Source organism: Ruegeria sp. AN11, assembly GCF_056536005.1.
The window spans coordinates 442,817-500,487 of sequence record NZ_JBQFJD010000002.1; the positions used below are offsets into that span (position 1 = coordinate 442,817).

48 protein-coding genes (2 of these 48 running past the window's edge) are annotated in these 57,671 nt (G+C 57.4%); 19 read left to right on the top strand and 29 right to left on the bottom strand.

Annotation, left to right across the window (positions count from 1 at the left end; genetic code table 11):
- The 5 genes from ACR3EQ_RS21910 to ACR3EQ_RS21930 all read left to right on the top strand — a co-directional run.
- On the top strand, positions 1 to 543 hold the final stretch of the coding sequence (locus tag ACR3EQ_RS21910) for a TRAP transporter substrate-binding protein (RefSeq protein WP_170611426.1). The gene continues 696 nt to the left of window position 1, outside the view; the window shows 543 of its 1,239 coding nt (coding positions 697–1,239); its start codon lies beyond the left edge, outside the window; the stop codon is at positions 541 to 543.
- A gap of 65 nt (positions 544 to 608) precedes the next feature.
- The gene (locus tag ACR3EQ_RS21915; protein ID WP_170611428.1) at positions 609 to 1,274 is read left to right on the top strand and encodes a TRAP transporter small permease subunit; all 666 of its coding nucleotides are present in this window, start codon (positions 609 to 611) and stop codon (positions 1,272 to 1,274) included.
- Positions 1,274 to 2,632, top strand: coding sequence for a TRAP transporter large permease (locus tag ACR3EQ_RS21920; protein ID WP_170611430.1), 1,359 nt, complete (start codon positions 1,274 to 1,276; stop codon positions 2,630 to 2,632). Before ACR3EQ_RS21915 ends, ACR3EQ_RS21920 begins: the two co-directional genes overlap by 1 nt.
- 11 nt (positions 2,633 to 2,643) lie before the next feature.
- Entirely contained in the window at positions 2,644 to 3,423 is a 780-nt protein-coding gene (locus ACR3EQ_RS21925) for an IclR family transcriptional regulator (RefSeq protein ID WP_170611432.1), read from the top strand.
- A gap of 55 nt (positions 3,424 to 3,478) precedes the next feature.
- On the top strand, positions 3,479 to 6,799 hold the full coding sequence (locus ACR3EQ_RS21930) for a tetratricopeptide repeat protein (RefSeq protein ID WP_480492115.1): 3,321 nt from the start codon (positions 3,479 to 3,481) through the stop codon (positions 6,797 to 6,799).
- A gap of 566 nt (positions 6,800 to 7,365) precedes the next feature.
- On the opposite strand, the gene ACR3EQ_RS21935 is transcribed toward ACR3EQ_RS21930, so the two are convergent.
- The 7 genes from ACR3EQ_RS21935 to ACR3EQ_RS21965 all read right to left on the bottom strand — a co-directional run bounded on the left by ACR3EQ_RS21935 (position 7,366) and on the right by ACR3EQ_RS21965 (position 14,037).
- On the bottom strand, positions 7,366 to 8,658 hold the full coding sequence (locus ACR3EQ_RS21935; RefSeq protein ID WP_170611436.1) for a TRAP transporter large permease: 1,293 nt from the start codon (positions 8,656 to 8,658) through the stop codon (positions 7,366 to 7,368).
- Positions 8,655 to 9,269, bottom strand: a complete 615-nt coding sequence (locus ACR3EQ_RS21940) for a TRAP transporter small permease (RefSeq protein ID WP_480492116.1) — start codon at positions 9,267 to 9,269, stop codon at positions 8,655 to 8,657. Before ACR3EQ_RS21940 ends, ACR3EQ_RS21935 begins: the two co-directional genes overlap by 4 nt.
- Positions 9,270 to 9,350: 81 nt before the next feature.
- Positions 9,351 to 10,355, bottom strand: coding sequence for a TRAP transporter substrate-binding protein DctP (dctP, locus tag ACR3EQ_RS21945; protein ID WP_170611440.1), 1,005 nt, complete (start codon positions 10,353 to 10,355; stop codon positions 9,351 to 9,353).
- Positions 10,352 to 10,654 (bottom strand): hypothetical protein, encoded by a 303-nt coding sequence (locus tag ACR3EQ_RS21950; RefSeq protein ID WP_480492118.1) that lies wholly within the window; start codon positions 10,652 to 10,654, stop codon positions 10,352 to 10,354. The genes dctP and ACR3EQ_RS21950 overlap by 4 nt, the downstream gene beginning before the upstream one ends.
- Before the next feature lie 78 nt (positions 10,655 to 10,732).
- Positions 10,733 to 11,755 (bottom strand): histone deacetylase family protein, encoded by a 1,023-nt coding sequence (locus tag ACR3EQ_RS21955; protein ID WP_480492120.1) that lies wholly within the window; start codon positions 11,753 to 11,755, stop codon positions 10,733 to 10,735.
- Between the two features lie 9 nt (positions 11,756 to 11,764).
- Complete coding sequence (kce, locus tag ACR3EQ_RS21960; protein ID WP_170611447.1) at positions 11,765 to 12,694, bottom strand: 3,5-dioxohexanoate:acetyl-CoA acetone transferase; 930 nt, start codon at positions 12,692 to 12,694, stop codon at positions 11,765 to 11,767.
- Positions 12,695 to 12,696: 2 nt separating this feature from the next.
- The gene (locus tag ACR3EQ_RS21965) at positions 12,697 to 14,037 is read right to left on the bottom strand and encodes an aminotransferase family protein (RefSeq protein ID WP_170611837.1); all 1,341 of its coding nucleotides are present in this window, start codon (positions 14,035 to 14,037) and stop codon (positions 12,697 to 12,699) included.
- Between the two features lie 81 nt (positions 14,038 to 14,118).
- Here ACR3EQ_RS21965 and ACR3EQ_RS21970 point away from each other — a divergent pair, with 81 nt between their 5' ends.
- The 5 genes from ACR3EQ_RS21970 (at position 14,119) to ACR3EQ_RS21990 (ending at position 21,680) form a co-directional block, all read left to right on the top strand.
- The gene (locus ACR3EQ_RS21970; protein WP_480441610.1) at positions 14,119 to 15,105 is read left to right on the top strand and encodes a LysR family transcriptional regulator; all 987 of its coding nucleotides are present in this window, start codon (positions 14,119 to 14,121) and stop codon (positions 15,103 to 15,105) included.
- 183 nt (positions 15,106 to 15,288) lie between these two features.
- Complete coding sequence (locus tag ACR3EQ_RS21975) at positions 15,289 to 16,173, top strand: MurR/RpiR family transcriptional regulator (RefSeq protein WP_170611449.1); 885 nt, start codon at positions 15,289 to 15,291, stop codon at positions 16,171 to 16,173.
- A gap of 2 nt (positions 16,174 to 16,175) precedes the next feature.
- Positions 16,176 to 17,018 carry a carbon-nitrogen hydrolase family protein gene (locus ACR3EQ_RS21980; protein WP_170611451.1) on the top strand — a complete coding sequence of 281 codons (843 nt, stop codon included), beginning with the start codon at positions 16,176 to 16,178 and terminating at the stop codon, positions 17,016 to 17,018.
- 175 nt (positions 17,019 to 17,193) lie between these two features.
- Positions 17,194 to 19,578, top strand: a complete 2,385-nt coding sequence (locus tag ACR3EQ_RS21985; RefSeq protein ID WP_170611453.1) for a GcvT family protein — start codon at positions 17,194 to 17,196, stop codon at positions 19,576 to 19,578.
- A gap of 125 nt (positions 19,579 to 19,703) precedes the next feature.
- Entirely contained in the window at positions 19,704 to 21,680 is a 1,977-nt protein-coding gene (locus ACR3EQ_RS21990) for a CocE/NonD family hydrolase (protein WP_480492123.1), read from the top strand.
- Positions 21,681 to 21,857: 177 nt separating this feature from the next.
- Here the strand turns inward: ACR3EQ_RS21990 and ACR3EQ_RS21995 are convergent, their stop codons facing one another.
- The 7 genes from ACR3EQ_RS21995 to ACR3EQ_RS22025 form a co-directional block, all read right to left on the bottom strand.
- Complete coding sequence (locus ACR3EQ_RS21995; protein ID WP_170611457.1) at positions 21,858 to 23,099, bottom strand: TylF/MycF/NovP-related O-methyltransferase; 1,242 nt, start codon at positions 23,097 to 23,099, stop codon at positions 21,858 to 21,860.
- 238 nt (positions 23,100 to 23,337) lie between these two features.
- The gene (locus tag ACR3EQ_RS22000) at positions 23,338 to 24,441 is read right to left on the bottom strand and encodes an alginate O-acetyltransferase AlgX-related protein (RefSeq protein ID WP_170611459.1); all 1,104 of its coding nucleotides are present in this window, start codon (positions 24,439 to 24,441) and stop codon (positions 23,338 to 23,340) included.
- Between the two features lies 1 nt (position 24,442).
- A complete protein-coding gene (locus ACR3EQ_RS22005) occupies positions 24,443 to 25,834 on the bottom strand; it encodes an MBOAT family protein (protein ID WP_170611461.1) in 1,392 nt (463 codons plus the stop codon).
- Positions 25,835 to 25,846: 12 nt separating this feature from the next.
- Positions 25,847 to 27,706 (bottom strand): rhamnan synthesis F family protein, encoded by a 1,860-nt coding sequence (locus tag ACR3EQ_RS22010; RefSeq protein ID WP_170611463.1) that lies wholly within the window; start codon positions 27,704 to 27,706, stop codon positions 25,847 to 25,849.
- Positions 27,706 to 28,782 (bottom strand): NAD-dependent epimerase/dehydratase family protein, encoded by a 1,077-nt coding sequence (locus ACR3EQ_RS22015; protein ID WP_170611465.1) that lies wholly within the window; start codon positions 28,780 to 28,782, stop codon positions 27,706 to 27,708. The genes ACR3EQ_RS22010 and ACR3EQ_RS22015 overlap by 1 nt, the downstream gene beginning before the upstream one ends.
- Positions 28,783 to 29,067: 285 nt before the next feature.
- Positions 29,068 to 30,609, bottom strand: coding sequence for an acetolactate synthase large subunit (locus ACR3EQ_RS22020; protein ID WP_480492125.1), 1,542 nt, complete (start codon positions 30,607 to 30,609; stop codon positions 29,068 to 29,070).
- Positions 30,610 to 30,817: 208 nt separating this feature from the next.
- Positions 30,818 to 31,786: a LysR family transcriptional regulator gene (locus ACR3EQ_RS22025; RefSeq protein ID WP_480492127.1), complete on the bottom strand. Its 969-nt coding sequence runs from the start codon at positions 31,784 to 31,786 to the stop codon at positions 30,818 to 30,820.
- 129 nt (positions 31,787 to 31,915) lie between these two features.
- On the opposite strand from ACR3EQ_RS22025, the gene ACR3EQ_RS22030 reads away from it, so the two are divergent.
- From ACR3EQ_RS22030 to ACR3EQ_RS22055, 6 genes are all read left to right on the top strand, one after another.
- Complete coding sequence (locus ACR3EQ_RS22030) at positions 31,916 to 32,923, top strand: TAXI family TRAP transporter solute-binding subunit (RefSeq protein WP_170611471.1); 1,008 nt, start codon at positions 31,916 to 31,918, stop codon at positions 32,921 to 32,923.
- A gap of 80 nt (positions 32,924 to 33,003) precedes the next feature.
- Entirely contained in the window at positions 33,004 to 35,217 is a 2,214-nt protein-coding gene (locus ACR3EQ_RS22035) for a TRAP transporter fused permease subunit (protein ID WP_170611473.1), read from the top strand.
- 4 nt (positions 35,218 to 35,221) lie between these two features.
- Positions 35,222 to 36,460: an NAD(P)/FAD-dependent oxidoreductase gene (locus ACR3EQ_RS22040; RefSeq protein ID WP_170611475.1), complete on the top strand. Its 1,239-nt coding sequence runs from the start codon at positions 35,222 to 35,224 to the stop codon at positions 36,458 to 36,460.
- Between the two features lie 28 nt (positions 36,461 to 36,488).
- The gene (locus tag ACR3EQ_RS22045; RefSeq protein ID WP_170619656.1) at positions 36,489 to 37,229 is read left to right on the top strand and encodes an aspartate/glutamate racemase family protein; all 741 of its coding nucleotides are present in this window, start codon (positions 36,489 to 36,491) and stop codon (positions 37,227 to 37,229) included.
- A gap of 331 nt (positions 37,230 to 37,560) precedes the next feature.
- Positions 37,561 to 38,652 (top strand): peptidoglycan-binding domain-containing protein, encoded by a 1,092-nt coding sequence (locus ACR3EQ_RS22050; RefSeq protein ID WP_170611479.1) that lies wholly within the window; start codon positions 37,561 to 37,563, stop codon positions 38,650 to 38,652.
- Between the two features lie 47 nt (positions 38,653 to 38,699).
- Positions 38,700 to 38,885 carry a hypothetical protein gene (locus ACR3EQ_RS22055; RefSeq protein ID WP_170611480.1) on the top strand — a complete coding sequence of 62 codons (186 nt, stop codon included), beginning with the start codon at positions 38,700 to 38,702 and terminating at the stop codon, positions 38,883 to 38,885.
- Between the two features lie 20 nt (positions 38,886 to 38,905).
- Here ACR3EQ_RS22055 and ACR3EQ_RS22060 read toward each other — a convergent pair whose 3' ends face one another.
- Both ACR3EQ_RS22060 and ACR3EQ_RS22065 read right to left on the bottom strand, forming a co-directional pair.
- Entirely contained in the window at positions 38,906 to 39,055 is a 150-nt protein-coding gene (locus tag ACR3EQ_RS22060) for a hypothetical protein (protein ID WP_170611482.1), read from the bottom strand.
- A gap of 183 nt (positions 39,056 to 39,238) precedes the next feature.
- Positions 39,239 to 39,715, bottom strand: a complete 477-nt coding sequence (locus ACR3EQ_RS22065; RefSeq protein ID WP_170611484.1) for an Lrp/AsnC family transcriptional regulator — start codon at positions 39,713 to 39,715, stop codon at positions 39,239 to 39,241.
- Between the two features lie 88 nt (positions 39,716 to 39,803).
- Here ACR3EQ_RS22065 and ACR3EQ_RS22070 point away from each other — a divergent pair, with 88 nt between their 5' ends.
- From ACR3EQ_RS22070 to ACR3EQ_RS22080, 3 genes are all read left to right on the top strand, one after another.
- Positions 39,804 to 40,814 carry a pyridoxal-phosphate dependent enzyme gene (locus ACR3EQ_RS22070; RefSeq protein ID WP_170611486.1) on the top strand — a complete coding sequence of 337 codons (1,011 nt, stop codon included), beginning with the start codon at positions 39,804 to 39,806 and terminating at the stop codon, positions 40,812 to 40,814.
- Positions 40,807 to 41,931, top strand: coding sequence for an amidohydrolase (locus tag ACR3EQ_RS22075; RefSeq protein WP_170619655.1), 1,125 nt, complete (start codon positions 40,807 to 40,809; stop codon positions 41,929 to 41,931). Before ACR3EQ_RS22070 ends, ACR3EQ_RS22075 begins: the two co-directional genes overlap by 8 nt.
- Before the next feature lie 357 nt (positions 41,932 to 42,288).
- Positions 42,289 to 45,609, top strand: a complete 3,321-nt coding sequence (locus ACR3EQ_RS22080) for an ATP-binding protein (protein ID WP_480492129.1) — start codon at positions 42,289 to 42,291, stop codon at positions 45,607 to 45,609.
- Positions 45,610 to 45,659: 50 nt separating this feature from the next.
- Here the strand turns inward: ACR3EQ_RS22080 and ACR3EQ_RS22085 are convergent, their stop codons facing one another.
- The 13 genes from ACR3EQ_RS22085 to ACR3EQ_RS22145 form a co-directional block, all read right to left on the bottom strand.
- The gene (locus ACR3EQ_RS22085; RefSeq protein ID WP_170682677.1) at positions 45,660 to 46,355 is read right to left on the bottom strand and encodes an RraA family protein; all 696 of its coding nucleotides are present in this window, start codon (positions 46,353 to 46,355) and stop codon (positions 45,660 to 45,662) included.
- Positions 46,352 to 47,047, bottom strand: coding sequence for an alpha/beta fold hydrolase (locus ACR3EQ_RS22090; RefSeq protein ID WP_480492131.1), 696 nt, complete (start codon positions 47,045 to 47,047; stop codon positions 46,352 to 46,354). The genes ACR3EQ_RS22085 and ACR3EQ_RS22090 overlap by 4 nt, the downstream gene beginning before the upstream one ends.
- Positions 47,044 to 48,168 carry a cobalamin-independent methionine synthase II family protein gene (locus tag ACR3EQ_RS22095; protein WP_480492133.1) on the bottom strand — a complete coding sequence of 375 codons (1,125 nt, stop codon included), beginning with the start codon at positions 48,166 to 48,168 and terminating at the stop codon, positions 47,044 to 47,046. The genes ACR3EQ_RS22090 and ACR3EQ_RS22095 overlap by 4 nt, the downstream gene beginning before the upstream one ends.
- Before the next feature lie 102 nt (positions 48,169 to 48,270).
- Positions 48,271 to 49,233 (bottom strand): cupin domain-containing protein, encoded by a 963-nt coding sequence (locus ACR3EQ_RS22100; protein ID WP_170682675.1) that lies wholly within the window; start codon positions 49,231 to 49,233, stop codon positions 48,271 to 48,273.
- 151 nt (positions 49,234 to 49,384) lie between these two features.
- On the bottom strand, positions 49,385 to 50,359 hold the full coding sequence (locus ACR3EQ_RS22105) for an ester cyclase (protein ID WP_170816010.1): 975 nt from the start codon (positions 50,357 to 50,359) through the stop codon (positions 49,385 to 49,387).
- On the bottom strand, positions 50,356 to 51,375 hold the full coding sequence (locus ACR3EQ_RS22110; RefSeq protein ID WP_170611501.1) for a LacI family DNA-binding transcriptional regulator: 1,020 nt from the start codon (positions 51,373 to 51,375) through the stop codon (positions 50,356 to 50,358). Before ACR3EQ_RS22110 ends, ACR3EQ_RS22105 begins: the two co-directional genes overlap by 4 nt.
- On the bottom strand, positions 51,375 to 52,142 hold the full coding sequence (locus ACR3EQ_RS22115) for an SDR family oxidoreductase (RefSeq protein WP_170611503.1): 768 nt from the start codon (positions 52,140 to 52,142) through the stop codon (positions 51,375 to 51,377). Before ACR3EQ_RS22115 ends, ACR3EQ_RS22110 begins: the two co-directional genes overlap by 1 nt.
- Position 52,143: 1 nt before the next feature.
- Entirely contained in the window at positions 52,144 to 53,193 is a 1,050-nt protein-coding gene (locus ACR3EQ_RS22120) for an ester cyclase (RefSeq protein ID WP_170816009.1), read from the bottom strand.
- Positions 53,194 to 53,291: 98 nt separating this feature from the next.
- Entirely contained in the window at positions 53,292 to 54,629 is a 1,338-nt protein-coding gene (gene hisD, locus ACR3EQ_RS22125; RefSeq protein WP_480492136.1) for a histidinol dehydrogenase, read from the bottom strand.
- Positions 54,630 to 54,640: 11 nt separating this feature from the next.
- Positions 54,641 to 55,171, bottom strand: a complete 531-nt coding sequence (locus ACR3EQ_RS22130; protein WP_170611508.1) for an ester cyclase — start codon at positions 55,169 to 55,171, stop codon at positions 54,641 to 54,643.
- A gap of 135 nt (positions 55,172 to 55,306) precedes the next feature.
- Positions 55,307 to 56,188, bottom strand: coding sequence for a carbohydrate ABC transporter permease (locus tag ACR3EQ_RS22135; RefSeq protein ID WP_170463829.1), 882 nt, complete (start codon positions 56,186 to 56,188; stop codon positions 55,307 to 55,309).
- A gap of 9 nt (positions 56,189 to 56,197) precedes the next feature.
- Entirely contained in the window at positions 56,198 to 57,229 is a 1,032-nt protein-coding gene (locus ACR3EQ_RS22140; RefSeq protein WP_170611510.1) for a carbohydrate ABC transporter permease, read from the bottom strand.
- Positions 57,230 to 57,300: 71 nt separating this feature from the next.
- On the bottom strand, positions 57,301 to 57,671 hold the end of the coding sequence (locus tag ACR3EQ_RS22145) for an extracellular solute-binding protein (RefSeq protein ID WP_170463833.1). 874 nt of this gene lie beyond the right edge of the window; the window shows 371 of its 1,245 coding nt (coding positions 875–1,245); its start codon lies off the right edge, out of view — the gene reads right to left on this strand; its stop codon occupies positions 57,301 to 57,303.

Consider the following 57,671-nt stretch of genomic DNA (forward strand, 5'->3'; position numbering starts at 1 on the left):
CCAGTGGCGTGGGAAGAGACGCTGGACGCGCTCAAGACCGGGCTGATCGACGGCGCTGAAACCTGGGCTTCGGCGGTGGCTTACGCCAACATGTCGCCGGTGGTGTCACAGTCCGTGAACCTCAAGTTCTTCTGCGGCACCGAACATACCTCGATGTCCGCAAAGGTCTTTGACAGTCTGGGCGGTGAACTGCAGGACGCGGTCATGGAATCGTCCTACTTCACCCAGGCACTGATTCAGGGCGCAAACGAAGCCGCGCTGCTGAACACCGTCGGGTTCTCGGACCCGCAATTGCCGGGGACGATCTTTGCCGAAAACGGGGTCCGCCCCGCATTCCTGCCGGACGATCAGATCAAACTGGCCGAAGAGATGTGCGCTCCGAACTTCAACCCCGATCCATGGGCACAATGGCGCGAGCGGTTGGACAAATGGGCTGGCGGCATCGACACATATCAGGAAATCTACGACATCGCGCGTGAGATTCCGGCGGACATGTTGCCGGAAAATGTCGAGCCACGCCGTTGGTGGAAAGGCGAAGCCTGATAAGACTACCGAACCGGCCCCACGCGGGCCGGTTCCACTAAACACCGACTGGGAGGACGGGGTTCATGTCATTTTGGACCGATGTTGGCGCAATATTCAGCGCCATTCTAAGCCAGGATTCGTTCGAGATTCAGTCTGCGCTGCAGTCTGACGCAACATGGGTGGTAGGGACTGTGGTCGCTGCCCTGGGCGGTCTTATCGTTATGGCGATCTATCGAAAGGTTCCCTTCATTGAACGCCAACTGGAACGGTCGGTCATGGTCTATTCCTATCTGGCCATTGCGCTGATCATTTTCTGGGGCGTGATCGACCGCTTTGTGTTCAACGATCAGGAGCCGTGGTCCACAACCATTCCGCCGCTGCTTTTCATGGTGATGGCGTGGTTCGGCGCGTCCTACAACGTTCGCCTGCGCACGCATCTGAGTTTCAGCGAATTCCGCACCTCGATGCCGCGCGGCGGGCAACTGGCCTGCCTGATCCTGGATGCGATCCTGTGGTTCATCTTTGCGGTGATCGTCATCGTAACAACATCTCGGCTGGTGGCACTGTCGGCTTCGAACTTCCAGATCGTGCTTGGCACCGACAACGTGATGCAGTGGTGGTTCCTGCTTGCAGCGCCACTGTCGTTCTTTCTGATGGTCGGCCGCGTGTTTCAGAATTTGGCGGACGATTTACACAACTGGAAAAACGGCGAGCCCTTGATCAAGCAAGCCGTGATTGGGGCGGACTGATGGCAGACGGAACCTGGGTTACATTGATTTCACTGGGCGTGACGTTCTTGTTCATGCTGGGCGTGCCGGTCCTGCTGGTAATCGGCTATTGGGTCATAGGCTGTTCATTTGTTCTGGGTCTGACACTCGACAACATGGGGGCCGAGCTTCTGAATGTGTTCAACAAGGGCTTTGCCTTGCTGGCGATGCCGCTGTTCATTCTCACCGGCGATCTGATCAACAAATCGGGCATCGCACGACGGCTGAGCGATTTCGCATATGCCTGTCTGGGCTGGATACGCGGGGGGCTGGCGATGGCCTCGCTTGGCGCATGCGGGCTGTTCGCCGCGATTTCGGGCTCGAACTCGGCGACGACGGCAACAATCGGATCGATGCTGCACCCCGAGATGGTCAAGGGCGGGTATGACGAACGATTCAGCGCCGCCACGGCGGCGGCAGGCGGCACGGTCGGGATCATCATTCCGCCGTCGATCATTTTCATTGTCTATGGCTTCCTTATGAACCTGCCCATTTCCGAACTGTTTGTGGCCGGCATCCTGCCCGGTGCACTGATGGTTATCGGAATGCAGGTCGCATGCTGGATCATCTGCCGTATCAACGGCTGGGGCCATCTGATCCCGCTGCAACTGAACCGCGTTCTGAAAACCGCCTTTGGTGCCTGGCTGGGTTTCTTTGCAATCGGGCTGGTGCTGTGGGGCATCTACACCGGCAAATTCTCTCCGACCGAAGCGGCGGGTGTGACCGTCGGCTTCTGCGTCATCGCCGGTCTGGTGAGTTATCCGATCAACCGCATCATGGGTGCGCGCGACGACATTTCCCCGACGGACAAGAGTTATGCGGAAATGATGGTCGTCGAAGGGTTCACGATCCCGGAAATCCCATCGATCGTAATCCGTTCCGCGCAAATTACAGGGATACTTGCACCGCTGATCGCCATTTCGGTCGTCATGCAACAAATCCTGTCGCTGCTCGGCGCTCAGCAAACCATCGGGGACTTCGTGACTTCGATGGGCGGGTACCATGCGGTGCTGTTTACCTCGATGGTCATCGTCTTTTTCTCGGGCATGGTGCTGGAGAGCCTTCCGGTGACAATCATCCTCGCGCCGATTCTGGCCCCCATTGCGGCGTCGGTCGGCGTAGATCCGATCCATTTCTCGGTGATCTTCCTTGTGGGCGCATCAATCGGGTTCATTACGCCGCCATATGGCCTGAACCTTTATGTCGCGTCAGGCGTAACGGGCGTGCCCTATTTCCGGCTGCTGCGTTACACCGTGCCCTATCTGGTCGCACTGCTGTCCGTCTGGATATTGGTGTCTCTGGTACCTGATCTGGCCTTGATCCTGCTGCCAAACAAATAGAATGTAAGGGGATGGTCGACACGGACACTTCGGAACGAGAAACTCAGATACCGACAAATCTGCGATTGCTTCTCATCCTGGAAGAAGTCGCAAAGCGCGGCGTTGCTGTTAAACCGGCCGACCTGATCGACACCCTGGGGCTGGCGAAACCAACGGTTCACAGGCTGCTGCAAACAGCCGAAGCGGAGGGGTTCCTGCAGCGCGATCTGGACGGACGCTCGTTCGGGCCCGGTCCACGTCTGCGCAGGCTGTCCGTCAACACTATGTCTGCTGAACACCTGCGCACTGCACGTCTAGCAATCCTGCGTGGGGTTGCGGACGAAATCGGAGAGACCTGCAACCTTGCGATCCCGGATCGCGAGGGGATGATCTATCTGGATCGGGTCGAAACCAAATGGCCGCTGCGCATTCAGTTGCCGATCGGCACCCAGGTTCCGTTCCATTGTACCGCCAGCGGAAAGATGTATCTGTCCACCCTGCGCAAGGCCACGCTGGACGGCTTTCTTTCAGCGAGGAAGCTTCTTCCGCAAACCGAGCGGACATTGACGGACCCCGAGACCCTGCGCACCGAGATCGGGCACATTGCGGAAAACGGGTATTCCACCGACAACGAGGAATTCATGCCGGGAATGGCCGCCGTCGCCGTGCCTGTTAACGACGATCAGGACAGGCTGGCCGCGACACTGTCCGTTCACGCACCCACCCAACGCCACGATCTTGAAAGCTTGAAGAAATTCCTGAACACCTTGCAGGATGGGGCGGACAAGCTCAGAAGGCTGCTCTTGTCCTGACCAGTCCGCCGCGGGGCAATGGACTAATCATTTCAAAACGCTACACTCTCTGTCCATGTTGCGTTTTGGTTTCGTTGTTTCAATTGTCATTGCATTTTCTGTTGTGTGGTCCGGGCCACTGATTTCACAGTCATATGCAACCGACCGACCGCAAGATGCACTGGCCGTACAACTGGCAAATCAGGGACGTTATGCCGAGGCCGAAGCGCTTTTGCGCAGAACTCTGACGCAGGACCGTGCGAACCTTGGGCCAACCCATCCGAATACGGTCGACACAACCGAAAACCTGGCCGTTGTGCTGGATATTCTAGGGCGACCCGATGAAGCGGAACCGTTGCATCGCTTGGTTCTTCAGACGCGCCGCAAGCATCTTGGCCCAAACTCACCCGCCACACTTCGGGCGATGAGCAATCTGGGAACCACTCTTCGGGATCTCAACAGGTTTCTAGAAGCGGTCGAAATACTCGACGCGTCAATCGCAGGGTCAAACATTACCCACGGCGAGACGGCGCCCGAGACGTTGGCCCGCATCAACATGCTGGGCCATACCCTGTTGCGCGCCAATCAGCCAGAGCGGGCTGAGCAGGTTCTGAGGCGCGCGGTGGAACTGGGCGGCCAAACGCTTGGTGAAGACAATGCCGAGGTCCTGTCCTGGTCCGTCAATCTGGCTCTGGCACTGGACACAATGGCGCGTTTTGAAGATGCAAACGCCTTGAACGCGAGAATTATCGCTGGCCTCAGTCGCCGGCAGGGTCCGACTTCACCCAGAGTTCTGACGGCCAAGAACAATTTTGGTTTCAGCCTCATGAGTCAGGGCCGGATGCTTAAGGCTGTTCCGTTGTTTACCGAGGTCCTGAATGCGCATGAGCAAACCCTGGGGCCTCAACATCCTCAGACGATGACGGCGCGGATCATGTTGGGAAACGCTTTGTCCAAACTGGGCCGAGGGGACGAAGCGCTTGCGTTGCGCAGGCGGGATCTGGACCTCATGATCAGCTCGGCAGGCCCGGAGCACGTCTATACGGTTCGGGCGATGCGAAACTATGCCAGCGCGCTGGAGGCGGTTGGGCGGTTAGCGGATGCCCAAACCATCCGCCAACGCGTTTTAGCGATTTCCCGGAAAACCAATGGCGAGCGTAGCGAAGACACGTTGATTGCCATGAACGATGTTGCCCTCGACCTGATGGAAAGCGGTCAGGTTGCGCAGGCAAGGGAGTTGATGGAGCGCGCCCTTGATGGATTTGTGGGATTGTACGGGGCTGCTCATCCCCGAACGGTAGAATCCGCCATAAACCTTGCGGCCATTCAAGCACAGGCCGGAGATAGCGAAGCCGTCATCGCTTTGCTGCGTGACATCCGCAAACATCTTGGTACGCACCCGCATTTCGGACCGGTTGAGGAATTGCGGTTGGCGTTCAATCTGTCTTCAACCCTTCACGATGCCGGACTGCCACTTGAAGCAGCACAGGAGCTTGAGGGGATGATTCCCAAAGCGGACGCCGTATACGGCCCGACGTCCGTCAGGCCACAATTGTTCCGGTTGCGGCTGGCCGAATCCTCTCTGTCTTCGGGTTCGTTCCGGAAGGCACTGCACTTGTCCCGTCACGCTCATTCCGTCTTGTCAGATCGATTGCGCCGCACCGGCAACCTCACGGCCGACGAACAGCGGGTTGCGCTGGAACAGGCCTCCCGCGCGGCGTGGGCTTTCATTCAGGCGTCCTGGGCGGTTTCCCAACGGGCTGACAAAGCCGAGGCTGACCAGTTGGCGCGGGATGCTTTCGAGGCAGCACAAACGATCGGGCTTGGGCCTTCGGCCTTTGCCATATCGCGGGCTGCCGGGCGCATTGCGGCAGACAATGCCCGCGTCGAGCCCTTTTTGAACGACTGGATTGGCGCCAAACGCGATTTGGCGGCATTTGAGACCAAGTCCGTTGCCGCCGCATCCGGCGCAGAGACATCGACAGTGGCCGCGCCCGATACGCTTGATCGGCTGATGGACAGATTGGATACAACAACGCAGGCCTTGCAGAATGCCTTTCCCGCGTTTTTTGACCTGATTAATCCGCGCGTGGTCCGGGTGACTGATTTCCTGCCGGGTGGCGATGCCGAACTCGATGACGACGAGGCGCTGATCCTGATCGTTCCGGAAGGTGGAAATGATCGTTCAACGCATTTCGGACCCGGCTTTGTCTGGGCCGTAACACGTGAAGGCGTCACATGGTCCCGATTGGAATTCGATGCAACAGAGCTGGAAGCCCGAGTCTCGGCCCTTCGCCGTTCCATCAACCCAGACGAGGAGTTCCTTGTCGCGGCACGCGCACCCATTAACCCCTCCGGTCCCGAGCAACAGGACAGCACACGCAGGTTTGACATTGAACTGGCCCACGATCTGTTTCTTGACCTGTTCGGCGCACCGGAGATTTCAGAGGCAATCGCGCCGAAGAAGCGGTGGCTGATTGCCCCGCAAAGTTCGCTGCTGAGCCTGCCATTCGGCGCGCTGGCGACCGCCCCTCAAATGGAATTCGGGTCCGTGGCGAAAACCCTTCGAAATACGCGCTGGCTTGGCGTCGAACGCGCCCTGAGTGTCATCCCTTCCCTGCAACTGGCGTTGCGAGACAACACAAGCACCACGGCTCGGGCAGACACGCGCGTCAGTTACGTCGGGTTCGGCGATCCCGATTTTTATGGGACACCCGAACCCCTGCGGCTGGAGACCCGCAATCTTCACAGATCGGCCCAGGACCTGCGCGAAGGGTTGAAAAACCTGCCAAGACTGCCCGGAACGCGGACCGAGATCCTGTCGCTGGCATCGCAGTTTGGGGCAGGCGAGCATTCCGTTTTTCTTGGTTCTCGGGCCAACGAAAGTGAACTCAGAAAACTGGACGCTTCCGGGCAATTGCGCCAGACGCGCGTTCTGCATTTCGCAACGCACGGGCTGATATCCGGTGATTTCGACAATCTGGACGAGCCTGCCCTGGCGCTTTCGCCCCCGCCTTCGCCGGACAGTCCCAAGTTTGACGGACTTTTGACCGCATCCGAGGCGGCCACGTTGTCCTTAGATACAGAATGGGTTCTTTTGTCCGCATGCAACACCGCGGCGGGGGCAAAACCGGGGGCGGAAGGGCTGTCCGGGCTGGCCCGCGCATTCTTTTTTGCCGGTGCCAGGAACCTCCTGGTGACTCACTGGCCGGTTCGGGATGATCTGACATCCCGCCTGATCACCGAGGTTGTAACGCCCTCGACCGAGCGGGTCCGCAGCGAAGCGCTGCGTCAGGAAATTGAGGCGCTGATACAGGACACCAGCGAAGATCACCGCGAACGCCCGTTGGCGCATCCCGGGAACTGGGCTGGCTTTCAACTGGTTGGTGCCGGTTGAACAAATCCGCTTTCACAGCCATTCGAAAAAACCGAACTCAGGTCTTGGCCGTTTTCCTGCCGCTGCAAACCTGTGGCAGTGAGTCAGGCGTAAGACAGAGTGTGCAGCAACCCCTGTTGCCCGTCAGATCCTGCAACCAAGTCATGCCCGCGACGCATGCCGGACATGCATTGCACCTACTTATTTTTCATAGGTTTTAGGGATAGATGCAGAAACAAGAACTTCTGTCCCTGAAACACTTGGAATGACACGATGACCAAAGAACTACGTGAAACCGTACACTACGTCAGCTTTGTTGTTGCCGGGCTGGCATTCATTGCCGCACTCTCGATCCTATTTTACAGCTAATCGGGCAAAGCGGCCTAAAGACAGGCATCACTTTCGAATTGTCTGAAAGCCGGAGGAACACTCCGGCTTTTTTATTGGGCTTGCGCCATTGAACCGGGTGTTCTCAGCGGTGCCCATGTGAGGTCAGGCAGGCACACCCTCAACGGAAACGGCCGCTCTGAAAAAAGGCATCCGAACCCGCACGGGTCGGATGCCTTTTTTGGATTTTGAGTGTCGGATTACCGGCCCAGCAACAGGTCCGGCAACCACAATGCCAGTTCAGGAACAAACGTGGTCAGCATCAGTGTCGGCAGCCATGCAAACACGATGAAGATCAAAGTCGGCCACAGCATCTTGGCAACCGGCGTGTCGCAAACCTGCGCCCCCAAGTACAGCAGCGGCGCCGTGGGCGGCGTGATGTTGGCCATCCCAAGGTTGACGCCGATGATCGCGGCAAAGTGGATCGGATCCACACCCACGCTCTGCGCAATCGGCAGCAGGATCGGCGTGGACAGCAGCAGCCCCGAGATATCGTCCATCAGCATGCCGATCAGGATCATGACGACATTGATCATCAGCAAAATCACGACCGGGTTGTCCGAAACCGAATAGACCATATCCTTGGCCATCTGCGGCGCGCCCTGCGAGATCAGGTTGTCTGATACGATCAGCACCATGAAAATCATCACCATGACCACCCCGATCGTAACACCCGAAGTCTGGATGGTCTGGGCCAGGGTTTTCCAGGTCAGGCCGCGATAGAAGTAGATTGCCACGGGAATCGCGTAAACAACGGCGATACCAGCGGCTTCGGTCGGGGTCATGATACCGCCGTAGATACCGCCCAGTATGATGATTGGCATCATCAGCGCCGGACCCGCCAACCGACCCTGGCCCAACAATGCGGGCATGAAAGGATCCGGACGCTCTTTCAGCTGGATATCGTCATACTTCCGCAGCATGAACTGATTGGTGATGATCAGCAGCGTGATCAGGATGATCGCGGGAATGACCGTCGACAGGAAGCACTTCAGCACGTGTTGCTGTGCGACCCAGCCGTAGAGGATGTGCGATGAACTGGGCGGGATCAAAAGGCCCAGGGGGCTTGCCGACACAATCAGGGCCGCGGATTGCCCTTTCGGATAATTCGCCTTTTTCAGGTGCGGCATCATAATGCCGCCGATGCAGGTCAGGGTCGCATTCGCACTGCCCGAGATCGAGCCGAACACGCCGCAGGCCAGCACGGAGGCCGCGTTCAGTCCACCTTTGATGTGGCCAATGAACATTTCGGCCAGCGCCACCAGAGGCGCCGCAATTCTGCCTTTCTCCATAATGCCACCGGCAATCATGAAAAGCGGAATGGCGAGCAGCACCAGAGAGCGGATCCCCGTCGCTCCGGTCGGCAAATAGCCCGTGATGGATTGGTCTCCCACCATCGCGATAAAGATCAGGACGGCTCCGAACGCCACATAGACGCTGACCCCCAGCAGGAGCATCAGGCAGACAATAACAAGACTTCCGGCGATAATCATTTCGCGGCTCCCTTAAGAATTTCAGAGCGCAACGGAAGCCCGAGCCCCTTGCGGATATGAACGTAGAGATATGCAGCGGTGAACATCGCCATGAAGCCGAAAGAGCACATGATCGCAATGCGCCAGGAGACGAACGGAATACGCAGGACCGGAGTGGATCGCAGCCGGGGGAAAGAAAAGTCGTCCAGCAGCGAGACGTAGCAGGCGTAGACCATAAAGAGGATCACAAGAAGCTCGACCAACAGCACCACGAAGCCGCGCCACCAGATCATCCGGGGATTGTGGATCACGATACCCAGAATATCGGCGTTGATATGCAGATTGCGCGCAGAGGCCAGAACCGCACCGGCAAAGAAGCCGATGATCGAGAAGGCCAACAGCCATTCTTCATAAGCAAACAGGTCGCCGCCGAAACCGTATCGGATTACAACAACAGCGCCAAAGGTGAAGGCCATCAGGAAGCCGCAGGCCATGACGATTTGTCTGCAAACAAACGCGATCACTTTCATGGGATACCCGATGACGGGCGGCAATTCGTCGGTAACTTTCTGCGGTTTATCGGCGTCTTCGTCGCCAACCCATTTCGTCATGTCATCGTCTTCTATCGACATGTCTGTCCCCGCTTTTTGTTTTTTTGTCAGGTATTAGAAAAAGGGCCGGCAAGTTTGCCGGCCCACCTGGGTTTCAGACTATCAGTTTTTGCTTGCAAGCAAACGGTCAATCACATCCTGACCGACGCTTTGCGCCATCATGGGCCAGATATTTTCCTGAATGTGGGCAGCCATTGCGGCCTGCTCTTCTTCGTTCAGGGACAGGATAGTATAGCCTTTTTCGATCAACTTCTCCCCAAAGGCCGCATCGTTGTCGCGGTTATACTGGAAAAAGTCGTCGGACGCCTTGGTCATTGCGGCCTGCAATGCCGCACGCTGCTCGTCGTTCAGCTTGTCCAGCGTGCGCTGCGAGGCATAGAACGTGGTCAGTTCCGAGATCGAGTTGTACTCTACGAAATGCGTGCCGACATCCGACTGCGCGAAGATCGAGTAGGTTGCCGTCTTGGTGCAGCAGATCGCGCCGTCCACGATACCGGACTGGATCGCGGGGAAAATGTCGCCCCATGCCATGGTCGTGGCCTTGTAGCCAAGTGCTTCTACCATGGCTTTCACAGCCGGAGACGACCAGACGCGAATGTTCATGCCTTTGTCGTCAAAGGTGTTCCAGTTGGTCGGCTCCTGCGTGGCCACGATGCCGACAAACCCTTCGGGGTTCTGGGCCATCACGCTCACACCATACTCGTCGGTGATTTCCTGCAGGATTTTGTTATATTCGGAATCCATGTTGCGCATGATGTTGTTCATGTCGTCCCAGCCACCCACGAGGAAGGGCATCGACAGGAACTCCAGGCGCGGATCGGTGTCGGCATAGATAAAGGCCGCCGCCAGATCGATGTTGCCGCGGGCTACGTCTTCAAACAGCGCCTCGCCCGAGCCCAGCTGGTTTGCGGGGAACACTTCGATCTTCAGACCGACATTCGCCGCCGCGACGTCTGCCGCAACCTGTTCCATCATCTTAGTACCCTGATGGTCGATTGGGAAAACACCGGCAAACCGCAAAGTCATATCTTCGGCGAATGCAGCGGTGGCCATCAGCGCGCTGGTGGCGCCAATGACCAGCCCTTTGGCCAGTTTGTCGAATTTCATGAGAATTTTCCTCCCTTTGGGGTTTTTGCCCTTGAACACCGGGCTTTTAGAATCTTTTTGGCCAGCAGCATCGCCACGTGGCCAGTTCTTAATATTTTGTTATCACTAAAGCTGGAATTTATCATCTGCAATTTGTTTTTGCGAATCTTTTTCGATTGAAACATCTGAAAGGCGAATTTGGCCGACGAAAAACAGTTTGATTTCAACCCTGTAAATGTGAGCACGCCAACAATTGTTGCAGGTCCACGCGTCAGCGGTGGATTTGAACTGAATCCCGAACAGCTAAGGATCGCACTCATTCGGACCACTCCATTGGCACCGGACGTTGCAACAATTGCAGATCGTCATCTTGCTAAATCCCCTGGGGCGTTTCAACATCAACCTGAGTACCCGGACAGGAATGCGTTCAGATTTTCACCCAGTTCATCGCAGAGATAGCCCCCCTCCTGCACGATGACGGTCGGAACGGCCAACTCATTCAGCTTCTCCGCAATTCTGGTGAAGCCCGGCGTTGATACCGCCAATCCGCCAAACGGATCACCTTCGAAAGCGTCGAGGCCCAGCGCGATCACGACAGCGCCCGGCGCAAAGGCCTGGACATGTTCAAGCCCGCTTTCCAGCCCTTTCATGAACCCGTCATCCCTGGTTCCGCGTGGTAGGGGAACATTGAGGTTATAACCAAATCCGGCGCCCTCTCCGCGTTCATGCGCGTGGCCCCAGAAGAACGGATAGAACCGCGCGGGATCCGCGTGGATGGAAAGCGTGAAGACGTCACTGCGTTCATAGAAAATGCCCTGCGTACCGTTTCCATGGTGCAGATCCACATCGATGATCGCCACGCGGTCATGCTGCTTTCGAAGGTACTGCGCTGCGATTGCGCTGTTGTTGAGATAACAGAACCCACCCGCCAGATCGCTGAAACAGTGATGCCCGGGTGGGCGGCACATCGCATAAGCGACATCGTCGCCTTCGCTCACGGCCTGCGCTGCAGAAACAGCGCAGTTCGCAGACCAGCGCGACGCTTCCCAAGTGTGCTCTCCGATAGGACATGACATATCCGCGATGTGGTATCCCGCTTGCGCCACGGCGGATAACGGATAGCTCGCCGTGCGGCGGTCGGGATGAATGTTCGGGAAAATCTCTGGCGCCGCATCCGGAATACGTTGCCAGCGCGGGTAAACCGTCGACAGAAACTTCAGATAGGCCGGAGCGTGGACCGCCGCAATCGGACCCAGGCCATGATCCTCGGGGGCCAGAATGTCATGCCCGCCTGTCGCGACCCCATCCAAAAACCGTTCCAGCCGTTTAGGTTTTTCCGGATTGGGCTGCATGAGGCCATTCACCAGAAATCCCGAAGGAAAGTGTTGGCGCTGTTTTTCCTGATCAACAAAGACTTTCATGCCATCCCCCTAAAACGCGACCTGATCCGCGCCTTTTAGCCCCAGTGTTTCGCGTACATCCGTGGGTGATGCGACATCGAACCCCAATTCTTCGACAATGCGTCGAATTTTCTGCACCTGCTGCGCATTGCTTGTGGCCAGTTCCCCTTTCGCGATCATCAGGTTGTCTTCCAGCCCGACGCGCACGTTCCCTCCCAGCACCACGCTCATTGTCCCCAAAGGCATCTGCTGGCGCCCGGCAGCGAGAACGGAAAACTGGTACTGATCACCCAGCAAACGGTCCGCGGTTGATTTCATGTGCATCAAGTTCTCGGGGCTGGCATCCATGCCGCCAAAGACACCCATGACAAACTGAAGGAAGACGGGTGCCTTGATCCGTTTTTTCCGAAGATAGTAGGCGACGGTCTGGATGTGACCAACGTCGTAGCACTCCAGCTCGAACCGTGTTCCGCACCCATCCCCCATCAGCGTGAAAAGACGCTCGATATCATGAAACGTGTTCTTGAAAACATTGTCGCGAGAGTTTTCCAGAAATGGCTCTTCCCAGTCGTGTTGCCAGTCCGAGAAACGTTCGCGCATCGGGAAAAGACCGAAATTCATTGACCCCATGTTGAGCGAACACATCTCAGGCGACAGTTGCGACGGAGCGGACAGGCGCTCTTCGATCGTCATCTGCGAACTACCACCTGTCGTGATGTTGATGACCGCATCTGTAGCCTGTTTGATGCGCGGCAAAAACTGCCGGAATACGTCGATATCCGCGCTTGGCTTCCCGGTTTCCGGGTCGCGCGCGTGAAGATGCAACACCGAGGCCCCTGCTTCGGCTGCCCCGATAGCCGCAGTCGCGATCTCATCCGGTGTCACCGGCAGATACGGGCTCATGCTAGGGGTGTGGATCGAACCTGTGACCGCACAGGTTATGATGATTTTTCTTGTCATATTCAGCTCTCCAGCCCGGCTTCCCGCGCAAATACGGAAAGGCTGTCATCCAGAATGTTCAGAATGTCGCCAACCTGATCTTCGGTTACGATCATCGGCGGGCAAATCAGGAAATGATCCCCTTCCAGCCCGCCCCTGGTCCGGCGGGAATAGGTGATCAGACCCCGGTCGTAGCAGATATCCACAAACCGGGAATACGCATCCAGTTGCTTGGGAAGCGGCGTCATGCTTGCGCGATCCGAAACCATTTCAAACGCCATCAGCAAACCTTTGCCCCGCACGTCGCCGATGAAGGAATAGCGCCCCATCAACTCGTGCAGGCCGGTCGTCAGAACACCACCCATCCGGGTCGCGTTCTCAAGCAGATTCAGCCGTTCGATTTCGCCCAGCACGGCCAGACCCGCCGCGCAGGCCAGCGGGTTGCCTGCATAGGTGTGACCATGTGCAAAACCGCCAGCGGCCAGGACGGCGTCCACCATCCGTTCGTCGGCAATCATCGCGCCGAGCGGCGCATAACCAGCGGCAAAGCCCTTGGAAACGGCGGCCAGGTCCGGACGAACATCCCAATGTTCGGACGCCATGAATTTGCCCGTCCGGCCAACGCCGGACATGACTTCGTCCATGATCAGAAGGATACCGAATTCGTCGCAGATTTCCCGGATGCGGCGATAATAGCTGTCCGGTGCAACCAACGCTCCGGTCGACGCGCCACCCACCGGTTCCATGATAAAGGCCAGCACGGTCTCAGGACCCTGAGCGATGATCTCATCCCTCAGCATCTCGGCGTATTTCAAACCGCGCGCGTCATCGGACAGGTTGTCATTGTCCAGATAGCAACGCGGTGCCGGGATCTTTGGCATGTCCTGAAACATTGGCCGAAACACATCTACCAAGGGCCCGTACCCGGTCAGTGCAAGCGCACCCAAGGTGCTTCCGTGGTAGGAAGGGAACCGCGAAATCACTTTCCAGCGGTCCTGCTGCCCGGTGGCGACCGCCCATTGGCGCGCAAACTTCACGCAGGATTCAACCGCTTCTGAGCCACCCGACACAAAGAAGACCCGGTTCAGACCGCCCGGCATGCGCGCGGCGATGGCCGACGCGAGGTCTTCGGCCGGGGCGTTTTCGAAATGGAGCCTGTAAGCGAACGTGGCACTGTCCATTTGCGCCTTCATCGCAGCCAGAACGTTCGGGTTCGAATGTCCGATGTTGCTGACCATCGCACCGGATGAGCCATCAATGTACCGTCGGCCTTCCGTATCCCAAAAATAGATCCCTTCGGCACGGTCGACCTGAGGCCGCCGGAGACGGGATTGATAGAACAAATTCGATTTCTGCACTGACAGGCCTCCGAGAATCCCTGAACGTATCAGGACGACAAGAAGATGTTGCGCGCAGATCTGTCATAGACCAAATAGATAATATGAATGGATATCATAGATCTGGTTAATGACATGAAGGAATCCAAGGCGGAAAGACTGGCGCGGGAACTGGACTGGAACCTGCTGCGCACCTTCATGTTTATCGTCCAGGAAGGCAGCCTGACCAGCGCAGCCAACCGACTGAGATTGCGCCAGCCGACGATAAGCCAGGCCTTGCAGCGGCTTGAAGCCCGCACCGGCACCAAGCTGATCGAGCGCAGTCCGTCAAGCTTTCGGGTCACGCCGGCCGGCGAAACCCTGTATCAGGAATGTGTTGAAGTGTTCGGAACCATCACGCGCGCCGTGCAGACAGCCCAAACCACACGGGATCATCTGACCGGTCAGGTCTCCATCGCCACAACCAGCCGAATTGAAAGCCCTTTCTACGACAGGGTTCTGTCTGATTTTCACGAACAGAATCCCAACGTGACATTTGAAATCAACGTCATGTCCAGCGCAAACGTCCAGCGCAGTGTTCTGGAGAAGAACGCGGCCGTGGGCTTTTGCCTGGCCCACGAAATTCACCCCAGACTGAATCACGAGATCATGTATAGATCTTTCTTCAGCTTCTTTTGCGGCCCGACGCATCCTCTTTTTGGGCAAGCGGATTTGAAGCTGAGCGACCTGAGAGAGTATCCGTCCGTTTCCTTTAAAACCGACCAGTTGTGGGATGCCCTAAGGCCGGTGGCCCTTTTGCGGGCGCAGCAGGCGCTGGACAAGAAGGTTATCGGATTCACGTCTAACCTGGACGAGGCCTTGCGGATGATCATTGCCGGGCTGGGGTTTGGCCCCCTGCCCGTCCACTTCGCCAGCCAATACGTGGCGCAAGGCAAACTCTGGCGCCTGCCGCCTTACACCAACGAACCGGTGATCGATTTTTTCATGGTTCACCACAGTAACGCGCGTTTGAACCCCGCAGAACTCGCCTTTCTTGAAATGTTGAAGGCCAGAATATCCAGTACTCCGCTAAGCAAACGCACATACTCGGACTGACATGCCGACACCGCGACACAGGGCATCGTCCGGTCCGGATGTTTTCAAATGATACAGTTGTCAGGAAATATTGCACGAACGTGAAAATCATCCTAGCATCGCGCTCAGGCTGTTGGGTTCGGGCCATGTCAATACACCCGGAAACATCAACGTGAGCAACCTCCTGTTCTGAGCACTTGTAGTATGAGCGATTATCAGCAAATCGGCGAACGCCTGAGGGACCTTTACCCCGACCTTCCCCGCGTTCTGAAAATCGTCGCGACCTACATGCTTGAGCATCCGGGCGACATCGCGACACTGTCCATGCGCCGTGTGGCAACAAATGCGGGCGTTTCCCTGCCGAATTTTTCCCGCATGGCAAAAATTCTGGGGTACGAGACCTATAGCGAGCTGCGTGACGTCTATCGCAAACAGGTGCAGCAGCACGACATCAAGGATTATCACCTGCGCGCCGTAACCATGAGCGACTCGGAAGACAGCCGCAGCAACATCAGGTTCTGGGAGCAGTTGCGCGACGCAGCGCTGACCAACGTATCTTCTCTGTTCGAAGCCAACGACCCGGAACACATCGCCGAGATCGCCCGCATGTTAAGCAAAAGCAGACATGTCTATCTGGTGGGAATGCAGGCTTCGCAAACCCACGCGTCTTACCTGCACTATCTGGCGGGAATGACCAGCGGCAAATTCCGCCTGCTTCAGGCCGCTGGCGGTGTTCTGGCCGACTCAATCACCGATATCTCGGAAAAGGACACCGTGATAACAATCAGCCTGCAACCTTGCGCCAACGCGGCCATTCAGGTGTCCGAATTTGCGCAGGAACGAAAGGCGAAGGTAATCGCGATCACCGACAGTCCCGCGTCGCCTATTGCGATCATGGCAGATCACACACTGCTGGCTCAGGATCAGGCCCCGTTTTTCTTTGGCTCCTTTGCCGGCGTAACGGTGCTGATCGAGGCACTGATCGGGTTCTTCACGATCGAGGAACGGGCCAGCGCAACAGACAGAATCAAACAGATTGAAGCGGATCGCATCAGGCTGGGCGAGTATTGGAAGGACAAGGAAGTCTGACAATGTCGAAGGAAGAAACACTGGCAATTCTGGCGTGTCAGATCCGCATTCCGCAAACGAACTCTGCGCAGGAACGCGACGATCATCTGGCGCAGTCCACGCAAAGAGTATCCGAGGAACTGGCCGCCAGGCCTGCGGACCTGGTGGTCTTGCCCGAATTGTCGAGCATAGATTATTCCCGCGCGGCGTTTTCGCGTCTGGACGATATTGCCGAACCCCTGGACGGTGCTTCATTCCGCGCGTGGCGTGATGTGGCGCTAAAGTTCGGCGTTTTCGTTTCCTACAGCTTCGCGCGCAGAGGGACAGACGGCAACTATATCTCGATTGCGGTTGTGGGACCGGACGGCAATCTTGTCGGGCATTATGACAAACTACATCTGGCCCAATACGGCGCCTCGATGGAGAAAGAGTATTTTGAGCGCGGCGCGCATCTGCTGACTTACGAAGTCCGTGGGTTCAGGATCGCCCCTATCATTTGCTACGACATCCGCATTCCCGAGCTATGCCGCACCCTGGTTGTCGACAGGGGTGTTGATCTGATAACCCATTGCGGCGCCTATTTCCGGGATGAATCCTTCCCCACCTGGCACGCCTTCGCGACCACCCGAGCGATGGAGAACCAAATTTTCCTGATGTCACTCAACCGCGCCGGTGAGCAGTATGGAAATTCGCTGTTCTGCTGGCCCTGGATGGACGAAAACAAGGGCCCCGTCGCGTTTCCACAGCATGAAGAAGCCTTGAAACACATCGTTTTGGAACGATCCGTTCTGAATCAGGCCCGCACCGATTATTCTTTCCTGAGGGACCGGCTGGAAGACTATGATCGTCTTCCGACCCTGACCTAACAAACCTCGCAATACGCAAACGATTGGCTCAGGACCGCTCGGGAAATTTCCGGAATGGTGGTGAACTGTACGCTTGTTCACATAATTTAACGAATGATAAAATTCGTTAGACTAGTTTTTCAAATTTAATATTCTGAGTAAAATTGGCTTTGAATCAGAATCACAGGAAAGCGAAATGACTGTCCCAGGCCACGCTTCAGTAATTGTTATCGGCGGCGGAATTATGGGGTGCTCGACCCTGTACCACCTGGCAAAAATGGGGGTCGGCGATGCGATCCTGCTGGAACGCAACAAGCTGACCAGCGGTACGACGTGGCACTCTGCTGCACAGGTTCGCGCACTTCGCCATTCGCAGAACTTGACCCGTATGATCCAGTATTCGGTCGATCTTTATTCCCGGCTTGAACAGGAAACGGGCCAGAATGTTGGCTGGATCCAGAAAGGCAGCCTGTCCATCGCCACCTCGGACGGGCGTATGACACATATCCGACGGCAAGAGGCGCTGGCCAGAGCCTATGGGGTCACTGCGCAATCCATCAGCGCAGGCGAGGCCAAGGAACGCTGGCCGCTGATGAATGCCGAAGATGTCATCGGCGCTGTCTGGTCGCCGGACGACGGCCGAGTCAGCCCTTCGGACGTGTGCGCCGCACTGATCAAGGCTGCGAAAGGTTTGGGCGCAAGGATTTTCGAGGATACCGGGGTCACTGGCATCCTGACTGAAAATGGCCGCATCAAGGGCGTTGAAACAACGGCCGGCACGATCACATGCGATGCCATTGCCTTGTGCACCGGGCTTTGGTCACGCCAAGTGGGCGCCATGGCCGGCGCCGCCGTGCCTGCGCTTGCCTGCGAACATTTCTACCTGCTGACCAAGCCAATCGAAGGAATTGTCGGAAATACTCCAACGCTCAGCGACCACGACAGCCATCTGTACATCCGCGACGATTCAGGCGGCTTGCTGGTGGGTTGTTTTGAACCCATGGGCAAACCGGTGAAACCCGGCATTCTGGATGAAAACTTTGAATTCAGCCTACTGCCCGAGGACTGGGACCATTTCGAGCCGATGATGATGAACGCGCTGCACCGGTTACCGGCGCTTGAGACGGCCGAGGTCAAAATGCTGCTCAACGGGCCCGAGAGCTTTACCCCGGACGGCATGTTCATGCTGGGCGAGACGGCGGAGACACGCGGGCTGTATCTGGGCTGTGGTCTGAACTCGGTCGGGATCGCTTCGGGTGGCGGCGCCGGGATGAACCTGGCCCATTGCATCGTTCATGGGCACACGGCGTATGATTTGGGCGAAGCGGATGCCAAACGTTTTGCGCCTGTGTTCAACTCGCTGGATCATTTGATGGCCCGGGCGCCGGAAATTCTGGGAACCCACTACGAAATCGCATATCCCGGCCGTCAGCTCACAACCGCGCGGAACCTGCGTGCCCTGCCACTGGAGGCGGAATACAAGGCTGCGGGCGCGCATTTTGGCCAGTTTTATGGCTGGGAGCGCCCGCTCTACTTCGGAAAAACCGCCGAGCCCGCAATGAGTTTCGGCAAACCCGACTGGTTCGAAAACGTGGCGAATGAAGTCAAAGCCGCGCACGAGCAAGCGGCTGTCTTCGATGCGTCATCCTTCGGCAAGATCGAGGTTGAAGGCCCGGATGCCGAGGCGTTCCTGCAACATACATGCGCGTCCAACATGGCCAAGCCGCCGGGCAGTGCCGTCTATGCTGCGGTACTGAATGAACGCGGCACCTATGAAAGCGATATTACCGCCCATCGGATTGCCGATAACCACTATCGCCTGTTCGTCGGCACCAATGCGACCAAACGGGACCTCGCCTGGTTCTGCCGCCACTCGGAAGGGTTTGATGTGACCCTGAACGACAGCACCGAGGACTACGCCGTTCTGGGCCTGATGGGTCCTGACGCCGCACGGATCATCACCGAGGCCGGTGCGCCCGAACTGACCAGACTGGGCTATTTCAAGGTCGGTCCCGCGCACATCGCCGGATGCCATGTTCGGGCCGTGCGCATGTCATATGTCGGGGAACCGGGCTGGGAAATCACCATGCGCGCCGAAAACGCCCCCGCAGTTTATGCAGTGCTGACGGCAGCGGGCGCAAAACCGGCGGGCCTGTACGCCCAGACCGCCATGCGGATCGAAAAAGGATTTGCCGCCATGGGTCATGAACTGGACAGCGACACGTCCCCTGTCGAGGCCGGGCTGGACAGTCTGGTGCCGAAGAAGAAGCCCTTTATCGGCTCCGAAGCGCTGGCGCGGCGGCGCGAAACGAGTTCACGCCATCTGGTCACGGTGATCATAGACGACGAGGCGGCGGTGCCACTGGGACATGAGCCCATCTACACCGGAGACAAGATTGTGGGTCATACGACGTCCGCCGCTTTTGGCTATCGTATCGGCAAGCCGGTTGCACTCGCCCATGTCAAACTGAAAGACGCTGATGGCGTCAGGGTCCAGCTTGACATAGCCGGCAGCCGGTTTGCGGCGAAACTTCAATATGCGTGTGCGTTTGATCCGGAAGGCGCACGGATGCGCAGCTAAGACGCCACCGCGCCGTGGTGAAAAAATCCGGCGCGGTGGAACCGAAACATGTAAAACGTCGCCAAGTTCCGAATTCACTGGTATCCGGGTATGCAAGCCGGTCGCAGAAAGGGTGACGTCCGAAAATGCCAGTCGAAATCATCGAAAACACATGGATACCACTACCGGAAGGGCGAAAACTTGCCGCAAGGATCTGGTTGCCGGAAACAGGGCCTTCCCCTGCGATTCTGGAGTACCTTCCATACCGAAAGCGTGATGGGACTGCGCCGCGGGATGAAACTACCCATCCTGTGTTTGCCAAGGCCGGGTATGCCTGCATCCGGGTGGACATCGCCGGAACCGGCGACAGTGACGGCCAGTTCGATGATGAATATTCCGAGCAGGAACTCAGCGATGGCGAAGCCGTTCTGAACTGGATCGCAGCACAGGACTGGTGCGACGGAAACGTCGGCATGATCGGAATTTCCTGGGGCGGGTTCAACGGATTGCAACTGGCTTTCCGCCGTCCTGCCGCGTTGAAAGCGGTCGTCAGTGTCGCCTCGACAGTCGATCGTTACGCCGACGACATTCACTTCATGGGCGGGTGCCTGCTCAGCGACAACGTCAACTGGGGGTGCCAGATGTTTGCCTACCTGACGCGCCCGGCTGATCCCGCTTTGCGACCTGATTGGCGCGAGGACTGGCTGAAACGGCTTGAAAACGTGCCATTTTCAGCCGCCGACTGGCTGCGCCATCCCACCCGAGATGGGTTTTGGAAACATGGCTCGGTCTGTGAAGACTGGTCAGCCATTCGGGCCCCCGTTTTGGCAATCACCGGCTGGGCGGACGCCTATGTCAACGCACCACCCACGCTGGCCGCCAATCTTGAAGTACCCGCAAAGGCTATAATCGGGCCCTGGGAACACCGCTATCCGCATATTGCCAAACTGGATGCCGGGGACTTCCACTCGGAAGTCATCAGGTGGTTCGATCGATGGCTGAAAGGGCAACAGAACGGGGCCGAGGATCTGCCCGCCTATCGGGCGTATATGCAGCAACATTTCAATCCGACCAAGGAAAACAAGCCAAGACAGGGGCACTGGATCGCCGAAAGCCAATGGCCCTCACCCAATGTTGGTACCCAGCACTGGCACCTGCGACCGGGTGGATTTGCGGACGCTCCTATCGCCGAAAAAGCGATGGTGGCCAGCCCCTCGCATATCGGACAGGCAAGCGGGTATTTCTGTCCTGGCATGCGGATAGATAACGAGTTGTCCGAGGATCAATCTCAGGATGATGCACTGTCACTTTGCTTCGACAGCACAGCAATGCAAAAACCACTGGACCTGTTGGGGCGCGCCCGGCTGAAACTGTCCTTCACCGCGGACAAGCCGGTGGCGCAACTGGTCGCGCGTTTGTGTGACGTTGCCCCCGACGGAACGTCGCAGCGGATTACCTACCGCGCGCTGAACCTGACGCATTGCAACAGCCATGAGACACCAGAAGTATTGGTGCCCGGAAAGGTCTATGAAGCGGAAATCGTATTGAACGAATGCGCCCACCGCCTGCTACCGGGACACATCCTTCGTCTGGCGCTGTCCACCTCATATTGGCCAATAGTCTGGCCTGCACCCAACGCTGCACAAGTGACGCTGCTGCTGGAACACTCAGCCCTGCTGTTGCCTGTGCGGGACGTACACGAGGAAATCGCACCATCAAATCCCGGGCCGGTTCAGGATTATCCGACACTTCAGGCCGGTCAACTGCGGCCACCTTCTGGACGTTCGGAGCGCTCGGTGGAAGACGACGGAACCGTGGTCCTTACGACATTTGACGATTACGGCAAGGCCACCGATCCTTATCATGGCATGACAGTTGGCAGCCATGTGGCCATGCGTTACGCGATCCACCCGGACGATCCGACAACGGCACAGTACAAAGCCAACTGGTCATTTACGTTCGCACGAGGCGATTGGCAGGTTGAGATACATACGGAAGGCCAAATGACCTGTGATGAGCAGAATTTTTACCTGGACAGAAAATTGCGCGCGACCGAAGGCTCCGAAAAATCCGAAGTCCTGACAAAGGAATGGCGCGAGACAATCCCGCGTGGACTTCTTTGAGATTACTGATCACAGAAGTGCAACCGCCTCGGAATCTCGCCAGCCCGTTCGTAGGTTCCGGTTCAAAGGCTCCGCTTTGAAGGATTGCGCTCTACGGCAATAGCAAAACGGATCTGATACACTTTGCTTGGCGAAAGTACCGGACACGTGACGCGCCACGTGTCCGGCATTCAAATTTCAGGTTTTCAGGATCAAGCCCTGACCTGTCGGCAGAGACAAGATGTGAAAATTCATCTCACGGCTCAGCTCATCCATCGCCTGTTTCTGCAGCTCGAACCCTTTCTGAGCATAGTCATCCAGAAGCACAATTCCACCGGGCACGATTCTGTCCCAAACGAACCGCAAGGCGTCTATTTCCGGTGCAGGGTTATTCAGGTCGATATGAACAAACGCCAGTTGTTCGCTCGTCAACTGATCCAGCGTGTCAGGAATAAAGCCAACCACAATCTTGGTGTTTTTGAATTCCGCAAAATTCGCGCGAACTTCATCGGCACTGATCGCATAGAAGCCATTAGACAACGCGGCGGTGTTGTATTCGGACAGGTGTTCTTTGCCTTCTTCCGCGCCTTCAATATGTTCGGGCTTCATCCCGGCAAATGAGTCAAAGAGGAAGATGGTTTTGTTCTGGTTGTTCCAATCCAGGTCAAGCATGGCACCGGATGCCAACATGCCGTAATTCACTCCGAACTCGGCAAAATCGCCCGGAAGCGCCATGGCGGTTCGCATGCACCACAGACCGACATGGAACCGCCAGTACCAGTGATGGTCGATGCCACGGGCGGCTTTCGAACCCCGTTCATACGCTTTTTTGAAGGCGGGATCCTGCATGAAATCAGAGCTGTGAATGGTGCTGAGCCCGTCAAAATCATACACACCCTTTAGTTCGGATGGACGACGTTTTTCCTGATAGCCATAGTTGACGAAATGGGTCCAGGGATCCTGACCGCTTGCGCCAATTTCCGGGTAGGCTTTCACGTAATACTCGGGGTCGAACCAATCAGGATGGGCTGGCGTTGCCGATGGTTTAAGTCCTTCCTGATAACCGTGCTTCAGGTAATGAGACCACGCGTCCATTCCCGTCTCACGGACGGCCGGATTAGTACTCAGGTAGAACTCGGGATCAAACCAGTCAGGATGGGCTGACGTCGCCGACGGCTTGAGCCCTTCCTGATAACCGTGCTTCAGGTAATGAGCCCATGCGTCCATTCCTGTCTCGCGGACGGCCGGATTGGTACTCAGGTAGAACTCAGGATCAAACCAGTCAGGATGGGTTGGCGCAGCTGACGGCTTAAGTCCTTCCTGATAACCGTGCTTCAAGTAATGAGACCATGGATCTATGCCTTTCTCGCGAATCTGAGGGTTGCTGTTCAGGTAGTATTCGGGGTCGAACCAGTCAGGATGCGTCAAGGTGCCGTTCACTTATCGTTTCTCGTATGAGTGGGTGGATATTTCAGATAGGATGTTATTCCTACAAACTTCTCCGGTTTTTTCCATAGGCGGAGTTCGGGACCATCTCCAAAACGGCATAACAACTGCTACTTTGTGATCCGGCCGCTTCGTTAAGCGATCTGTTCCGCCTTGTCGGCGAGAATGCTGGCCTTTCCGCCGTAAACTTCAAAGATTGTTGCCATGACAATCTGGTGATCAAAGACCCGCATCAGTTCAACGCCTTGAGTGTTTCATGCAGGTGCCAGCCCGGTATTTCCCAGTCGACAAACTCAAAGATGAGATAGTCAGGCTGAAACGCTTCGACTGCGTTTCTATCGTAGGCGCCGTGCGCATGATGCGACCACCGTACTTCACTGAAAACTGCGCCCAGGAAAGGTCGAAAGAACCCAAACGTGAAGCTGTCCCCGATAATCTGCAGTTTGGGTTTGCCCGAGCTACCGTCATCGAATTTGACAATGTACGAATTCATCGAAACATGGTCTTCGAAGTCCTCAACGCTTTGTTCTTCGACGGCCCGCAACATGGTCATGTCCAATTCGGGAATTGCCTCACTATCAGCGGCTTCGCTGAGCCCCATAAACTGGTCGAGAACACCGAAATACGTGCCTTCATTGTAGCCGATCAACAGAGCCTGCGGGGGTGGAAGATTTTCGGCCAGGCCCAGTCGGCTCATCGCGTCATAGAAGACGACATAGGCACCGAAACTGTTCCAGTGGGTATCCCGTTTGTAATAAAGAGGCGTTTCGTCAAGATCATATTCCTGATAAACGACATAGGGATCCGTCAGGGGTATGTTCTGGTCTGCCAAATTCTTGATGATGGCCCGTTGTTCAGATTTCTCGAACTCGTCTGTTTGCGCCCAGGACGGCATATACTTGTTGTAGACAGCGTGCTTGGTCGGAACCGGAATAGCCAGAAATTCGGCCCCAACCTTGTCTGCCAGGTCCTGCGCCTCGAGCACATAGTTTGTGATACTGGTGACGCGCCAAGGCAAGAATTCCAACCCGCTTGTTCGTTCAATGACCGACGGCGCGTTGTAGTACATCCAGCCTTCCCGCCCCACGATGACCTTCGCGTTGCCCTGGCGGTTCACTTTTTTATCCAAGGACTTCTTGGCCAAAATCATCTGATTGCGAAGGCCGATATTGTCGGAGACAAAGTCATCGACCCCTGCAAAAAAGTCGTCCAGTCCGGACAGTGAATCCGGGAACGCAGGAAACTCAGTTTGTGCGCGGTTTTCAAGATTGAGATCACTGCTGAAAAACCCGGCCAGGACGGGTATGAGCAGGCATATGAGCAGTATTTTGTCCATGTCAGAACCGGAAATACAGGAATGGGCTATACGTGCTGTTGGCCACGAACATCAAACATACCAACAGCAGGAAAGTGAACCACATATTAGAGAGCCAGCCAATTCTGTTGGGGCGTTTCCAGATGCGGTCGCGAACCGGCCGTGGAACCAAGCCGAAGAAAAGACCAATCGCGAAGATCGCCATGACTTCATTGCTGACCGTCAGAAAGAACTCGGGGGATATCACGCCATCCCCCGAGGCGCCGAACATGTGGCCAAGGTAGTCAACCGCGTCACCCAACGTCTCGGCCCGGAAGAACACCCACCCGATCAGCACGACCAACAACGTGTAGACTCGTGCAAAAACAATCTGACGGGGTTTGCCAAAGAACCGCTCAAGCGTCAGAAAACTACCGTGCCACAGGCCCCAGATGACAAAGTTCCACGCGGCACCATGCCAGATACCGGTCGCAAGAAAGACAATCAGCAGATTGATGACCGTACGGACCTGACCGTGACGGTTTCCGCCCAGTGGAATGTACAGATAGTCGCGAAACCAGCTGGACAATGACATATGCCAACGCCGCCAGAACTCGGTCATGGACTTGGACACATATGGGTCGCGGAAGTTGGTTGGAAATTTGAACCCGAAAAACAGACCCAGTCCGATCGCCATGTTCGAATATCCGGCAAAATCGAAGAAGATCTGAAGGGCATAGGCCACAGCGCCCAGCCACGCTTCCCCCATGTCCAACGCTGGCCCGAGTGAAAAAGCGTGGTCTGCAATTGGTGCGACCTTATCTGCGATGATGACCTTTGACGCCAGGCCCAGGACGAAGAGCTTGGCCCCAACCGAGCGCCTGCTGCCGGTATCAAGCCGCTTTCCCATCTGCGTCACAACGGACCCAAAGCGCACAATTGGGCCGGCAATCAGCTGCGGGAAAAGAATGATATACAGCGCAGTGCGCAACAACGTCGGGGACTGGTATTTTTCTTCGTCGCTATGTCGATACACGTCGACCAGTTGCGAGATTGCCTGGAACGTAAAGAACGATATGCCCAATGGAAGCGCAATTGTCAGTTCGGGCAGGAATCCGACCCCGACCGAGCGCAAGTTTTCGGCTACAAAGCCGTAGTATTTGAAGAACCCGAGCAGCGATAGCAGGGCCGCGATACACAGCGAAACTACCAGCCGCTTATGCTTTGTTCCCTTGATCTGATAGACCGTGCCAGCATGCGTGATCGCAATGGCCGTAAAGATGAGCGGAAGGTACTTCAGCTCTCCCCAGCTATAAAAGATCACGGAACCGCACAGCAGAAGGATATTCCGCGTGTGGGCCGTTCTGGTCAGATAGCATCCTGCCAATATCAGCGGTAGGAACGCATACAAAAAGGTCGGGCTGCTGAATAACATCCGTCAGGCTGCTCACTTCTGGAATTGCGACAAGTCGCGATGCTTGTTCTTTTTCTGGCGTTTGATACCAAGCGCTGCACCGACCGATTTGAGCGCCGGCCTGCAAAACCTTTCGAACTGCCGCAATGTGCTGGGTGTTCGGCTGCGGTGAGTTTCACCATTGACGTAGGAAATCAGGTGCCCGTGCGGTGCGACGTGCTCCATCGGGAAATAGGAATACAGGCTGTCCATCTTGTATTCCATCAACGTCGTGCTCTGGGCGGCCACATAGTCCGGCCAGACGGTCGCTGACATGTAACCCCGGGCCTGTGCGACATAGGTCATGGCCCGTTCCTGGCCGTGCGCCAACCCGCCATCCACATGATTGGGTTCCTGATTGTATTGCGAATACTGGTATTGATCGTCAAACATCGGCCGCAGGGCGTCCGGACGGAACCAGTATACGGTGCCGTATGCGGCCAAAGGTGAATAGGGTTCTTCCGGGACCGAGCAGTTCAGGTCCTCCAGGATTTCGGCGAAGATCGGCCGGTTGTCGTACCAGGCGTGCCCCATCGACCGGTAACCGGTATGGATCATGGGCGCGAATGCCATGCCCACATGAGGGTGGGTGGCAAAGAAATCCAACAGATGAGACACGTATTCCCTGTTCGCCAAGACCGAGTCAAAAATGAAGTTTTTGAAGTATTTTCCGGTCGTTGGATGCACTTGAGGTGACTTTTTGGAATGCAGGCGGCAAACCAGGTCATAGTCCTTTTCCATCACCACATCTTTGAGGTCGATATACAGCGAGGACATATCCCGCCCGCGATTTTCGCCCACGACACGCACATCTGCCTCAATTCCAGCGGCTGCGCATTTTTCTTCCAGGATCGCTTTCTTCTCGTCCGACGCGGTGGTGATATAGAAATCAAACGGGTGTGGAATATTGCTGACCCGATCAAAAATCTCTTCAAACGCTTCGGTGTAGTAGAGATGCGCACAGGCCGCGATTTTGAGCGAAGAATCCCATTTTGGCGTTCCTTCGTATGATTTGCTGTCAAACGTAAATTGATAGGCCAGATTGGTGTGTAGCGACCGCAATGAAGTCGTCTTCAACAGAACCTGCCACATCAGGTTCGTCGGATAGTCGCTGTTTTCTTCCAGATAGGGAATGATCCGGTCCAGGTTGATCTGATATGCATCCTGAAGCGCCGGCGAGCTGTAGAACGGGTGCAGCAGGATAAAGGGGCACTGCGCTTCTTCCAGCGTTTCTTTTATTTCCAGCAGAAGCGGATGGTCCGTCTCATAGTCTTCAGGTTTGATAAACGCACCGCCTTGGAAGCCGTGCTTGATCAGATAGGCCGCCAGATCCGGAGTGGTACCCGGTTTGTTGCCAGGCGAACCTTTCCTTGGCGTGTGTTTTTGCAGGAACTTTTGAAACGGCTCCGATTGCAGCACGTTCTGCCCCAAATTCAGAAAGATGCTAACGAGTTGCCGATCGTTTTCTGACAACGCTTCGTCTTTTCTGCTGGCGATTGACCAGAAGTCCAGATCGCTTTGCGCCGCCATGCTGGCCCGCATGGCTTCATAGGGGTAGACGGGACCGATCAGGTCACAATCCATAAGGGTCAGTTCATCCAGCGCCTGGATCTGATCCAAACCCAATTGGCTGATGCAGCCCAGATACCCCCGGATGTGGTCCCGTGGTTGTTTGTCCAGAACAACGACCTCGTCGCTGCATGCATTCAGTTCGGCCAGGCCGTCGGAATCGGGCGCACCGTTTGTTACAACCCAGATACGATCGAAATCCGGTCGCAGAGACGCAAGGCAATGCGTGGCGTACCCAAGGACTTCACCCTTTTGAAGTTCCAAATTGTAGATTAACCCGCGCATCACCCCTGCTCCTTTTTTGCCCATGTGCTGAATTGGTTGAGGCCGTCCCTGACGGAGACCTGTGGGGACCAGTTCAGCAGGCGGCGTGCCTTCGAGATATCGGCCAGAGCATAGCGAATGTCGCCGGCGCGGAAATCGCCGGTGACTTGGACGCCGTTGCGCGCGTCCCCGACAAGGCCGATCAGTTGCCGGGCCACGTCGATGATGGTCGCCGCCTCGCCCGCGCCGATATCCACGATCTGATCCGAGAAACTGTCCAGCGCGACGGTGCTGGCAAAGGCGCGCACAACGTCGTCGACATAGACAAAATCGCGGGTGATATCGCCGTCCTCGAAGATGTTGAGCGTCTTGCCCTGCATGATCTGGTCGGCAAAGATCGAGATCACGCCGGTATAGGGGTTCGACATGGACTGCCCCGGGCCATAGACGTTCTGCAGGCGCAGAATGCCGACCTCGGTCGGGGTGCCCCAGAAGGCCTGGGTCAGCAGGTATTCCTGCATCAGCTTGGTCGAGGCATAGATCGAGGCGGGTGCCACCGGGCAGGTATCGGCATTGGTCGGCACCGGTGTCAGGGTTTCGCCGCTGGCCGATTTCGGCAGGAAATCTCCGTTCGACATGTCCTGGCTGGTGCGGGCGACCGCAGGCACAAGGACGTTGTTGGCGTCCACGCAGGCGCCCTCACCATAGACGCTGCGCGAGCCGGCCAGAATGATGCGGCGCACCGGGGTATCGGCCGCGCGCACCGCCTCGATCAGGTTGGTGGTGCCGATGATGTTGACCTCGTTGTACCGGGTCGGGTGGTCAAAGGACTGGCCGGTGCCGGTTTCGGCGGCAAGGTGGAAGATGAACTCGGGCCGGACCTGCGACATGGCGCGCTGCATGTCGTCGCGCGAACGCACGTCGCCCACGATCATCTCCGCGCCCGAGGATTTGGCGATCCTGAAATTGGTCTCGTTCTGGAAATGAACCTGTGGGTGCAGAGAGTCGAAAATCGTGACGTCATGCCCTTGCTGAACAAGTTCAGCGCTCAGCCGCGACCCGATAAAACCCGCGCCCCCCGTGATCAGAATCTTCATTAAGCTATCCACCATGTCTACAGATGGCGCGTCACTAGTTCATTAATACTTCGATTGCAATCGGGGCGCGCATTGCAGCCTGCCGTTCTGCCACGGTGGTTGCAGTATATCTGGCATGTCCCGAGGGGTATGTTTTTGAGGTTCGAAACCGCTGTTCGCCACCCGTTCTTCTTGCTCTGTTCTACCCTCGCCTAACACGCCTTAGACCCAACAGGGTCAAACACCGCGCTCTAAGATGTCGTATTCTTATTGCTCTCCCGAGGCGCGGCGACGTATCGGGCACCATCAGACGATCAGCTCGATCAAGAATGGACCGAGTCTTGCGAAACTGGCCTGCATCAGATCGCCAAGCTGGTCCAGATCGGTGGCCACTGCGGCCTCGACCCCCATGCCGTTGGCCAGATTGACCCAGTTCAGATCCGGTTTGCCAAGGTCCAGCATGTCCATCGCCGTAGGGCCCGGCGTTGCACCGACATTGCCGTATTCGCCGATCAATATCTGGTACTTGCGGTTCGAGATGATGATCGTCGTGCAGGGCAGCCCTTCGCGCGCCTGTGTCCAGAGCGACTGAAGCGAATACATCGCCGAGCCGTCGGCCTGCAAGCTGATCACCCGGCGTTCACCTTTAGCCGCGATGGCGGCCCCGGTGGCCACCGGCAGGCCATCGCCAATGGCCCCTCCGGCCAGATGCAGCCAGTCATGGGCTGGGGCCGCGAAGGTGTGCGGATAGAAAGCCCGTCCATAGGACACGCTTTCATCCGAAATGATCGCATTCTCGGGCATCAAAGCCGCAACTGCCTGCGCCAGACCTTCCGGGCTGCAAGCGCCCGAAGGGGCCTCGGGTCGAGGGCCAGGATCAGGGATCGCGACGGCGGGCGCGTTCAGTTCATCCACCAGTGCCTGAAGCGCGGCTTCGGCGTCCTGATCCGGGCGCGACAGACGAATGAAACGTGCGTCGTCGGCATATTGGGTCGAGGGTTTCCCCGGATACGCAAAAAACCCCACCGGAGGTTTGGCACCGACCAGAATGATGGTCTTGAAATTCGCAAGCGTTTCGCGCGCCAGGTCGGTGTCATAGGGCACCCGCACCAACGGCAGACGCCCGCGTCCCCGCGCCAGATGCGGCGTGACGAAATCTGCCATCAGCGCCGCGCCGGTCGCCTGCGCCACCCGCCAGGCCAGGCTCTGCACCGGGGTCAGCACACCGTGGCCGGCCAGCAGGATCAGGACTTTTTCCTCATCCCGCAGGGTGCGGGCGGCCTGAGCGACTGCCGCAGGATCGATCTGTGCCGGTGCTGGAACCGGCAGCGGCTGGGCAACCCTGCCGCCCTCATTCCAGCTGGCATCCGAAGGCAGGATCAGTGTGGCGATCTGCCCCGGCATAGTTTTTGCCGCCTGAATGGCACGGGCCGCATCGGCCCCGACCTGATCGGATCGCGAACTGGTATGCACCCAGTTCGACACCGTGCGCGCCATAATGTCCGTGTCGGCCTGTAACGGAGCATCGTGCCTGGCATGAAAGGTGGCCTGATCGCCCACGATATTGACTATCCCCGACCGCGCCCTGCGGGCATTATGCAGGTTGCCCATTCCATTGGCCAAACCCGGACCGCAATGCAGCAAGGTCGAGGCTGGTTTGCGCGCTATCCGGAAATAGCCGTCTGCCATGCCAGTGACGACGTTCTCCTGCAGGCCAAGAACGCAGTGCATCCCCGGGATCTGATCCAGAGCCGCCACGAAATGCATCTCGCTGGTGCCGGGATTGGCGAAACAAGTGTCCACACCCGCCCCAAGAAGTGTTCTGACCAGGCTTTCTGCACCATTCATTCTCGCTCTCACCGTTCGAAAAGTCTCGTCTGCACATCAGCCTAGCGGCCTCAGCGGCCGATCAGAACCCGTTATGTGCCTTCAGTAATGCCTTTCCTAACTCCTGAACATGACAGCTTGTCGCCTGGACCGGCAGAGCACGATGAAGAGAAAACCGGCGTGATCGTCGCAAGGTATCTCGACGCCCGCCTTTGATGATCACGATTATTCAGTCTTGCTTGCCTTCGGTTTCATCAACCCATTCTGCACGGGGATTGGCCCCCAATTCCTCCAGTTTCTTCAAAACTTCGGCTTTCCAGCCTGCCTTGATGTTGAGCGCGAGCTGTGACGCCGGTCGGTGGTCAGGCTGAAGGATCGCGTATTCATATCTGAGCGGGTTTTCGAACGGCAAAAACGCAACCTTCCCCTGAGACAGCCCCAATTCACGTTCGGTGGCAAAGGTCAGCGGATCAACGATGGTGCAGCACTGACCCGAACTTACAAAGGGGATCAACGGAAGAAAGTACTGGCAGGTGACCGTCGGTTTGTAGTTTGCAGATTCGTCCTGAAACTCTTGCCGGATCTTACGCTGGAACGGATGGGTTTCGTGCAACCCGCCCATGGGGATCCCGTCCAGATCAGAAATCGTTATGCTTTTCCGGGACGCCAGAGGGTGTGCGCTGTCTATGGCGCAAAAACAGTCAGCCCGGATGAGTTCGGCTGAATATTGCGGTTTTCTGCCGGCAGAGTGTTCAAAATCAGCGAAACCAAAATCGATATTCTGGGTGCCTGCAAGCTCCATGATCTGGGGCGAACTGCGTGTGGACAGCGTGATGCGTATATTGGGGTTTTCCCCGACCGACTGGCTGATGAACCGCGGGAACAGAAACGCCGAAGGACCAGGCATTGTGGCGATGTTCAAACTGCCGGAATGCCCTTTGATCAGCCCTTCCATGGTACTGGAAATCGTCGAAAGCCGATCCAGGATACCCGTAGTTTCCGCCAGAAGGTAATGCGCTTCCGGAACCGGCACCAGACGCCGCCCTTTGCGTTCGAACAACGTAAGGCCCAAGTTCTTTTCAAGGTTCTTCAATGCCAGGCTGATCGCTGGTTGCGTGCGGTTCAGTTTTTTCGCCGTCTGAGAAATGGAACCGGTTTCCATCACTTCGCGAAATACGGCCAGTTGGGTAAGATTCATGCGCTATATATAAGCTAAATTTAAGTTTTGTGAAATATAACAAATTTGTATTTATGTGAATTCCCTCTACGCTGGCGGGATCAAATTTCGGGCAAACCGAATCCGATGATCCACAACTTGGAGGAAACGATGAGACTATCGAAATGCCTGGCAGGCATCGCTCTGGCTGGCGCGCTGGCCGCACCGGCGCTGGCACAGGACCCGACCTTTTTCCGCATCGGTACCGGCGGGGCTGGCGGAACCTACTTCCCCATCGGCGGCACAATCGCAAACGGGATTTCTGCCCCTCCGGGTTCGCGCCCGTGTGAAGAAGGCGGCCAGTGCGGCGTGCCCGGTCTGATCGCGATTGCGCAATCCACCACTGCGTCTGTCTTTAACAATGCGGCCGTTCAAAACGGCGAGTTGGAGGCCGGTCTGGCCGCCGCCGACGTCACGCGCTCGATGTATCTGGGTGAGGGCAAATTCGAAGGCAAACCGCATCCTAACCTGCGCATCGTTGCTAATCTGTTCCCGGAAGACCTGCATCTGGTGCTGCCCGCCGGTCAGACCATCAACGACCTGAGCGATCTGGAAGGCAAACGTGTTGGTATCGCGCAGGCGGGTTCGGGCACTCAGGTGGCCGTTCTGCAGATGCTGGACGCCTGGGGCGTCAACCGCGACAACATGGACGAGGCCGAACTGAACAACAGCCAGAGCGCGGAGCGTCTGGCCGACGGTCAACTGGACGCCTATTTCTATGCTGCGGGCTGGCCGGTCGCCGCGATGGTTCAGCTGTCCTCGACCAAGGGCATGAACCTGCATTCCTTCTCGGACGAGGATCTGGCGAAGATCAATGAGATCATTCCGGCTTATATCCCCTCGGCCATTCCGGGTGGTGTGTACGAAGGTATCGACGGTGAGACTAAGACACCGGCCGTCAGCGCGATGCTGGTTGTATCCTCGGACCTGTCTGAAGATCTGGTCTATCAACTGACCAAGGCCCTGTGGAACGACAACACCCGCAAGCTGCTGGATAACGGCCATGCTAAGGGCAAGCAGATCACTGCTGAGACAGCGCTGGACGGTGTCGAGGCGCTGGGTGTTCCGCTGCATCCAGGTGCTGAGAAGTTCTATAAAGAAGCCGGACTTCTTCAGTAATCCGATCTCAGGAAACTCAAACACCCGGTGCCCCGCCTGGGGCACCGGGTTCTCGAAATACGCGCAATCAGGGGGCCATCATGTCCGAGACACTGAAACTTGATGACCACGAGCTGACAGCCGAGGAACTGGCTGCCATCGAAGAACAATTCGACGAAGGCGCCGCCGTCCGGCAAGTGTCGCCCGCAACCGCCAAGGTTCTGCGAGTCGTCGCTCTGATCTTTGCATTCTATGAATTCTTCACCGCCGGTTTCGGCCTTCCCGCCGATCACTGGCACATGGGCATCTATCTGGCCCTGCTGTTCATTCTGGTTTATGCGACAATACCGATTATCGGGGCCAAAAGCCTCTATGCGCTTAAAGTAAGCCGCTTCCGCATCGGTAACATCCCACTCTACGACTTGGTCTTCATGGCGCTGGGGATCATCGCTGCGCTGTATGTCGGGCTCGCATGGCGCGGCATTCCGTTTCTCGGGATCGAGGAACAGACGTTCCGCATGGGCAACCCCAACACGTACGACGTGATTTTGGGCGTAATCATCATTCTGCTGGTTCTGGACATCGCGCGCCGCACGTTGGGTTGGGTGCTGCCGCTGATCATCTGTGTGTTCATCTCCTACGCCCTGCTCGGCCCCTATTTCCCCGGCCTGCTGCAGCATCCCGGCGTGAATTTCAAAACTTTCGTATCGTCGATGTACTTCCCGCAGGAAGGCATCTACGGCGTCACACTTTGGGTTGTTTCCACAATTGTGTTCCACTTTGTGCTGTTTGGCGTCATTGCCCAGCGCACAGGGCTGGGACAGCTTTTCATCGACAACGCAACCATTTTGGCGGGCCGTTATACCGGCGGTCCGGCAAAAGTGTCGGTGGTATCCTCGGCGTTCTTCGGCACGATTTCGGGTTCTTCGGTGGCCAACACCGTTTCGACCGGCGCGCTGACAATTCCCAACATGAAGCGCCTGGGATACCCCGGCCATTTTGCAGGCGGGGTCGAGGCCGCGTCCTCGGCCGGTGGCCAGATCACTCCGCCGATCATGGGGGCGGCCGCCTTCATCATGGCCGAGTTCCTCGAGGTTCCCTATACAACCATCGTGATCGCGGCGATCTTCCCGGCCATCCTGCACTATGTCGGCGTCTTTGCCGTCGTGCACCTGATGGCACGCAAGCTGAACCTGAAGGGTCTGGCGAAAGAGCAACTGCCGCAGCTCAAGGCTGTCTGGACCGAAGGATGGGCCAATATCGTGCCCCTGATCGGACTGCTGGTAGTGCTGTTCACGGGCTACACGCCGTTCATGTCCGCCTTTTGCGGTATCTCCCTTGCCGTGATCGCGGGCATGTCGCGCCTGAAGCAACCTCCGACACTGATCTATGCGGCGGCGTTCCTTGCCTTCGTGCTTTGGAAGTTCTCGGATGGTGGCTTCGATCTGACCATGACGGCCATTCTTTGCGGCCTGTCAGTGATCGCTACACTGAACCCCCAGAAACGGATCGAAATTCCCGAGATGCTGGCCGCGGTCGAACTGGGCGTGAAATACTCGCTGGCCGTGGGGGCCGCTGCGGCCGCTGTCGGCATCGTGGTGGGTGTCATCAATACCACCGGCATCGGGTTCCGCATCGGTTTCATGGTGACGCAGGGCGCGGGCAACCTGGCGGCGGATCTGTACAACATGATCTCGTTCGGCAGCTTCCAACTGTTTGCTATGGAAGACCTGCAGCTGTTCATCTCGCTGGTGTTCATCGCCATCGTCTGCATCCTGATGGGCGCAGGCATCCCGACCACAGCGTTATACATCATGCTGGTTTCGGTCGCACAGCCCGCGCTGGCGCAATTGGGCGTGCCGCCCATCGCCAGCCACCTGTTCGTGCTATACTACGGTGTCGTGTCCGAGATCACGCCGCCGGTCTGCACTTCGGCCTATGCGGCCGCGGCCATTGCCAATTCCAACCCGTTCCGAACCGGGCTGTCCGCCTTTACACTTGGGCTTGGCAAAGTCATCGCGCCCATGGCCTTTGTCTATGCACCGGTTCTGCTGTTCGTGTCGTCAACCGGGTTCAATCTGTGGGAGTTCACCTACACTGCCGCCAGCTGCATTGCAGGGGTCATCGCCCTGTCCGCCGCCGTGGTGGGATATTGGCTAAAGCCGCTGAACATAGCCTCGCGTATCTTGATGGCATTGGCAGGCGTTATCTTTGTCGCGCCCAGCCTGACCGCTGATCTGATCGCGCTGGCCGTGGCCTCTCCGGTCATCGTCACTCAGATGATCGCCCGCAACCGCAGTCATTCCCCGGCATAACAACATGGCGAAAGAAGTCACCATCATCGGCGCTGGCATCGTCGGCATCTGTTGCGCGTTGTCCCTGCAGGAGCGCGGCATTCCCGTCCGGCTATTGGACAGAAGCGAACCGGGGCAGGAAACCTCGTTCGGAAACGCGGGCGTTGTCTCTCCGTGGTCGATCATCCCGCAAGCCGTGCCGGGGATCTGGAAAAAGCTTCCGGCAATGCTGCTGAACCCAAAAAGCGCGCTGTCTGTCCGGCTTTCGTTTTGGCCAAAGATGGTTCCCTGGGGGATGCGCTTTCTGGGTAACTCCGGCGAAAAGACGGTGCGTGAGATCTCGGATGCGATGGAGCTGTTGTGCCGTCCTTCCATTGATCTGTACCGGCGGCATCTGCAGGGCACCGGTCACGAGGATCTGATCACCGACAGCCTCTATGTCCACGCGTTCCGCCATCCGGAACAGGCCAACCTGGATGGGCTGGACTACCTCATTCGGCGGGAAAAGGGAGGCGACCTCGACCGCATCGATGGCGTCGAATTGCGGCGTATCGAACCTGCGCTGAGCCGTGATTTCAAGGCTGCCATTGTGATCAAGGGTCAGGCACGCGTCACATCTCCGGGACGGTTGGCTGCGGTTCTGGCCGACAAGGCCAGAATACAGGGCGCAGAAATCGTCCAAACCGAGCTAAAAGGGCTGAGCCGTGCGCAGGATGGCGGCTGGCAGCTTGCCACTGCGCAAGGGCTCCTTCATGCCGACAAGGTCGTTCTGGCCGCCGGAGTCTGGTCAGCCGAAATCCTGAAACCCCTTGGCTTGTCGATCCCGCTGGTCGCCGAGCGCGGATATCATGTCGAGTTTCCAACGCCTTCCGCCAGTCTGAACAATTCGGTCATGGATGTGGACGCAAAAGTTGTCGCAAGCTCGATGCAGGGTGGCCTTCGTGTCGCGGGAACAGCCGAGTTCGCAAGCGTCGACGCGCCCGCCGATCCCGGAAAGGAAAAGACACTGACCGCGCAAGCCAAGTCCATGGTTCCGGACCTTGATACAAGCGGCGCAAGGTTCTGGATGGGGCGGCGTCCGTCCTTTCCGGACAGCCTTCCCGCAATCGGACCTTTGAACGGAAAAGATGGTCTCTACACGGCGTTTGGCCATTCCCACTATGGGTTGATGATGGCTCCGAAAACCGGCGAGCTTGTGGCCGACATCATCTCCGACCGCAGCCCAAATATCGACCTGGACCCGTTTTCACTGGCCCGGTTTTGAACCTCTGATCTGAAAGGAACTGACGACCATGCCAATTTACGAAGGCGGCCAGAACATCTGCGGTGCCTCGATAGGGGTTTTATGCCTTGAGAGCTATTTCCCCAAGCCTCCGGGTCATATCAAAAACCCGTCCAGCCTGCCGTTTTCGGTGCTATACGAAATGATAGATGGCGTTACCGTCCCGACCCTGTTGAAGAACCCGACCCCGGAACTGCTGGGCCCCTTTATCGCCGGGGCACGGCGCCTTGAGGCCGAGGGTGTACGGGCCATCACCGGCAGTTGCGGTTTTCTGGCGCTCTTCCAAAAGGAACTGGCGGCTGCCGTGTCCGTCCCGGTCTTTGCATCCAGTCTGATACAGGTGCCTTTGGCGTTTCACATGACCGGCGCAAATGCCCCAGTGGGCGTGCTGACCGCAGATGCGTCGGCACTAACGCCGAAACATTTCGAAGGTGTAGGTGCCGCGGGCATCCCCGTCGCGGTACAAGGGCTGGAGGACAGTACCGAATTTGCCGAAGTGATCCTGCGCAACACGCGAACGCGTATGGACACTGATCTAATTGAAGTTGAAGTCATGCAAGCGGTTCACAACCTGAAGCGGAGGGACCCGGGCATCCGATCATTGGTTCTGGAATGCACCGATCTGCCACCCTATGCCGCGCGGATTCAGGAAGAACTGCAGCTTCCCGTTTTTGACCTGACGACACTGGCGCAGATGGCGCATACCGTAAGCACGCGCAGTTCGTATTCAGGGATCATGCCCTGGTCTTAAAGACCATAAGGCACACTATTGGACGTGCCCAAAAGCACGAGATGGCGACGTTACAAGTGTCGGCGGCTTTCGCTGATACATAAAAAAGACGCGGGCATCCCAACAGTTGTGATCCCGACGGATGGGCAAAACCTGTTTGCGTGTTCGCGGCAGGCCCTCGGAAACAAGTCCGGTCCGGACAGGCTGTCCGACACCGCATTGACACCCGGCCCCGGCAGAGATGATCGAAGTCAGAGTGTCCCACGGAGCGGATTTGCATCGCTGGAAGGGGAACAATCGGCTACTCTGAACGCAAAACTGCCGAACCTTGGAGACCTTCTTGCGGAGACGAATGCCAAATCTGACGTGCGACAAGACCTCGAAACGACGAGTTTCAACTCTGGCCTATGCCCTGCTGCTTTGGGTTTGCTTTCATGGGGTATCCACCGCTCAGGTTAACGACCCCGCGCAGTTGGCGGCCGCTGCGGATTGCATCCAAAAAGCGATCTCAGGGAATCCTCAGATCGACGTTGAGATTGAATTCGAAGTTGGTCCAGCCGGCGACATCGTGGGACTGCCGGTGATGACCGCGCCGGCGGCCGCCCGGTCCGCGCATCGTCAGTTCTACTTTTTCTTCGCGTCTGCGCTGGAGGGTTGCGCGCCGTTCCGGGATGGCATGGAAGGCAAACTATACAAAGCCAAGTACAGCCAGGGCAACCTGACCTTAACCGGTGCGCCAGCGGCACAGACCGCATTGCTCCAGGAAGCTCCGCCTGCGCTGAAACAGCTTCCGCCGCTAAGACCGCTCCCCCCGCTGAAACCGGTTCCGGAAAATGGCACTGCAGAATCGGAAGCTGCTTTGGCGCTGGACAAACAGGCGAGCCGCGACATTCAGGCCCGGCTGAGTGTTCTGGGCCATGATCCGAATGGAATAGACGGTGTTATGGGTCGCGGGACCAGAGGGGCAATACAGGCGTGGCAGGCCAGCCGGGGTTTTCCGGCAACGGGTTACCTTTCAGCCAGCCAACTGGTAGCACTCAGGATCCAGTCGGAAGCGCAATTGCAATCCTGGCTGGCGTTTCCCGACAACAGCGACCTCTACAACCCTCCGCCCCCGATTCCGATTGGGCCAACGGAAATGTCGGGGAACTGGCGTTTCACAACAACTTGCGGAACCCGCAGCAAAATCGGACAGCAGAAAATTACGGGCGCAATGAAGGTCAGACATGTCGGTGGCGGCAATTACACGGGCCAGGTGAAAACCTCGCAAGGGTTTACTGGGCGATTCAACGGCCGGCTGTCGGGGCGTCGAATGTCGGGTGAGATTAATTATGGCTTCCTGTTGGGGCGTGTTCGCAGCAACGGGGTTGTCGCGGACCAAAAACTGGCAATCAGCGGGCGCGATTCAAACGGTTGTTCGTTCTACGCGGCAAAAACCAGTTAGTACTGTTTTGACTTGGACTGGTTTCAACCGTCTTCACCAAACCTGACTTGCCACACGTTCTCGCACTGATGGTTGGGTCGCAAAGGCTGTCGTCTGACACAGACGAGACACCGGAAACCGCGCCTACATTCCGGGATGTCTGGCTGTTTACACATGCCGATCAAGGCGGACGCGCATCCCTGGCAGCCATGAAGGAATGGCTGTCGGGTATTCCGTGGCCAAATCCGACATAACAACTGCCGTTGGTCAGCGTTCAGGCCGTCATGTTAGTTTCCCGGTTGAACGTCTGGAAGTCGCAGGGATTGCCCAGCCGGACACCGTCCTTTGCAACGTTGTCCACTGTACACTTGGCAAGCGGCGTGTTCGAACCGCCAGTCTGCAACAGGGTGGCAAGCCACTCCATTCATCGTCCAAAGCAAAACGACGGCGATATGAGCGGCATTTGCGGTGGCTGATCGAAGCCGGCGATGAAAACCGAGTTCGCTTCCGAGCTTTGGCGTGATTTACGCGTCTATAAGGCAAGAGATTTCAACAAGGGTCGCCCAAGCCTTGCCGTACAGATTGAACGACTTCACGAGGGCTTTCGTCACTTTGCCCCTTCGCCATCAACCGGAACACCCAACCCGATTTTTTTCCGGCCCATGACCACAGATGTTCGAAAGCGACGGACGTTTGAATTGTCGAAAAACAGCCGCTTCGTAAGTTCTTGAAAATCATCCATGTCCTTTGCAGTGCAGACCAGACAGAAGTCGGCGTCTCCTGTGATGTAATAGCACTGCTGGACCATGGGCTCGGACTGCACCTGACGCGAGAACGCGTCTATCTGATCCTGACGTTCGCGCTCCAGTTCAACCATGACAATAAAGCTCATCGCGACGCCAAGTTTTTTAGCATCAACAATCGCCACTTCGGACAGAATAGCACCCGAGGTTCTGAGCGCCTTCAGACGCCGTTGTACGGATGCGACAGACAAGCCCGTCTCCGACGCAAGGGCTTCGAGGCCCATCTTTGCATCGGCCTGCATCAGTTGAAGCAGCTTTCGGTCAAACTGATCGAGTTTCACACCATACCTTCATCATTTAGAGAAAATTTCCCGCAAATTTGGCAAATTTGACCATAATAGATCATCGTTTGCGCGTACAACTCTCTCCATGAAAAACTCAAAGATACTCGACGTCGCAAAACCGCTGGCTCTGCTTGCTGCATGCCCTGCCTACAGACCAAGCCCCTTGGAGACCCGCAGTTTCCAGGGAAGACCGATGCTGATCAAGGACGAAACCGGCAGAATGGGCTTGGGCGCGTTCAAAGCCCTCGGTGGTGTTTATGCTGTCGCCAAGCTGATCGAAGCGCGCGTTGGCCACCCCGTAGAAGCAAACGCCTTTCTGGACGACATTGTAAAGGGCATCGCACGCTCGATGACTTTTGTTTGTGCCAGCGCAGGTAATCACGGCATGGCTGTGGCCGCTGGCGCGCGTCTGTTTGGAGCAAAGGCCCGCATTCACCTCGCCGAAACGGTGCCCGAGGACTTCGCCATTCGTCTACGGGACAAGGGCGCAGAGGTAGTTCGGTCCGGCGACGACTACGAGGAAAGTGTTGCGGAAGCCATTGCCGATGCCGAGGCAACCGGCGCCATCCACCTCGCCGACGGCTCCTGGCCCGGATACACCGAACCTCCCCGGCTGGTCATGGAAGGTTATACCGTCATTGCCGAAGAAATACAGCACGCGCTGGAAACTGCCGGAACCTGGCCCAGCCATGTATTTTTGCAGGCTGGCGTTGGCGGCCTGGCCGCAGGGGTCGCTTACATGATCCGGTCCAACTGGCCGGTTCAGCCAAAGATCATAGTCGTCGAACCGGATGCCGCGCCTTGCCTCAAGAAAAGCGTCATGGCGGGTGAGATCTTCACTGTCGAAGGACCCGTGTCAAACATGGGGCGGCTGGATTGCAAGACGCCGTCCATGTTGGCCCTGGATATTTTGAAACAGTGCGCCGATGATTGGGTTACGGTCAGTGACCAACAGGCTTTGGACGCCGTAAAACAGGCCCAGGACCTGGGTTTCTCTACGACACCTTCCGGTGCGGCAGGTTTGGCAGCCTGCTTGATGGTTGAAGCCGACCTGCCGCTGATCATCCTGTCCGAAGGAAGTGTGGCCGATGCTTGACCTCACCGCATTTCGTCGGGATTTGCATGCCAACCCGGAAACCGGTTTCGATCTTGACCGGACCTCTGGACAGATCGCAGCAGCGTTGGAAGACGCAGGGCTTGAAGTCACCCGTGGGGTTGGCCGGACTGGTCTCGTCGCGACCCTGCGACGGGGTCCCGATGAAACTGCGATCGGCTTTCGTGCCGATATGGACGCCCTGCCGATACATGAGGCGACAAACTTGCCCTATCGCTCGCAAGCGGACGGCAAGTTTCATGGATGCGGGCACGATGGTCACAGTACCATGCTGCTTGGGGCCGCGCTGGAACTTGCGGCGGATCCCAATATTAGTCGGACCATTCACTTCATCTTTCAGCCGGACGAAGAAAATGGAAATGGGGCCGCCGCGATGATTGCGGACGATTTGTTCGACCGCTTCCCCATGGCCGCAATCTTCGGCCTTCACAACATGCCGGGAATGGAGCTTGGTCATTTCGCCACGCAGGCAGGGCCATTCTGTGCGTTTGAGGATAATTTCGAAATCCATATTCAGGGTCGGGGCGGGCACGCTTCCATGCCCGAAAAAGGCATCGATCCGATTGTGGTCGGGGCCGCGATTGTGCAGCAATTGCAATCGATCGTCTCTCGCTCGCTTCCAGCCAGCGAACACGCCGTGGTTTCCATCACCGAATTCCTGACGGACGGTGCGCGCAATATCCTACCCAGCAATGTAACACTGCGCGGGGACTGCCGAGGGTTCACCGGGGATGTGTCTGAAAGCATAGAACGCAGAATGCGCGCGATTGTGACCGGTGTCAGCGCGGCGCACGCTGCAGAGGCGCAAGTTGATTACTCGACTTCATTCCGGCCGCTGGTGAACGACGACAGGGCAACCGATTGTATTTCAGGCGCGGCCCGTGACGTTGGTAGAATAAACGATACTTATGGCCGGGTCGGTTTTTCGGAAGACTTTGCCGGGTTTCTTGCACATCGTCCGGGGGCATTCATCCTGATGGGTAACGGGGTTGAGGGGAACAATGCGATGCCGCTTCACAACCCGTCATATGATTTCAACGATGATGCTATCCGCCATGGAATTGCGTTTTGGACCAACCTTGCACGGCGGGACTTCTGATACGGAAGCCTGTGTTCAAGCACACGATCTGAACGGCGGCATTGTTTCGCCGATCCTATATTGGTGATACGTCAGGCCTATGAAACGCTTCCGGATGAAGCGCAGGCATCCAATGATTACGGCAACCATTACAAGGGCCGCCAAAGCGCGCCGCCGAGAAGTTTATGTTGGGCCGGGTTAAAAAGGCGCATCGAAGCCCTTGACCCGTTAACAAAGTGGGCTTCTTCATTGAAAGAATATTTCCTAGGATGTCACCGTAAATTGTAACGAGTGTGTTGAAAGCTAAGCTAACAGGGAGATGCCTGTTGTTGGAGCGCAGACATTGCGCCCTGCCAAGACGGCAAGTGAAACCATCGAATGTCCGATATTGCACTTTGGCTTGAGAAACACAGTTTGACCAAGTACGCCAAGGCGTTTGCCGAGCATGAAATCGAGCTAAGCGATCTATCCGAATTAACGGACCAGGATCTTGTCACGATCGGACTTCCCCTTGGTCCGAGACGGCGTTTCCTGAAAGCGGTTCGTGTCGATGCAGAGGCCGGGCAAAGCCAGCCCAAGGGTCCTGACGGCCCGACAATCGTGGCCGAGCGCCGGCAGCTTACCGTAATGTTCATCGATCTGGTCGGGTCAACTGAAATTGCCCAGCGCGTCGATCCCGAAGATCTGGCGGAGGTACTTCGGCTTTTCAAGGAAACATGCGCTGCGTCCGTTGCGGCCTTTGACGGCCATATTGCAAGTTATTATGGCGATGGAATCATGGTCTTTTTCGGGTTTCCTCACGCCCATGAAGATGATGCAGAGCGTGCCGTTCGTGCGGGGCTTCGCATTATCCAGGAAGTGCCGGATATCCGCACCCACGCGAAACTGAATGTCAGAATAGGGATAGCGACCGGATTGGTCGTCGTTGGTGATTTGCGCGGCGAAAAAATGTTTGAGGATGGAACCGCCATGGGCGAGACGCCCAATCTGGCCGCCCGTCTGCAGACTATGGCGGACCCGGGAACGCTGATCGTCGCTCCTAGCACGCAACAATTGGCGGGCGACGCTTTCAACTACGTTCTGCGCGGCGCATTCAAACTCAAGGGTTTCGCCAAGGAGGTTGAAGCCTGGCAGGTTACCGGAACGCGGGAAACCGTCAGCCGCTTTTTGGCCTTGGATGACGAGTTGCTCAAGCCTTTGGTCGGCCGCACCGCAGAGTTTGAGACCCTGAACGAAAAGTGGCAGTTGGCCACGAGCGGTAAGGGACAGGTTGTGCTGGTGTCAGGCGAGCCTGGAATTGGCAAGTCGCGATTGGTTGAGGAATTACGACAGAGTATCGCGGGGGTGCCGCACACTCAAACTCGATACCAGTGTTCGCCTTACCATTACGCAAGTGCATTTTATCCCCTCATTCGCCAACTCGAAATTGCGGCGGGACTCCGTTCCGACGATTCAAGCGACGTAAAACTCAAAAAAATCTCTGCCGTTCTTGGCGATCAGACTGACCATGCCTTGAAGTTGGCAGCGTCGCTTCTGTCCGTTCCATTTGAAGATCAATTGGGCCCGTTGAATCTGACTCCGCAGCATCTCATGGAGCAGACGCTGGAAATGCTGCTGAGCAATCTGACGGCAGTGGCCGGAGAAAAACCGCTGCTGTTCCTGTTCGAGGATGCGCATTGGATTGATCCGACGACCAAGCTGTTGCTGGATCGGATCGTGGACCGGATTCATGACCTTCCGGTGCTGGTTGTCATGACATTCAGACCCGAGTTCGACCCGGGCTGGGCGCTGCAATCAAATCTTTCGAAAGTGGTTTTGAAGCAGTTGGATTTCCATCAGGTCAAGAACATTGTGGATGAAGTCGCCAAAGGCCAGCCGATCTCGGACGAGATGTATGAGGTGGTTGCGGCCAGATCCGACGGTGTGCCTCTATACGTGGAAGAAGTAACCAAAGACCTTCTGGAATCCGGCGGTTTGACCGAAGGAACAGACACGTATTCAATGGGTCTGGTTTCTCCGGCGAACTCGGTTCCCAGTGCCTTGCACGATGCGTTGATGGCGCGCCTTGACCGGTTGAGTTCGGCCAAGGAAGTGGCCCAGATCGGAGCTGTCATCGGACCTCAGTTTTCGTATCCGTTGATCGCCAAGGTGGCCCGCATTGAAGATACCGCGTTGCGCGCGGGTTTGGAGCTTTTGTTGGATGCAGGGATAGTCACGGTTTCTGATGCCGATGATCATGAAACCTTCAGCTACCGTCACGCGCTTATTCGCGACACCGCCTACAACAGTCTTCTGAAAAGCGAACGCCGTGTTTTGCACGCTCGTGTTGCCCGAAGACTGGAAGACAAGGAGGTTCATTCGGGTGATGCCAGCCCGGAAATTCTGGCACACCACTACACGATGGCGGGCATGAACAAGGAAGCAATCGACTACCGGCATCTTGCGGGCCAGCGCGCGGTTCAACGATCCGCCAACATCGAGGCAGGTACACAATTGTCCCTGGCGATTGAGCAGTTGGCGGAACTGAGCCAAAGCACCGATCGGGACCGAAAAGAAATCGAGATACAGGTTCTCAGGGCAGGTGTTTTGCGATCAACGGCTGGTATTGCCGCTGATGAAACCGGTTCTGTCTACTCAAGAATACGCGACCTTTGTGAACGCGTTGAAGAGACAGAACACTTGTTCCCGGTTTTGAACGGTTTGTATTCCTTTCATTTGGTGCGTGCCGAGTATGATTTGGCCAGAAATGTTGCCGGGCAATTGCTGGATCTGGCGCATTCGACTGGCCAGACGCAACATCAAATGGTGGCACACCGGGCGATGGGCGCGGTGCTGTTCCATATCGGGGAACTGGACCCGGCCTGCACGCATCTGAGCAAGGCGCTGGAACTCTACAGCCGGGAACGCGATGGGCATCTGGCATTCATTTACGGATCGGACCACGCCGCGATTACCTCATGTTTCCTGAGCCTTGCGATCTGGATGCGTGGTGCGCCGGACAAGGCGCTTGAAGTCCAGAAAAAAGCGGTCGCTGCCGCAAAGGACCTTCAGCACGCCCACAGCATCGCGCAGTCGCTGACCTACCTGTGCATGCTGCATCTTCTGCGCCGCGAACCGGAACAGGTTATCGAGGTTACTGATCAACTTGAGCAGCTTTCCTCCAAGCACTCTTTCACATTCATGTCTTTGACGGCATCCCTCTGGCGAAGCTGGGTGGATGCCCATATTTCACCCCAGCCGGAAACGATCCGCGCATTACGCAAGGCATCAGAAGCATGGTGGGCCAGCGGCGCGGGAAACTACAAGCCGTTCTTTCTTACCTTGGTTGCGGAGCTCACGCTGAAATCCGGCAACCGGGAAGGTGCGCTGGATTGCCTCGCCGAAGCACGCAAACACCACGGACTGACCAATGAGGGATGGGCCCAAGCTGAGACGGAACGGGTCTATGCCCTCGTATCTTCAGAGAATGGGGTCGCTGAAAACGAGTTTCGTGTGGCTTTGGAGGTCGCGCGACAACAGAATGCAAAGATGTTCGAACTTCGAACGGCATTGGACTATGTCAAGCACTGCCAAAAACACGGTCGAGCTGGCATTCCCACTTCCGATCTTCGTGCCGTTTTGCAAACGGTCACGGGCGGAGAGCATACAATTGACGTGAGCGATGCCTTGAAATGGCTTGATGAAACAACCGTCGGCTAACGCTCATCTGCTCAAGGTGACACGGACGGATAACCCGTCCCTTGCGCCTCCTAGGTTCGAGAGGCTTCAAACGCCACCCACGCTTTTTCAAAGGCGTTGAAATCGAACCCAGATTGACGCGCGGGCACCAGGATCAGCTTCTCAGTTTCAAGTAACTTGATGATCGCCTGCTCAAGCACGTCCACCACCTCGGGCGGAACCACCAATGCGCCATGCCGGTCTGCATGCACAAGGTCCCCGTCCCTGATTGAAAGTCCGAAGATCGACACCTGCGTTCCAACCTCTTTCACGTGCACGAAACCGTGGCTTGGCCCGACCGAGCCCGCCACAACCGGAAACCCGTCGGGCAAATCGCCGAGGTCGCGCATAACCCCGTTGGTTAATGCGCCACTGATGCCAAAACCCTTGTGGATCGTGGTGTTGATCTCACCCCAATAGGCGCCGATGCAATGCGGGTAATCCGTATCCTCGACCACGGTCACGACCGGACCGGTCCCCGAAGCCATGTGCCGGTAGTAGTCCATCCGGCGCTTTCGGATCACCTCCGGAGCCTCGGTCGGCGGGTTCACGGCGGCAATCTTCGCGGTGCGTGCATATCCCACCATCGCGCCCGCACCGGGATCAGAGCACAACATCGTGCCCCGGGTGAAATCATTGAACCCACGTTTGCCCTGCGCCACTTCGATGGCGTTGCAAACCGTGGGGGTATCGACCTTTTTCAGCAGGTCCAGCAGGGACTTCTTCATATCGCCTCCAGCCAGCGGGTCAGAGCCGCCGTGGTTTGTTGCGGTTGTTCCAAAGTCGGCAGGTGACCAGCCCGTTCGATAACCTCGAGCCGGCTCTGCGGCATCAGCGCGTGCATCATTTCGTGCCGCGATACCGGACATAAGGCATCGTCGCGCCCACACAGAACAAGGGCTTCACCGTGGAAGTTTTGCAGCGTTTCGCTTTGGTCTGGCCGATCTCGCAACGCTTTGGATTGATTGACAAAGACATCGGGACCAAGACCCTCTGCCATATCCATGCAAAGGTTCAGAATTGCAGCTTTGTCCGGGCCATCGGTCAGATAATTGGGTTTCATCTCGTCCGCCATCACGATGCGCAGGTCTCCTCGTTCGACAGCGGCTATCTGCGGACCGCGCCTAGCTTTGACCTCATCCGTTTCGGCCAAATGGTTGGTGTCCATCAGCGCCAGGCCCACCACACGGTCCGGTGCCTGCCGCAGGATTTCCATAGCCACGATACCGCCCATTGAGAGCCCTGCCACAGCAAACCGTTGCGGCGCGCAGGCCAGCACGTCTTTGGCAAGAGCCGCCATCGTGTCACGGCCCCCGATTGGCGCAGTCAGAATTGGAACCCTGCCCGACAAAGCCGCGATTTGGGCGCTGAATAGCCGCGCGTCACACATCATCCCGGGCAACAGAACAAGTGGCGTCATTTGACCAGTGCGGTCCCTTCGGCAAGCGCGCCCAGCTTGGCATAGGCTATGTCCGGGTCGACCGCGCCGAAGCCGGCAAAGGTGCCAAAGCCGCAATCCGATCCCGCAATCACCCGGTCGCCCCCTACGATATCCGCAAAGCGTTCAACCCGCTGCGCGATCAGTTCAGGATGTTCGACAAAGTTCGTCGTGGTGTCGACGACGCCTGGCACCAGAATCTTGTCGGCTGGAATTTCGGCTTTGCGGTCACGAAACACGGTCCATTCATGGGCATGGCGCGGGTTCGAGGTTTCGAACAGCACATAGCGCGACTTTGTCGACATCAGTGTCGAAAACACCTTGTCCATGCCGATATCGCAGCAATGCGGACCTTCATAATTGCCCCAGCAAATGTGAACGCGCACCTTGTCGGCCGGCACATCCTGCAACGCGTGGTTCAGCGCCTCGACATGCATGTTGGCGATTTTCAGGAACTCATCGTCGGACAGACCGGTGAACAGCATATGCCGCGACAGCGCAAGATCGGGGCAATCCAGTTGCAGATCAAGACCGGCACCAACAATGGTTTCGTATTCCGCCTTCATCGCGTCGGCCAGCGCTGCCAGATAGGCCTCGCGCGTTGGGTAAAAGTCGTTTTGCAGGAACAGGGATATCACCCCGGGGCTGGCCGCGTTCATGAAGCCGCGCGCCACCCCGTGTTCGGCCATCGCCGCCTTGAGATTGGCAATATCCTTCTGCAACTCATCTTGGCCTTTTGAACGCACCTCGCCCACACACATGGGCCGGGCATATTGCGGGGTTCCGCCGTCATTCGCCAGCCGCTGCAGAAAGCCCGGGAACATCTTGAGGTCCGCTGGCGCGTTGCGCGGGCTGTCACCGGAAAAGCCGGTGTAGCGGTCCTTGACATAGGTGGCGTACGAGATTTTCGAGGTTTCACCGTCCGATACGATATCAATCCCGGCCGCCGCCTGTTTGCGCACGGTATCGGACACGGCTGCGGTCATGCAGGTGTCAAATTCGGTCTGATCGAACGGCTCCTCCCGCTCGCGTGCGAAGATGAAGTCCACGACCTCCTGACTGCGCGGCAGGCTTCCCACGTGGGTGGTCAATATGCGGGTCATTTGTTCATCTCCCTATAAAACTCAGTCCCGCGCCGGGACGGATGCCCGACGCAGGTTCTATTTGGCGCGCCCCAACCGGAAGGGGAACGCGCGCTGGCACCATTAAGCACCCGTCCAGGTCGCCCCGGCCGGATCATCGGTTGCAGTGATCCGGTACAGGCCCGCTTCGCCGGTCATCGAAGGCTCGGCGCTGTAGCTTTCGCCAGGCAAGGCCAAGGCAGTGTCGCCGTTCGACAGGGTGGTCTCAACATCGTTGATCCGGATGCGCCAGTGACCGCTTGCGGGCATCAATACGACCGGTTTTTCAGCCACGACCGCCTCGGTCACGGCCGAGCCGCGTGTCAGAAAATCAACCTCGAACCCGGGCTTGTCCTTGATCAGACCCTTTTCGCCGATCACAACCGCCGGCTTGTGCGCCGCCAGTGCCATCAGGTCCCAGTAGCGGGCGACATACTTGCCGATCACCGCGTCGACGGGAACCTCGGGGTACGCTTTCAGTTCTTCTTCGGTCAGCAGCGGCATAGGCTGGACGTTGTGCGGCAGGTCCTCGCCCTTCTTGCGGTCGTACAGAACACCGTTATTGCCCAGCATCAAACCGTGTGCCTGCGCGTCCTCGATCACCTGCGGTGCCCAGGTCACGCCGCCACCGGCATCGTCGCCACCCAGCATCGACATGATCATCCCATAGTCCTGGCCCACATTCTCGAAGCCGCGGAAGATGCCCGTCGGGATGTTGAAGATGTCACCTTCCTCGGCGATGAATTCGCCTGCAGTGCCATAACGGCCCCAGAAGAACCGCCACCGGCCTTTGGCAACAAAGAAAACCTCGGCCGTGGTGTGACTGTGCAGCGAGTTGCGGCATTTCGGGGGCTGCCCCGCTGCGCCGATGTTGAACCCGATCTTGTCGGTGATGTGGACGTGCTGGTCCGGGCTTTCGCTGACGCCGCCACCGATAATGGTAAAGTTTTCTTTCTGGTCCGAGCCCGGCGTGTGGGCGTCGATGAACGCGGTTTTACAGGGTTTCAGCTCGCCATAGCGGACAATGCGGCTTTCGATGGTACTCATATCTTTCTTCCTTTTGCGGTGGGTTTGATCGGATCAAACCGTTCCACCCGGCGGGCGATTGTTCAGCCGCCGGGCGCGCAGGCTGGCGCGGTGGGCGTGGTAACGCCGCATCGCCTGCCCGGCATCCAGATTTGAGATACGGCACGGCATGCTAGAGATCGCCAGTTTTCAAAAGGATCTGTTTCCAGATCGATGTTTCGTCAAAAAGGGTGTATTCCCTGCGCAGACCCCAGGGGCCGAACTCGGCCTGGCTGATACCCAGAACAAAGACCTCGGCCCCGGTTGGAACGCCAAAGACACCCCAGCCGTCGTGCTTGCCGTGCAGCGTCCAGCGGATCGCGGCGCGCGGCGGCATCATCGGATCGTCGCGGCCAATCTGATGGTGAATCTTGAATTCTGCATTCGGGAACGAGGCGCGCAGGCCCATCCAGAACCGGTCCACTGGCCCCCAACTATGTCCTGTGGTGCCGCCGGGATACTCCGACAGGACGGCGCGGTCATACTCTGCCTCGATCACACCCATGTCCGCATTCATGATACGGGTCAGGATATCCGCGTATTTTTGACCCCACTCGTTGTCATTTCCATGCCCTTTGTAAGGGCCGGGCTTGTCATTTGCGGGCGTGTAGGGTTGCACGCAGGCGTCTGGCCCACCTTCACGGGCGATCAGGTCTCGGGCGTATTCCTTGGGATCCCAGCCCATCTGCTGGACAATCGCGCTCTGGTCTCGGATCAGCCATTCGTCGTTGATCTGGTTGTTGATGGCGTGGCAATCGGCAAGAATTCGGTAAACCAGCTTTTTCCCTGTGGCCTTACCGTAAACGCCATCGCCCAGATGGGTCGCCGTTGACAGCAACCGGTGCGAGGACAGCATCCCTTCTTCCGGGGTTCCGGACCAGATCACATCCTCGCCCAGAAGCGTACGGTCGGGAAACTCGGCAAGGGTGGCCATCGTGGCGGCGATAACGCCCTGATTGCCAACCACAACCGATCCCGGCGAGCGCACCACGATGTCCGGCGCGTAATAGTGATGCAGCGTGGCAATACCGCGATCCTCCCAGATCTCCTTGGTGATGCCGATGATGTAATCGGGAAAGTCTTTGAATTTGGGATCAAACCCCTTCATGTCTTCCATCCTTCAGGTATGCGGGCCGAGCCGCGAACAATAAGAGGTCCGTCAATCTCGACCCGGCGCGGACTGACATCAGGATCTTCGATTTTGCTGAGCAGAATATCGACGGTCTCAGCGACCATGCGGTTGGCGGGTTGGCGAATGGTGGTCAGGTTGTACGCCGGCCATGACGCCACGGCGACATCGTCATATCCGATGACCGAAACGTCGCCCGGGACATTCAAACCCAACTCGAACCGCAGCGTGTCCATCACGGAAATGGCCATGTGATCGTTGGCGACAAACACCGCATCAGGCGCATCGGAGTCGAACATCTTAAGCGTCGCTTGCCGGGCTTCTTCGGCCACAAAATTCCCGATTTCGCGGGCGTGCAGCGTGACCCCAGCCTCCTTCAAGGCCGCTACGAACCCTGCTTCGCGATCCCTCTGGGTCGAAGCACCTTCCCATCCCGCGACGTAACCGATCTTTTGGTGCCCGCCGGCCAACAGGAACTCGGCGGCCTTTCGTCCTCCGGCAACGTTGTCGGACGTAACTGACGACATGGCAGTATCGTCCTGTGCCCGATTGAACAGCACCATCGGTACGCCTGCGGTTCGGCAGCGGTCGGACAGATCCGACGACAGTGCAACCGAGGCCGCGATGATCCCGTCGACCTGAAAGTCGAGTATTTCCTCGACCACATTGTCGATATTTCCAGCCTGATGCGAGGCCATGAAAATCAGCACGTGGTACCCACGCTCCTGCAGCGTGTTTGTCAGCTTTTCCAGTGCCTCAGGATAGAACTGATTGTTCAGATAGGCGACGACAAGCCCGATGATCCGGCTTTTCCCGGACACCACGGCGCGGGCCAGAACGTTCGGGCGATACCCCAGTTCCTTGGCGGCCTTGCGCACCTTTTCCACGGTTTTCTTTGATGCCGATGCACCAGGGGTGAAGACCCGGCTGACCGCAGATTGGCTGACCCCTGCGAGGCGGGCGACTTCCAGTGATGTAACCTTGTGTGTCGCCATCAGTCCGCTGTCCAACCCCCGTCAACCATCAGCGCCGTGCCGGTCACCAAGGCCGATGCATCCGACGCCAGATAAACCACCGCCCCCATGATGTCCTCAATCTCACCCGGGCGACCCAGCTTGATCTTGTCCAGAATCCAGGTTCGTTTGTCCGGGTCGTCGAACGTGGACCTGGTCAGGTCGGTCAGGATGAATGTGGGACAGATGGTGTTGACGCGGATCTTTGCGGACCCGAACTCCAGCGCCATCGCCTTGGAGAACCCCTCGACCGCGAATTTCGAAGCGCAGTACACGGCGCGTTCGCGGCCCCCGACATGACCCATCTGGCTTGAGATGTTGATCAGCGAACCGGGGCGGCCGGCTTCCAACAACCCTTTGGCAACGGCTTGGGTCAGGAAATAGGCCCCTTTGACATTAACGCCCATGACTGCGTCAAAACCATCCGGTTGCGTGTCCACAGCCTTGCTGTGGCGGGCAAGGCCGGCCGAGTTCAGCAAAATGTCGAAAGGTCCGTTTTGCGCCACGGCCGCGGCTGTGGCTGCAACGTCCGAGACGTCCAGCTCAAGTGTCTTGGCTGACCATCCGCGCGCTGACATCTCATTCGCGATGTCTTGCAACGCGCCAACGCGGCGCGCTGCCAATGTGACCTCAGCACCATGTTCCGCAAGGGCTACAGCGCAGGCCATGCCGATGCCAGATGAGGCGCCGGCGACCAGAGCGCGCTTGCCGCTCAGACTGAAACTTGGGGTGCTGGGGAATTGGGGCATATCAGACCTCGCCGACCGGGAACGGAATTGTGCCCGGAACACGTGCCTTGTTGAACTCGCGCAGGCGGGCAAAGACATCTACGCCCAGTTGGCGGTAGGCGTCCAGCAGATCGACCATCACCCAGTTTTCGCGGATCAGGCCATCCTCGAGCCGCCAGAAATCAAGGCTGCGCATGGTGATACGTTTGCCGGACGGCGCAATTCCCATCCAGCCATCATGCGTGACGGTCTGGATCATGTCCGGCCAACCGGTCACGGCGGCATAATCACCATCGCCAAAGAAGTGGTAGGTGATTTCATCGACGTATTTGCCGCGGTCGGGCATACCGTTCAGAAAGGGGATCTGGTGCCAGTTGCGGAAACCCGCGATGCCGCGCCCGGTTCCAATCCCGGCGGGGCCGTACCAGTTCATGCGCGGATGCCAGAACTTCTCCATCTCCATCACTTCGGGTCCACCCTGGCTGGGATGTTTCTTCAGATGGTCCAACATGTCGACGATATGGGCGCATGAGGTGTTTGACCTCGCTTCATCCCACGGACCTGGCACCATCCCGTCCAGCGTCGCTGGGCCGGGAATACAGAACTCCAGCCCCAGTGACGGAGCCATCGGCCAGGCCTTGGCCTGCATCATCACTTCAGGGATGTCCCAGAGCGTCTGGATTTCCACAACCTTGTCGCCTTCGAAGCGGTAGAATTCGTGGAACCGCATATGGGTCAGATGCCCCGTCGGCGGGATGTCCAGCCAGGGGGCGACGAAGGTGCCAACGTAGTGGCCGCCACAGCCGACCCAATCATTGCCCTGTTCGGTCCCGCCACCCATGACGATCCAGTCACGCCGCTCCAGATCGGGCATGGATCTCAGCAGCGGCGCGTAGCAAGTGTCATAGAGTTCCTGCGGTCCGGTTAGGTCACCAAACGGGTGCGGCATGTGAACGATGGCATCCGGCGCGATCACCGCACCCAATGCCGCGCGAACGCCGGTTTCATCGAAGTTGAACATGGCCTCGCGCAGAGGCGCGATCAGGGCCTTGTGGGTAGAGTGTTTGTCCATTGCGAAATCTCGCATTGCTTTTACTGCTTACTTCAGAAATTCCGTGACGCCCGGGCCAACCCCGGGCGCTGGTTTGACAGCGATTTCCGCCGCGCCTGTCAGGAGGCCTCGGCCGTCTCGCGATACACAGCACCCTCGCCATATGGCACGTTGATGCCGCCAAAACGGCGGACGCGGATGTTGCACTGTTCGGCGTGGCCGACAAAACCTTCCAGCATGCAAAGCCGCGAACCGTATTCGCCGACCATTGTTGCGGCCTCGTCGGTCAGAACCTTCTGATAGCTGTGGGTTTTCAGGAACTTGCCCACCCAGAGGCCGCCAGTGTAACGCCCGGCTTTCTTGGTCGGCAGCGTGTGGTTGGTGCCGATCACCTTGTCGCCATTGGCCACGTTGGTGCGTGGCCCGAGGAACAGCGCGCCGTAGCAGGTCATGTTTTCCAGGAACCAGTCATCGCGGTCGGTCATGACCTGAACATGCTCGGACGCGATGTCATCAGCGACTTGCAGCATCTCGTCATAGGTATCGCAGACGATGACCTCGCCATATTCCTCCCAACTGACCCTGGCGGTACCGGCGGTGGGCAGGATGCCGAGGATACGGTCGATCTCGCTCAGCGTGTCTTCGGCAAGCTTGCGCGAGTTGGTGACCAGAACGCAGGGGCTGTTATAGCCATGCTCGGCCTGCCCCAGCAGATCGGTGGCGCAAAGCTCGGCATCGGCTGCGGTGTCATCGGCGATGACCATCGTCTCGGTCGGACCCGCGAAAAGATCGATACCGACGCGGCCAAACAGCTGGCGCTTGGCTTCGGCAACAAAGGCATTGCCGGGTCCAACCAGCATGTGAACCGAATCGATGGTTTCGGTACCAATCGCCATGGCGCCAATCGCCTGAATGCCGCCCATGACATAAATCTCATGCGCACCGCCCAGATGCATCGCCGCGATTACGGCCGCGTTCGGCTTACCCTGAAATGGCGGCGTGCAGGCGATGATCCGGGGAACACCCGCAACCTTTGCTGTTGCTACCGACATATGCGCCGAAGCGACCATCGGGAACTTGCCACCGGGCACGTAGCAGCCTACGGACTGCACCGGGATATTCTTGTGCCCCAGGATCACGCCGGGCAGGGTTTCAATCTCGATATCCAGCATCGAGTCGCGCTGCGCCTGTGCGAAATTCATCACCTGCTTCTGGGCGAATTTGATATCGGCCAGTTCACGCTCGGACAAAGACGCAATCAGATCGTCGATCTGTTGCTGGCTCAGGCGAAAGCTTTCGGGCGAGTAGCTGTCGAATTTCTCCGACAACTCGCGAACTGCGGTATCGCCTCGGGTTTCGATGTCCTTCAGCGTTGCCTCGACAACGGCGCGGGTTTTGGCATCGTCGTCGGCCCGGTCAGCCTCGGGTTTGCCGCGTTTCAGGTGTTCAATTGCCATTGTCCTAATCCTCAGTTTTCGGGCCGGGGCGGAACCTTCTCTCCCCGGTCAAATGCTTCCCAGCCTTCGCCTTTGAACAGATCAACGCCCAGCTGCGCGGCAACGTGGGCAAAATCGACATTCACCCAATTGTCGACGATCTTGCCGTCAACGACTTTCCAGAAGTCCATGTAGCGGATCTCGACCCGCTTGCCGGTGGGAGCGATGCCCAGAAACTCGCCCGAATGTGTCGCCTCCTGCCGGCCAAAGGCTGCGGCCCACTCGCCCATGTAGAGGCGCGCTTCGTCGATGCAGGTCTTGTCGGAAAACGCCGCCTGAAACGGGCGCTGCCAGTTTTCCTGAAATTCCTTCAACCCGGTCTTGGTGCCGCAGCCCTGGTTGCCCAGCCAACGGAACCCTTCCGCGAAAAACTCGCCGATATCGTCGATGCGATGGTCGTTCAAACCGTCGACCATCCCCTCGATCACGGCCCGGGTTTGTTCGGTTTTGCTCATGTCCGTGTCTCGTGTCAGCACGGCCTGTTCAGGGCGGGAACCCTTCATGTCTCTATTCCTTATCTGGTTGCCAAGAGGTTTTCTGTGTGGACGGGGAGGGTTAGTCGGCCGTCAGAAAATCCCTTGGCATCCGGTTGAGCGCCGGGTGGCGCGCAATGGCGTTATGTCTTGCAGATGCACTCATCAGCCCTTGACCGCCCCTGCTGTCAGACCGCTGACAATCTGACGCTGGAAGAACAGGATCAGGACGAACAGCGGGGCAGTGGCCGAAACCACGGCGGCGACCGCGTACATGACCTTGCCTTCAACCTGCGTGGTGCCCATGAAGCTGTTGATGGCGGGAATGATGGTCTCGTTCTCTTCACTCAGCAGCATTACGGCCACGGTAAAGTCGTTATAGGCCAGCAGGAAGCTGAACAGGCCTGTGGTGATCACGCCGGGCCACATGACCGGGACAATCACATGCCGGAAGGCCTGAAACCGGGTGCAGCCATCAACCATGGCGCTTTCGTCCATGTCCTTGGGAATGTTCTTGAAGAACGAGTGCAGCATCCACAGGGTAAAGGGCTGGTTGATCGCCACAAGCACGATGATGGTGGTCGGCAGGATGCCCCAGACATTCCACTCGAAGAACCACAGCAGGTAACCCGAGACCAGCGTCATATGCGGCATCGCGCGAAACACCAGCGCTGCCATCAGGATCCAGAACGCATAGCGGAAACCGGATCGCGCCAACGCATATCCCCCCAGCGTTCCGAAGGTCAGCGAGATCAGCACGGTGAAGAAGACCACAATGCCGGTGTTCTTGAAGTTGAACCAGAAATCTTCCAGAACCCACGCCCCGTGATAGCCGGCACCGGTAAAGGCGCTGCCGGTTTGCTCAATCGTGTTGGCACCCGTCAGGGCGTTCATCCAGTTGGCCTTGGACAAGAAGTCGGCCTGTACCTTGAAGCTGCCCCAGAAGGTCCAGAAGAACGGGAAGGCAGCGATCAGCAGCCAGAGGGCCACGAAACCGTAAGAGAACAGCTTTAGCGGGGTCATGCGGGATTGTGCTTTGGTCGCCATGTCGTGTCCTCAGTGAGATTTACGGGTGAAGTCGCGCCAAGTGCGAACAAGCACCGGAGACATCAGGATGACCGCAAGGATGATAGTTATCAGCGAAGTCGCACCTGCTGAGGCATAGAGCGGATTGCCGCTTTCGCGCAGATCATTGTAGATGATCCAGCTGAGCGACTGTGCGTGGGCCTCGGCTTTGAAGCTGACGATCGGCTCAAAAACGCGGAAGTTATCCATGATCAGCATTAGCGTCACAAACGAAACCAGCGGCATCAGGTGTGGAACGATCACATGGATCAAGCGCTGCCACTTCGTCGCGCCATCGATCTGTGCCGCTTCCATCGTATCATCGGGGACGGTTTGCAAACCCGCGTAGAAGGTGATGAAACTGAACGGCAGGGTATGCCACACGCCGTAAACCATCAGCATGGTCCATGTCAGCGCCGTCGACGCCTTCAGGCTGAGTGTCGGATCATTGAATATGCGTTGAATGGTGGCGCCGATTACACCATCACCATCGACCATCCAGAACAGGATCAGCGAGCCGACAAGCGGAGTGACAAGAAACGGCAGAAGCGAAATGAAGATCGCAACCCCTTTGAGCGCGCGGGGCAGGTTATTGACGCCTACGGCAATGGCCAGCCCAAGGGCCAACACCAACGGCGTGACAATAAAGGTATAGGCCAGGGTGAATGTCAGGGCGCTGTAGAACGGCAGGTTATACACCTTAGCCCAAAAATCACCCAGGCTTTCAGAGCTTGCCCACGCTTCTCCGATCTCGGCAAAAGCCAGGTGTGAACGGTTGATGTAAGTGCCCAGACCGTTAAACCGCCCAAGGGGTTGTTCTGCGCGCAGCTTTGCAGTGGCTTCGGTGTCGACCGTGGTGGTCGGGGTACACCCAAATGGTCCGCAGCTTTCAGAAACCAGCAGAACCTGCTCATGCTCGACAAAGAGGGATTGGACGAAAACCGAGACGATCGGCAGAGCGATGAAAAGGATCATCGCGGAAAGCGTGGGCAGAATGAACCAGAAAAAGGTGCGGTGCTTCATGGCGTACGTCCCAGTCTTTAGTCCGGAAAAAGATGAGGGGGGCAGATTGCGCCCCCTCAAGTCGGGGAGTGTTACTTGAGAAAGCCGGCTTCCTTGGCCGACGTCCGGTAGGCGGCTTCGACATCCGCCAACGCCTGTTCAGCGCTTTCGTCACCCTTCAGAAAATCCGCCAGCTCCGCACCAAGTGCCGCATGCAGAAGGCCAATTTGCGGGATCATCGGATAGGGCTTCGCACCACCGCTAACGGTCTCTGCAACCCCTGCTGCAGCCGGTCCGGGCTGGAACCCGTCAAGCAGCCAGACGGCATCATCGTTGTTTGCTGCAACCATTTCCGGGGTCAGCGCGCTGATCAATGCCGCAAAGGATGCCTCGGCCTCTTCGTCCGACACGTTGGATGCGATGGTAATACCGTCCCACCACAGCGTGGCAGATGGAATCGATC

Bases quoted from the DNA above. Each gene is read 5' to 3' on its own strand.
- ACR3EQ_RS21915 (WP_170611428.1), top strand. From the start codon at position 609: ATGTCATTTTGGACCGATGTTGGCGCAATATTCAGCGCCATTCTAAGC.
- ACR3EQ_RS21920 (WP_170611430.1), top strand. From the start codon at position 1,274: ATGGCAGACGGAACCTGGGTTACATTGATTTCACTGGGCGTGACGTTC.
- ACR3EQ_RS21925 (WP_170611432.1), top strand. From the start codon at position 2,644: ATGGTCGACACGGACACTTCGGAACGAGAAACTCAGATACCGACAAAT.
- ACR3EQ_RS21930 (WP_480492115.1), top strand. From the start codon at position 3,479: ATGTTGCGTTTTGGTTTCGTTGTTTCAATTGTCATTGCATTTTCTGTT.
- ACR3EQ_RS21935 (WP_170611436.1), bottom strand. From the start codon at position 8,658: ATGATTATCGCCGGAAGTCTTGTTATTGTCTGCCTGATGCTCCTGCTG.
- ACR3EQ_RS21940 (WP_480492116.1), bottom strand. From the start codon at position 9,269: ATGTCGATAGAAGACGATGACATGACGAAATGGGTTGGCGACGAAGAC.
- dctP (WP_170611440.1), bottom strand. From the start codon at position 10,355: ATGAAATTCGACAAACTGGCCAAAGGGCTGGTCATTGGCGCCACCAGC.
- ACR3EQ_RS21950 (WP_480492118.1), bottom strand. From the start codon at position 10,654: ATGAGTGCGATCCTTAGCTGTTCGGGATTCAGTTCAAATCCACCGCTG.
- ACR3EQ_RS21955 (WP_480492120.1), bottom strand. From the start codon at position 11,755: ATGAAAGTCTTTGTTGATCAGGAAAAACAGCGCCAACACTTTCCTTCG.
- kce (WP_170611447.1), bottom strand. From the start codon at position 12,694: ATGACAAGAAAAATCATCATAACCTGTGCGGTCACAGGTTCGATCCAC.
- ACR3EQ_RS21970 (WP_480441610.1), top strand. From the start codon at position 14,119: ATGGATATCATAGATCTGGTTAATGACATGAAGGAATCCAAGGCGGAA.
- ACR3EQ_RS21975 (WP_170611449.1), top strand. From the start codon at position 15,289: ATGAGCGATTATCAGCAAATCGGCGAACGCCTGAGGGACCTTTACCCC.
- ACR3EQ_RS21980 (WP_170611451.1), top strand. From the start codon at position 16,176: ATGTCGAAGGAAGAAACACTGGCAATTCTGGCGTGTCAGATCCGCATT.
- ACR3EQ_RS21985 (WP_170611453.1), top strand. From the start codon at position 17,194: ATGACTGTCCCAGGCCACGCTTCAGTAATTGTTATCGGCGGCGGAATT.
- ACR3EQ_RS21990 (WP_480492123.1), top strand. From the start codon at position 19,704: ATGCCAGTCGAAATCATCGAAAACACATGGATACCACTACCGGAAGGG.
- ACR3EQ_RS22000 (WP_170611459.1), bottom strand. From the start codon at position 24,441: ATGGACAAAATACTGCTCATATGCCTGCTCATACCCGTCCTGGCCGGG.
- ACR3EQ_RS22005 (WP_170611461.1), bottom strand. From the start codon at position 25,834: ATGTTATTCAGCAGCCCGACCTTTTTGTATGCGTTCCTACCGCTGATA.
- ACR3EQ_RS22010 (WP_170611463.1), bottom strand. From the start codon at position 27,706: ATGCGCGGGTTAATCTACAATTTGGAACTTCAAAAGGGTGAAGTCCTT.
- ACR3EQ_RS22015 (WP_170611465.1), bottom strand. From the start codon at position 28,782: ATGAAGATTCTGATCACGGGGGGCGCGGGTTTTATCGGGTCGCGGCTG.
- ACR3EQ_RS22020 (WP_480492125.1), bottom strand. From the start codon at position 30,609: ATGAATGGTGCAGAAAGCCTGGTCAGAACACTTCTTGGGGCGGGTGTG.
- ACR3EQ_RS22025 (WP_480492127.1), bottom strand. From the start codon at position 31,786: ATGAATCTTACCCAACTGGCCGTATTTCGCGAAGTGATGGAAACCGGT.
- ACR3EQ_RS22030 (WP_170611471.1), top strand. From the start codon at position 31,916: ATGAGACTATCGAAATGCCTGGCAGGCATCGCTCTGGCTGGCGCGCTG.
- ACR3EQ_RS22035 (WP_170611473.1), top strand. From the start codon at position 33,004: ATGTCCGAGACACTGAAACTTGATGACCACGAGCTGACAGCCGAGGAA.
- ACR3EQ_RS22040 (WP_170611475.1), top strand. From the start codon at position 35,222: ATGGCGAAAGAAGTCACCATCATCGGCGCTGGCATCGTCGGCATCTGT.
- ACR3EQ_RS22045 (WP_170619656.1), top strand. From the start codon at position 36,489: ATGCCAATTTACGAAGGCGGCCAGAACATCTGCGGTGCCTCGATAGGG.
- ACR3EQ_RS22050 (WP_170611479.1), top strand. From the start codon at position 37,561: ATGCCAAATCTGACGTGCGACAAGACCTCGAAACGACGAGTTTCAACT.
- ACR3EQ_RS22060 (WP_170611482.1), bottom strand. From the start codon at position 39,055: ATGGAGTGGCTTGCCACCCTGTTGCAGACTGGCGGTTCGAACACGCCG.
- ACR3EQ_RS22070 (WP_170611486.1), top strand. From the start codon at position 39,804: ATGAAAAACTCAAAGATACTCGACGTCGCAAAACCGCTGGCTCTGCTT.
- ACR3EQ_RS22075 (WP_170619655.1), top strand. From the start codon at position 40,807: ATGCTTGACCTCACCGCATTTCGTCGGGATTTGCATGCCAACCCGGAA.
- ACR3EQ_RS22080 (WP_480492129.1), top strand. From the start codon at position 42,289: ATGTCCGATATTGCACTTTGGCTTGAGAAACACAGTTTGACCAAGTAC.
- ACR3EQ_RS22085 (WP_170682677.1), bottom strand. From the start codon at position 46,355: ATGAAGAAGTCCCTGCTGGACCTGCTGAAAAAGGTCGATACCCCCACG.
- ACR3EQ_RS22090 (WP_480492131.1), bottom strand. From the start codon at position 47,047: ATGACGCCACTTGTTCTGTTGCCCGGGATGATGTGTGACGCGCGGCTA.
- ACR3EQ_RS22095 (WP_480492133.1), bottom strand. From the start codon at position 48,168: ATGACCCGCATATTGACCACCCACGTGGGAAGCCTGCCGCGCAGTCAG.
- ACR3EQ_RS22100 (WP_170682675.1), bottom strand. From the start codon at position 49,233: ATGAGTACCATCGAAAGCCGCATTGTCCGCTATGGCGAGCTGAAACCC.
- ACR3EQ_RS22105 (WP_170816010.1), bottom strand. From the start codon at position 50,359: ATGAAGGGGTTTGATCCCAAATTCAAAGACTTTCCCGATTACATCATC.
- ACR3EQ_RS22110 (WP_170611501.1), bottom strand. From the start codon at position 51,375: ATGGCGACACACAAGGTTACATCACTGGAAGTCGCCCGCCTCGCAGGG.
- ACR3EQ_RS22115 (WP_170611503.1), bottom strand. From the start codon at position 52,142: ATGCCCCAATTCCCCAGCACCCCAAGTTTCAGTCTGAGCGGCAAGCGC.
- ACR3EQ_RS22120 (WP_170816009.1), bottom strand. From the start codon at position 53,193: ATGGACAAACACTCTACCCACAAGGCCCTGATCGCGCCTCTGCGCGAG.
- hisD (WP_480492136.1), bottom strand. From the start codon at position 54,629: ATGGCAATTGAACACCTGAAACGCGGCAAACCCGAGGCTGACCGGGCC.
- ACR3EQ_RS22130 (WP_170611508.1), bottom strand. From the start codon at position 55,171: ATGAAGGGTTCCCGCCCTGAACAGGCCGTGCTGACACGAGACACGGAC.
- ACR3EQ_RS22135 (WP_170463829.1), bottom strand. From the start codon at position 56,188: ATGGCGACCAAAGCACAATCCCGCATGACCCCGCTAAAGCTGTTCTCT.
- ACR3EQ_RS22140 (WP_170611510.1), bottom strand. From the start codon at position 57,229: ATGAAGCACCGCACCTTTTTCTGGTTCATTCTGCCCACGCTTTCCGCG.